Source organism: Sphingomonas sp. STIS6.2, from assembly GCF_000732685.2.
GTDB classification, from domain to species: domain Bacteria; phylum Pseudomonadota; class Alphaproteobacteria; order Sphingomonadales; family Sphingomonadaceae; genus Sphingomonas; species Sphingomonas aerolata.
Genome location: NZ_JPDP02000100.1, coordinates 1 through 44543, shown reverse-complemented (window position 1 = coordinate 44543; position 44543 = coordinate 1). Strand labels below are relative to the sequence as shown.

Sequence of the window (44543 nt, the reverse complement as noted above, 5' to 3'; positions counted from 1 at the left end):
CAGCGCTCCGTTACTCCAACCTCCCCAACTGGGCCCCGGCCTCCGCCGGGGTGGTATGCGCGGAAGCAGGAGCGTCCGCCCCACCCCCATCACCCCCGAAACAACCCCCCCAGCGCCCCGCGCAGCACGCTCCCCACAAGCCCACCCCCCGACGCCCCGCCGCGCGACCGCGACCGGCTGCTCGTCCCGAACACCTGTTTCCCGATCTCGTTCGCCACCTGCCGCCCGATCGACGAGCTCGCGGCCCGCGTCGCGGACGACGCCATCTTCGCCCAGGGCGAATCCGCCGCCTCGCGCTCGGCCGCGCGCTCCACCCGCTCCGCCTCACGCTCCGCCGCCCGCGCCTCGCGCGCCGCCTTCGCGTCGAGCTTCGCCTGCGCCACCGCCGCCTTCTCCGCCGCGGTCGTCGCCTTCGCCTCGGCCGCCGCCGCGCTCGCCGCTTCGGTCTTCGCCGCGAGCAGCTCCTCCGCCGACTCGCGATCGACCAAAGTGTCGTATTTCGCCCCGATCGCATCCGTCTCGATCATCACCGCGCGCTCGGCGGGCGTGATCGGCGCGACCCGCGACACCGGCGGCTTGATCAGCGTGCGCGTGACCGGCGTCGGCGACCCGTCCGCCTGCAACAGCGACACCAGGGCCTCGCCCACCTTCAGCTCGGTGATCGCGGTCGCGACATCGACCCCCGGATTCGCCCGGAACGTCTCCGCCGCCGAGCGCACCGCCGCCTGGTCGCGCGGCGTGAACGCGCGCAGCGCATGCTGCACCCGGTTGCCCAGCTGCCCCGCGATCGTCTCGGGAATGTCGATCGGGTTCTGCGTGATGAAATACACCCCCACGCCCTTCGACCGGATCAGCCGCACGACCTGCGCGATCGTGTCGAGCAGGGCCTTGGGCGCGGCATCGAACAGCAGATGCGCCTCGTCGAAGAAGAAGCACAGCACCGGCTTGTCGGGATCGCCGATCTCGGGAAGCTGCTCGAACAGCTCGCTCATCAACCACAGCAGGAAGGTCGAATAGAGCTTGGGGCTCGCCATCAGCTTGTCCGCGGCGAGGATGTTGACCAGCCCCCGCCCGCGATCGTCGACGCCGATGAAATCACGCAATTCGAGCGCGGGCTCCCCGAAGAAATGCTCCGCGCCCTGCGACCGCAACTGGAGCAGCGCACGCTGGATCGCGCCGATCGACTGTTTCGACACGTTCCCATAGGTCGTCGTCAGCTCGTCCGCCCGCCCCGCGCATTCGCTCAGCATCGCCTGCAGATCGTCGAGATCGATCAGCAGCAGCCCTTCGGTGTCCGCGACGTGGAAGGCGATCGTCAGCACCCCCTCCTGCACCTCGTTCAGGTCGAGCAGCCGCGCGAGCAGCACCGGCCCCATCTCGCTGATCGTCGTGCGGATCGGATGCCCCTGCTCGCCGAACAGGTCCCAGAACTGCACCGGCGTGTCCGCATAGGCCCAGCCGTCATCGCCGATCGCCTTGGCACGCTCGGCAAAGATCGCATGCGTCTTCGCGGTCGGCGATCCCGCCATCGCGAGCCCCGACAGGTCGCCCTTCACGTCGGCGACGAAACACGGCACGCCGTTTGCCGAAAACCCCTCGATGATCCCCTGCACGGTGACGGTCTTGCCCGTCCCCGTCGCGCCCGCGATCAGCCCGTGCCGGTTCGCGCGTCTGAGCTCGAGCGTCTGCCGCGTACCGTCCGCGCTCGCGCCGATGAAGATGCCGTCGCCCATGCTGCTATGTCCTCGCTGTCGATCCCGATCCTAACCCCGCGCCCCGCAAAGAAAAAGGACCGCCGCTCGGGTGAGCGACGGTCCTTCGGGACACACGAGTGTCGGGTCGATTACTTGATCTTGACCGGCAGGAACTGCGCCGGCCCGCGCCCGCGCTTGACCTGCAACAGCACCTGCGGGCGCCCGGCGGCCTTGGCCGTCGTGACCGCGCCCTGCAGCTCGGTTGCGCTGCGCACCGGCGTGCCGTTGACCGAGATGATCACGTCGCCGCGCTTGAGCTTGCCGAACGCATCGCTCGTCTGCGCGACGGCGGCGATCACCACGCCCTGCGTGCCCGCCTCGACGCCGACCGCCTGCGCGATCGCCGGGGTCAGCGGCTGGACGCCGATCCCGAGCGCCGCACCCGCGGTGGGTGCCGCGCCGGTCGCCGCATCATCGTCATCGCCGTCGTCCGTGCCGAAACCCTGCGCGTCGCCGCCCAGCGTCGCCGCCAGCTTGTCAGCACTCGGCCGCGGCACGACGACCACGTTCGCGCTCGTCGGCTTGCCGTTGCGCAGGATGTCGAGCCGCGCGGTCTGGCCGGGTTTCACGTTCGACACGAGGTAGGACAGCGACTGGTCGACCGTGACGACCTGGCCGTTGACCTTGGTCACCACGTCGCCCGCGCGCACGCCGGCGCGCGCCGCGGGCCCACCCGCGGTGACGTCGTTGATCAGCTCGCCCTGGTTCTTGGCGATGCCGAGCGCGGCGGCGGTATCCTCGTCGATCGTACCGCCACGGCCCAGCGTCACGCCGATATAGCCGCGCTCGATCGTGCCGCCCTTCATGAAGGTCGCGATGATCGGCTTGGCGGTCGCCGCGGGGATCGCGAAGCCGATGCCGATATTGCCGCCCGACTGGCTGAAGATCTGCGAATTCACGCCGATCACATTGCCGTTCAGGTCGAACATCGGCCCGCCCGAATTGCCCTGGTTGATCGACGCGTCGGTCTGGATGAAGCGGTCATACGCGCCGCCCTGCCCGGTGACGCGGTTGATCGCCGAGATGATCCCCGCGGTCACCGTGCCGCCCAGCCCGAACGGCTCGCCGATCGCGACGACCCAGTCGCCGACGCGCGCGCCGTTCGAATCGCCGAACTTGACGAAGGGCAGGTTCGGCGCGTCGATCTTGAGCAGCGCCAGGTCCGATTCCTGGTCCTTGCCGATGACCTTGGCGACATATTCCTTCTTGTTGCTCAGCGTCACCGTGATCGAATCGACCGTCGCGCCCTGCGCGCCCGGCGAGATCACGTGGTTGTTGGTGACGACATAGCCGTCCGCCGAGATCAGGAAGCCCGAGCCGAGCGACGCACCCTCGCGCTTGACCGGCGGGCCACCCTGCGGACCGCCGCCCATGCCGCCGAACAGCTCGCCGAACGGCGTGCCCGCGAACGGGTTGGCCTGCTGCTTCTGGACGATCGTCTGCTTGGTCGAGATGTTCACGACCGCGGGCTGGAGCCGCGCGACCATGTCGGCAAAGCTCATCGGCGCGCCGGACTTGGGCACGACCGCCTGGATCGCGCCGGGTTCGTTCTGGGCGACCTGGCCGGTCCCCGAAGCGGTGCCGGGCTGGAGCGCGAGCGTCGCGGTCGCGCCGCCGAGCAGTAGAGCGCTGGTAATGGCGTAGGCGTAACGCACTGGATATTGTCCTCTCGTTTCATCGTCCGAAACCGGGGTTTCATCGCCGATTACGGCTGAACGACGCTTGAATATGAACGGGTGTTCAGAGCAAGCTCACGGGCTTTAACGCCCGCGGCCCTCGAATTCCCGCAGATAGCTGTTGTTCGGCGAAAGAATTATCGACGTCGATCCTTCCGGTGCCGGACCGCCATCCGCCCCGAACGTGTGCCGATAGGACTGCATCGCCCGGTAGAAGTCGTAGAAATCGGCATCCTTGCCAAAGCTCTCGGCATAGATCTTCGCCGAATCGGCATCCGCCTGCGCACGCACGATCTGCGCCTGCTTCTGGCCCTCGGCGCGGATCGTGATCGCCTCCTGCTGGCGTGCACTCGACATGCGCTTGAGCGCGCTTTCGAGCGGCAGGCCGACGGGCAGGTTCGCCTGCTTGATCCGCACGTCGACGATCTCGACGCCGTACTGGCTCGCGACGCGCTGCAGCCCGGTCTGGATATTGTCCATCAGCTCGGACCGCTCGGGGCTGAGCAGCTCGACGAAGCGCCGCTTGCCCAGCTCGTTGCGCAGCGCCGACCCCAGGATCGGGCGCAGCTGGTCGGGGATGCGTTCCTCGCTGCCGACCGCGTTGCGCATCTTGCGCGGGTCGACGACGCGGTAGCGCGCATAGGCATCGACCTCGAGCCGCAGCTGGTCGGTCGACAGCACCAGCGTGTTGTCCAGCTCGATGTCCTGCACGCGCTTGTCGATCCACACGATGCGGTCGATGAACGGCACGCGCGCGATCAGCCCCGCGCCGGTCTGGCCGAAGGGCTGGCCGGGCGCATAGGCGTTGACCGTCCGGATCGGCTGGCCGAACCGCAGGATCACCGCCTGCTGCGTTTCCGGCACGATCGCAAAGCTCGCCGCGGCAAGGATCACGAGCACCAGCGCGATCGCGCCCGCGATCAGCGGGTTACGCCAGGTCAGGCCGTTCACTGGGCGGCTCCCGGCTGGGCGGCGGCGGCAGCCGCGGCCGGCGCGGGCGTCGCCGGCTGGCCGGCGCGCGGCGCGACCTCCGGATCGGCGAGCCGCTTGCCGTTGCGCAACGGCAGATAGGGGACGACGCCGCCCGGGGTCTCGACAATCGTCTTGTCGCTCTTGGCCAATACCGCTTCCATGGTCTCGTAATACATCCGTCGACGCGTCACCTCGGGGGCGAGGCGATATTGCTCATAGACCTTGTCGAACGATGCGGCCTCGCCCTGCGCGCGCGCCACGACCTGCTGCGCGTACGAGCGCGACTGGTTGAGGTTGGCGATCGCTTCCTGCTGCGCCGCGGTCACCGCGTTGAAGTCCTCGACGATCTGCGCGGGCGCGGCGGCCTGCTTGATCGCAACGCCCTGGATGCGGACGCCCGACTTGTAGTCGTTCAGGATCTGCTGGGTCAGCTCGGCGACGCGCTGCTCGATCACCGTGCGGCCCGTGCCGATCGCCTGTTCCAGCGTCGTCGTCGCGACCACCGCGCGCATCGCGCTCTCGGCCGCGGCGCGCACCGTGGTGTTCGGCTCGGCGAGCTGGAACACGTAATCGCGCGGATCGGCGATGTCCCAGCGCACCGAATAGGCCAGATCGATGATGTTCTGGTCACCGGTCAGCGTCAGGTTCTCGCCGTCGCCGACAGGGAAATTGTCGGTGCGGATATTCTGCACGTCGACCACCTCGACGCTCGCGATCGGCGCGGGCGGGGTCAGTCGGATGCCCGGGTCGAGCGTGCCGGCATATTTGCCGAAATAGGTGACCACGCCGCGCTGCTGCGGCCCGATCTGGTGGAACGACGTGAACAGCAGCCACAGCACCACGATCACCGCCACCGCGATCGCCCACAGCGCGCGCGCATTGGCGCCCGTCGGCAGGCCGCCGAAACCGCCGCCGCTTCCGCCGCCGCCGCCACCGCCGCCCGAAACCCGCGCCTTTTTCAGGAATTCGTCGAGCGCGCTCGGCTTGCCGGTCGGCTTGCGACCGCCGGGGGGCAGCGCCCAGGGATTGCGGGGGCCGCCGCCCTCGCCGGCATTGTCGTCACCCGAGCCGCCCCAGGGGCCCTTTGGCGTTTCGACGGCGAGAATGGGGGGACGCCGGAGCCAGCGCGTAAAGATCGTCATCCAACCTTTATAGGTGTGCCATCGCGGAAAAACAGTGCCAAGCGCCCGCCACGGGCCTATCTGGCGGCGATGATCGACATTGAAGCGGTAAAGGCGGCGATTGCCGCAGTGGCGGGCGCGCGCGCCACGGTGCGACTCGAAGGAACGCGGCTCGGCGTGGTCGTCGACGCGACCGGGCTCGACCCCAAGGCGCGCGACGCGCTCGAGGCGACGGTGAAGATGGCCGCGACCGCGCCGGGCGTCGGCGAGGTGCGCGTGGTCATGACCGCCGAACGCACCACCCGCCGGCTGATCGCGGTCGCCAGCGGCAAGGGCGGGGTCGGCAAGTCGACGCTGTCCGCCAACCTCGCCATCGCGCTGTCCAGGGCCGGGCGCCGCGTCGGCCTCGTCGACGCGGACATCTATGGCCCGTCGCAGCCGCGGCTGATGGGGGTCGAGGGCACCCGCCCGACCGCCAAGGACAAGGTGCTCGACCCGGTCCCCACCCCCTACGGCGTCCCCCTCCTGTCGATGGGCCAGCTCGTCGATCCCGGCCGCGCGCTCGCCTGGCGCGGGCCGATGGCGGCGGGCGCGCTCGGCCAGCTAGTCGAGGCGGACTGGGGCGCGACCGACACGCTGGTGCTCGACCTTCCCCCCGGCACCGGCGACGTCCAGCTGACGATGGTCCAGAAATACCGTCCCGCAGGCGCGATCATCGTCTCGACCCCGCAGGATCTCGCGCTGATCGACGCCCGCCGCGCGATCGACCTGTTCGAGAAAGCCGGCATCCCGATCATCGGGCTGGTCGAGAACATGGCCGGCTATGTCTGCCCGCATTGCGGCGAGAGTTCGGATCCGTTCGGCAACGGCGGTGCCGAGACGGCGGCGCGTGAGCTCGGCATCGCGTTCCTCGGCCGCGTCCCGCTGACGCTGTCGATCCGCACCGCCTCCGACGCGGGAACGCCCCCCGCGGCCGAGCCCGACGACGTGATCTTCGCCGCCCTCGCCGCTCAGGTCGTCGCATGGATTGGAAAAATGTGAAACGTTTTGGGGCCCGCGCCGTTGTGCTGTTACCGGTCGTGCCTGGCGCGTAGAGCTACGGCACGAGCGGACCAGGATTCCAGCCACCCGACCGGTCTATGTACAGACCCGGACGGGTGCTCCCCGAAGAGGACGCCGCGATGCCTCTTACCGCCGATTCCGATATCAGGACGCTGCTCGAAAACGCGCGCACGATCGCGCTGGTCGGCGCCTCCGACCGCCCCGACCGCCCCTCCTACGGCGTGATGGCGCGGATGCAGGCGCACGGTTACCGCGTCATCCCGGTCAATCCGCAGATCACCGGCGAGCACATCCACGGCGAATTCGTCTTTCGCGAACTCGCCCAGCTCGGCGACCCGATCGACATCGTCGACATCTTCCGCAACTCCGCCGCCGCGGGCGAGGCCGTCGACCAGGCGATCGCGATCGGCGCGAAAGCGGTCTGGTTGCAACTCGGCGTCATCAACGAGGACGCCGCCGCCCGCGCCGAAGCCGCCGGGCTTCAGGTCGTCATGGACCGCTGCCCCGCGATCGAGATCCCCCGGCTCGGCGTCGCCAGGATAGATCGGGATCCGACCGACTGACGCTTGCGGCTCGCCTGCGCGTGCGTCACCGTCGCGACGAGCTTCGTATCGGCCCATCGCGTATCGGGGACAGATCATGTTCGCCTTGCTTCTGGCTCTCGCTCAGGACCCGCTGCTCGCCAAGGCCAGCGAGCGACTCGCCGCCGAACCCCGCTGCGTCATTGATCCCGCCTCGACCGACATCACCGTCTGCGGCCTGCGCCAGGCGGATCGGTTCCGCGTGCCGTTCGTCGAGCACGACCCCGGCGATCCGCGCCACGAAAGCCTCGCCGCGGAACGTGTCCGGCTGCTCAACGCGCGCACCCCGGTCCAGGACATGGGCCCGTTCCAGGTCGGCGGCGGCATGGCCGGCGTGTCGGTCGGCGTCGGCGCGGCGGGCGTCACCGCCGGCGGCCTCCGCAAACCCGCGCCCTGATCCCCGCGCCCTTCCCCATCACACCATCCCGATGACAGTAGTGGCAAGACGCCCCGATCGGGTCCATGCTCCGCCGATGCCAGTGATCACCGCAAACCGTTGAGGCGCCGCCGATGATTCTCGTCACCCTGCTCGCGCTCACACAGGCCGGCGCTACACCTGCGGCCAAGCCCGCCGCCACACAGGTATCGTCCGCCCCGACCGAAAAGAGCTGGTCGATCCTCAATCCCCCCGACTGCCCGGTGGTGAAGGAGGGCGACAAGACGATCACGGTCTGCGCGCCCGGCACCCAGTCGGGCCCGCGCCTCCCGCTCCCCGACTGGGGCCCGCCCGACCGCCCCGTCGCCTCCAACCCGAACATGACCGCGATCCGCGCATTGTCGCTCGAGGGAACACCCTGCGCCGCGACCCAGAGCGGCTGCCAGTCCGGCTTCGGCCCGCCGATCGCCCCGCTCGTCGCCGGCGCCGTCGCGCTCGCCAAGAGCGCCTTCGCCAAGAAACCCGACAAGACCGGCCGCATCGCCATCGACCTGTCGGACCCCGCCCCCCCGCCCCCCGCGCGGCCGTAACGCACCGCCGTCATCCTGACGAAAGCCAGGACTCAGAGCCAAGCAGCGCAGCGCCCCGCAACTCTGGATCCTGGGTCAAGCCCAGGATGACGAAAGGGAGGGGCCGTCATCCCCACCCAACCCCGTCATCCTGACGAAAGTCAGGATCCAGAGCCACACAGTGCAGCCCTCCGCCACCCTGGATCCTGACCGTCGTCAGGATGACGGCAATCGGTAGGGCATCCGGCGGCAGGCCCGTCGCCCGTCACCATCACCCCACCCCCAAAATCACCCCAGAATATGCATCCACAACGGCTGCCCAACCAAACTCTGCGACCCCCGCAATTTCTCCAGCGCCTGCGCCACAGATCGTTCCGGCCCCTCATGAGTCACGATCGCGACGAGCACGCTGCCGTCCGCCATCGCGCCGCGCTGGATCAGGCTCTCGATCGAGACGCCCGCGTCGCGCATCGCCGCGGCGATCTCGGCCAGCACGCCGACCCGGTCCGCGACCGTGAAGCGCAGATAGGCACGCCCGCGCCGCTCGCCGCTGTCCGCGGTCGCCGCCGCGACCAGCGACGCCGCCGGCATCGCATAGGGCGGCCCGTACTCGCCGCGCGCGATGTCGATCAGGTCCGCGACCACCGCGCTCGCGGTCGGCCCGTCGCCCGCGCCGGCGCCCTGGAACAGCAGCCGCCCGACGAAATTGCCCTCCGCGACCACGGCGTTCAGCGACCCCGTCACATGCGCGAGCGGATGGTCGACCGGCACCAGATGCGCATGCACGCGCTGGAACAGCCCGTCGGGCCCATCCTCCGCCAGTCCGAGCAGCCGCACGCGGTAGCCCAAGGCCGCCGCCTCGGCGATGTCCGCGCCCAGCAGGTGCCGGATGCCGCTCGCCGCGACCGTGTCGAACGCCGGCCGCGTCCCGAACGCGATCGAGGCGAGGATCGACAGCTTGTGCGCCGCATCCACCCCGTCGATGTCGAAGCTCGGATCCGCCTCGGCAAAGCCCAAAGCCTGCGCCTCGGCGAGGATCTCGGCGAAATCGCGCCCCTCCGCCTCCATCTTGCTCAGGATAAAATTGCACGTCCCGTTGAGGATGCCGTACACCCGCCCGATCGCGTTCGCCGCCGCGCCCTCGCGCAGGCCCTTGATCACCGGGATCCCGCCCGCGACCGCCGCCTCGAACTTCAGCGCGACGCGCGACGCCTCCGCCGCGGTCGCCAGCTCATAGCCGTGATGCGCGAGCATCGCCTTGTTCGCGGTCACGAACGACTTGCCCGCACCCAACGTCGAGCGCGCGAGCGTCAGCGCGGGGCCGTCCGATCCGCCGATCAGCTCGACGACGACATCGACGTCCGCCTGCTGCGCCAGCGCGGTCGTGTCGTCGACCCAGGCGAACCGCGTCAGATCGACGCCGCGATCCTTGTAGCGGTCGCGCGCCGACACCGCGACGACCTCGATCGCGCGCCCGGCCCGTCTGGCGATCAGCTCGCGGTTCGCGTCGAGCAGCCGGATGACGCCGCCCCCCACGGTTCCCAGGCCCGCCAGTCCCACGCGCAACGCTTCGCTCATCGTCTTCCTTTCGCCAAACCCGCGCGAAGACCTAGGGTCCGACGGCCAATCCCGCAATCAGGATGACGAATGGCGCCGCGCGCCCTATCTGGTCCCGCATGACCGGCCGCTTCGATCACCTGCCCAACCGCCGCGCGATCATCGATCGCCGCGCGGTCGCCGACACCATCGCCGCGCTGGACGAGACCGACCCGGTCGCGCTCGGCCGCCAGGCGACGATCCTGCTCAAGGCCGCGCTCGACGCGGGCCGGGTCGAGGTCGCCAAGCGGCTTGCCGAACATCCCAGCCGCGGGCTCGAGGTGTCGAGCGCGCAGGCCTATCTGATCGACCAGCTGCTCCGCCTGCTGTTCGATTTCACCACCACCCGGCTGCACCCCGCGCCCGCCCCCACCCCCGACGACCGGCTGACGCTGATCGCGGTCGGCGGCTATGGCCGCGGCGAGATGGCGCCGCATTCGGATGTCGATATCGGCTTCCTCACGCCGGGCAAACAGACCCCGCGGGTCGAGCGCATCATCGAATCGATGCTCTACACGCTCTGGGATCTCGGGCTGAAGCTCGGCCAGTCCAGCCGCTCGCTCGACGAGATGATCCGCCAGGCCAAGGCCGACATCACCGTCCGCACCGCCCTGCTCGAGGCGCGCTACGTCACCGGCGACATGGATCTCTACGAAGAGGCGTCGCGCCGCTTCAAGGTCGAGGTCCAGGCGGATACCGCGCGCGCGTTCATCGCCGACAAGCTCGTCGAGCGCGACCTGCGCCACCGCAAGATGGGCGACACGCGCTATGTCGTCGAGCCCAACGTCAAGGAGGGCAAGGGCGGCCTGCGCGATCTCCACGCGCTGTTCTGGATCGGCAAGTACATCTACGACGTCCAGCGCGCGGCCCAGCTCGTCGATGTCGGGCTGTTCACCAAGGCGGAATATCGCCTCTTCCACCGCGCCGACAATTTCTTCCAGGCGGTGCGCTGCCACCTCCACAGCATCACCGGTCGCGCCGAGGACCGGCTGACCTTCGACGTCCAGCGCGAGATCGCCGACCGGATGCGCTTCTCCGACCGCCCGGGCAAGCCGAAGGTCGAGCGCTTCATGCATTTCTACTTTCTCCAGGCGAAGACCGTCGGCGACCTCACCGGCGTCTTCCTCGCGCATCTCGACGAGAAGTTCGCCGCGCGCGGCCGCCGCTTCGGGCTGCCGACGATCCGCCGCAGCCCGCGCCGCCTGAACGGCTTCGTCCTCGACCGCGGCCGGCTGGCCCTGCCCGACGACGACTTCTTCCGTGCAAGTCCGGTCCGGCTGATCGAGATCTTCCAGCTCGCCGACCGCAACGCGCTCGAGATCCACCCGCTCGCGATGCGCGCGGCCGCCCGCGACGTGAAGCTGGTCGACGACATTCGCGACGATCCGACCGCCAACGCGCTGTTCCTCGACGTCCTCAGCTCGCCGCGCGATCCCGAACTCGTCCTGCGCTGGATGAACGAGACCGGCGTCTTCGGCCGCTTCGTGCCCGATTTCGGCCGCGTCGTCGCGCAGATGCAGTTCGACATGTACCACCACTACACCGTCGACGAACACACGATCCGCGCACTCGGCCTGCTCGCGCGGATCGAGAATGGCGCTTTGAAGGACGACCATCCGCTCGCCAGCGCGATCTTCCGCCAGATCGTCTCGCGCCGCGTCCTCTATGTCGCGGTGCTGCTCCACGACATCGCCAAGGGGCGCGGCGGCGATCATTCGATCCTCGGCGCGGAGGTCGCGCAGCGCCTCTGCCCGCGCTTCGGCCTGTCGCCGGCCGAGACCGAGACCGTCGCCTGGCTCGTCCGCTGGCACCTGCTGATGTCCGCGACTGCGTTCAAGCGCGACCTGTCGGACTTCAAGACGATCCTCGACTTCTGCGACGTGGTGCAGAGCCCCGAGCGACTCCGCCTGCTGCTCGTGCTCACCATCGTCGACATCCGCGCGGTCGGCCCCGGCGTCTGGAACGGCTGGAAGCGGCAATTGCTCGGCGACCTCTATGAATCGGCCGAGGAGGTGCTCCGGCTCGGCCACAAGCAGAAGGGTCGCGCGGAACGCATCGCCGCCAAGCACGAGACGCTCCACGCCGATCTCGGCTGGAGCGACGCCGAGTTCGCCGCGTTCGTCCGCCGCATGCCCGAGGCCTATTGGATCGCCGAGCCCGAGGACGTGCTCGTCCACAATGCCCGCTTCCTCGCCGGCACCGGCGACGCGCAGCTCGCGATCGACGCGCATGTCTATCCGGGCCGCGGCGCCACGCTCGTGACGATCTACGCCGCGGATCATCCCGGGCTCTTCTACCGGATCGCCGGCGCGATCCATGTCGCGGGCGGCAACATCATCGACGCGCGGATCCACACCACGCGCGACGGCATGGCGGTCGACAATTTCCTCGTCCAGGATCCGTTCGGCCGCCCGTTCGACGGCAGCGAACAGCTTGCCCGGCTGAAGACCGCGATCGAGGATGCGCTCGCCAACCGCGGCAAGCTCGCCGACCGCCTCGTCGCAAAGCCCCTCCCGCGCGCGCGCGCCGAGGCGTTCGACATCGTCCCCAATGCGATGATCGACAACCGCGCCTCGAACCGCTTCACCGTGGTCGAGGTCAACGCCCGCGACGGCCCCGCCCTGCTCAACCGGCTCGCCCAGGCGCTCTTCCAGTCGAAGGTGACGATCCACTCCGCGCATGTCGCGACGTACGGCGAACGCGCGGTCGACACCTTCTACATCACCGACCTCACCGGCGACCGCATCACCGCCCCCGCCCGGCTGAAGACGCTCGAACGCCGCCTGCTCGCGGCGGCCGCCGGCAAGGAACTAGACCTCGCCGCCTGACTAATCGTCATCCTGACGAAAGTCAGGATCCAGAGCCACGAACGTCTCGCTGAGTTATCCTGGATCCTGACTTTCGTCAGGATGACGGACGTGAACGAAGGCCCCCCACAAACGAAAAAAGGCCGGCCCGCGAACGGACCGGCCTCCCCTACCTCCAAACGCAATCAGAACCGCGTGCGCACCGTCAGCCCATAGGTCCGCGGCTCGGCGAGGTACGAGGTGAAGATCTGGTTCCCCACACCACCAAACGCCTTCACCTGGTCGAGATTGCCCGCACCCTGGAACGGCGCGTTGAAGCCGACCTGCTGGTAATCGGTGTCGAGCAGGTTCTGCGCCCACAATTCGACCGCCCATTTCTGCGCCGGCCCACGGATGCCGATCCGCGCGTTCATCAGGAAGAAGCCGTCCTGCGCCTTCTCGGTGAACAGGTCCGACCCGGTGTTATAGTCGCTGGTCATGCGGCCATCGATGTAGAACAGCCCGGTGATCCCCGACGACCCCAGCTCGGGCGTCCACGTCCCCGATGCGGTGACCGTGTGCTTGGGCGCGTTCGACAGCGTGTTGCCCGACAGCAGGAACAGCGCGGGGTCGAGCGCCTCGCCCGTCTCCGACCCGACCAGGTTGTTCTTGAAGGTCGTGTCGACATAGGTGTAGCCGAGCGACACCGCGACGTCGCGGGCCGGGAACAGCCCCGCCTCGAGCTCGACGCCCTGCGACCGCACACCGTATTTCACGTCGCCGGTGCACGCGCCCGTCGCCGCACTCGCATCGCGATCCGCGCCGTTCAGGCTGGTGTCGCACGAGCTGATGTTCTGGACGATGAAGTTGGTGCCGTTGAACGTGTTCAGCTGGAAGTTCTTGAACTCCTGGCGGAAGCCCGCGACGTTGAAGGTGAACTGCGCGGAGGTGAACTTCAGCCCCAGCTCATAGGAATTGACCGTCTCGGGATCGAACCGCAGCCGGCTCGCGCTCGCATTGGTCGGCGCGGCGAACACGTTCGCGGTCAGGTCCGACCGGTCGAGGTTGTAGCCACCCGCCTTGTAGCCGCGCGAATAGGACGCATAGAGCAGCGTGTCGGTGCGCGGCTTGTACGACACGATCCCCGTGCCGCTGAACTCGCCTTCCTTGAACCCGTCGTTCAGATCGAGCCCGTTCAGCGCCGAGGTCGAATTGCCCGTGCAGGTCAGCGTGACGATCCCGCCGACCAGCGTCTTCAGGCTGGCGGGCACCGCCGCGCTCGCCAGCAGCGGGCTCAGCGCCGCCTGCTGCGCGGGGCAGACGGTGTTGTTGTTGTTGAAATCGGCGTGGAAGTCCTTCTGCTCATGCGTGTAGCGAAGCCCGCCGGTGATCGACAGCTTGTCGGTGACCTTGAAGATGTTGTGCGTGAAGAACGCGTAATTCTCGCTGTCCTGATAATAGGTCGACCGCTGGTCGCCCAGATTGTTGAGCGTGCTCAGCCGGTCGATGCCGCTCAGGATGGTACCGGTCAGCGCGCCGAAGGCGGGCTGCGTGCCCGGAACCTGTCCCGACAGGACCGCACGTCCCGCCGCGCTGAGGCAGCCCGGATTGGCCGGATTGCGCAGCGCCGCCGCCGGGTTGACCGTCGCGACGATCCGGCACGCGGCGAACGCGCCATATTGCGTCCCGAACTTCAGGTTGTCCGCAACGACCAGGTCTTCCTTCGAATAATAGCCGCCGACCAGCCAGTCGAGCTTGTCGTCGAACAGCGACCCGTTCAGCCGGACTTCCTGGCTGAAGGTGTGGAACTGGCGATAGCTGTTGCCGTCGTCCGCACGGTAACCGATGTCGAGATTGCCGTAATCGATGTCGGCCGCGCCGCCCGACTTGTACTCGCGATACGCGGTGATCGAGGTCAGCTGCGCAAAGCCCAGGTTCGCGTCGATCTGGCCCGAACCGCCATAATCCTTGGTGATGTTCGAATAGGCGCGGCCCAGCGTGTTGGCGATGCGGCGGTTATACGGGTCGCCCTGGCTCGGGAACACCGCGCCCATGCTCTGCATGACCTGCTGGATGCGGTTGCCCGCGGGGTTGATCGCGAAGTCGCCCGCGACGCCCGGCGTCGGATCGATCTTCTCGCGCGTGTCGATATAGACCGCGCCGCAGCACTTCTCGTCACGCCGCGTGTAATCGCCGATCAGCCGCACCGACACGTCGCTGCTTGGCTCGAACAGCAGCTGCCCGCGCACGAAATAACGGTTGCGGTCGTTATAGTCGGTCTGGTTGATGACGTCGTAATAATAGCCGTCGCGCTTGCCAAACACGCCGTCGAGCCGGAACGCCAGCTTGTCCTTGATGATCGGCCCGGTCAGCCCGCCCGCGATGCGGATATTGTTGTAATTGCCATAGGTCGCGTCGCCATAGCCGCCGAACTGGTAGGACGGCAGCTTGGTCAGGATGTTGATCGTGCCCGCCGATGCGTTGCGCCCGGCCAGCGTCCCCTGCGGCCCGCGCAGCACCTCGATCCGGTCGACTTCGCCGAGATCGTTCAGACCCGAGCCGGTGCGGCTGCGATAGACGCCGTCGATGAACACCGCGACCGAGCTTTCGAGGCCGGGATTGTCGCCGACCGTGCCGATGCCGCGGATACGCGCCGAGGCGTTCGCCTCCGACCCCGTCGACGAGATCAGCAGCGACGGCGCGAGCTGCGTCATCTGGCGGATGTCGGTCGCACCCGAATTCTGCAGCGCCGCCTGCCCCACCGCGGACACCGCGATCGGCACGTTCGACAGCCGCTCGGAGCGGCGCGTCGCGGTGATGACGATGTCGCCTGCGTTGATCGGCTGGGGATTCGCGTTCTCGGCAACCGGCTGCTGCTGCGCATCGACCGACGCGGCGGCGGTACCCGATGTATTTGAGGGTACGGTCTGCGCCTCGGGCTGCGTCGTCGGGACATCCTGTGCGAAGGTCGGCGCCGCGATCGCGATCGTCGCGGCGGCAGACAACAGATATGCGGTCATGCGCATGGGCATCTCTCCTGGCGGCTTCGAATTATTTCGAATTTCCGGTTTGGTCAGGAGGTAATTGGAATTTTCATGCAGCGTCCACCGATTTCCGTATGCGGAAGTAACTTTCCGGTCGCTGTGTCGCACTTCCGCAACACCGAGCAATAACACCGCGTGATAGCCCCGAAATCGATGCATCGCGCACGGGCGGTTCGACCGCGGCGATTGACGCTACGGAAAGGGTCATGGTGACTGCACCCCAACGCAAACGGCCCACCGCCCCGGACAGGGGGCGATGGGCCGGTCACTATCGTCGCCGCGCCCCGCAACGCGGGGGCGCTATTGTCACGGCGCGTCCCGCATCGCGGGCCGCGTCGTCACGCCGTTACTTGGGCGCGAGCACCATCAGCATCTGACGGCCTTCCATGCGCGGATACGCCTCGATCTTGGCGATCTCCGCGACGTCGTCCTGCACGCGCTTCAACAGGTTCATGCCCAGCTGGCCATGGCTCAGCTCGCGGCCACGGAAGCGCAGCGTGATCTTGACCTTGTCGCCCTCGCCGATGAAGTCGTTCACCTTCTTCATCTTCGTGTCGTAATCATGGTCGTCGATGTTCGGACGCATCTTGATCTCCTTGATCTCCTGCGTCTTCTGCGACTTGCGTGCGAGGTTCGCCTTCTTCTGCGCCTCGTACTTGAACTTGCCGACATCGAGGAACTTGGCGACGGGCGGATCGGCGTTGGGCGAGACCTCAACCAGGTCCAGACCATGCTCGGCCGCCTGCTCGATCGCTTCGCGCGTGTACATCACGCCCAGATTCTCGCCCTCGTGATCGATCACGCGGACCTTCTGGCTCTGGATGAATTCGTTGAATCGCGGGCCGTTCATCGCGGGCGTCTGCATGGGCCGGCGCATCGTGGGAGGACGTATGGGGGTTGCTCCTGTTGTTTCTGACGAAGTATTTGGGCCGGCTTATAGCGCAGAAAGCTCTGCGCGGAAAGCCGGCCTCGTCCATCACATATCGGGAGCGCGCGCCTCGATCGCAAGGCGTGCCACCGCCTCGTCGAGCGACAGCATCTCCTGCCCCTGGCTGCCGAGCCGGCGAATCGCGACCGTCGCCTCGTCCGCCTCGCGCTTGCCGACCACGAACAGCACCGGCACCTTGGCCAGGCTGTGCTCGCGCACCTTGTAGTTGATCTTCTCGTTGCGCAGGTCGGTCTCGACGCGGATCCCCGCCTTGCGCAGCGCGGCCACGACACTGTGCGCATAGTCGTCCGCATCCGACACGATCGTCGCGACCACCACCTGCACCGGCGCCAGCCACAGCGGGAAGCGCCCGGCATGATGCTCGATCAATATGCCGATGAACCGCTCGAACGTGCCCAGAATCGCGCGGTGGAGCATCACTGGCCGATGCCGCTCGCCATCCGCGCCGACATAGGATGCGTCGAGTCGCTCGGGCAGCACGCGGTCCGACTGGATCGTGCCGACCTGCCACGTCCGCCCGATCGCATCGGTCAGGTGGAATTCGAGCTTCGGCGCATAGAACGCCCCCTCGCCCGGTAGCTCCTCGAAATTCGCCTTGATCGTGTCGGACAGCGTCGACTGCATCACCGCCTCGCGCAGCTCCGCCTCCGCCTTGTCCCACATCGCATCGTCGCCGAACCGCTTCTCGGGGCGCAGCGCGAGCTTCACCGCATAATCCTCGAAGCCCAGATGCTTGTACACGCTGTCGAGCAGCTCGCAGAACTTGCGCACCTCCTCGACCAGCTGGTCCTCGCGGACGAAGATATGCGCGTCGTCCTGCGTGAACTGCCGCACGCGCATGATGCCGTGCAGCGCGCCATGCGGCTCGTTGCGGTGGCAGCAGCCGAACTCGGCCATCCGGATCGGCAGGTCGCGATACGACTTGATCCCCTGCTTGAAGATCAGGACGTGCGCGGGGCAGTTCATCGGCTTGAGCGCCATCAGGTCGCCTTCGCCCGACAGGACCGCGCCCTCGTCTTCCACATTGGGAATCTCGTCGGGCACCACGAACATGTTCTCGCGATACTTGCCCCAGTGGCCCGACTGCTCCCACTGCTTGGCGTCCATCAGCTGCGGCGTCTTCACCTCGGCATAGTCCGCCGCATCCAGCCGCCGGCGCATATACGCCTCGAGCTGGCGCCACAGCACGAAGCCGTTGGGATGCCAGAACACCGACCCCTGCGCCTCGGACTGGAGGTGGAACAGGTCCATCTCCTGCCCGATCTTGCGGTGATCGCGCTTGGCGGCTTCCTCCAGCCGGAACAGGTGCTGGTCGAGCTGCTTCTTGTTGAGCCAGCCGGTGCCGTAGATCCGGCTGAGCATCGCGTTCTTCTGGTCACCGCGCCAATAGGCACCGCTGACGCGCGTCAGCTTGAACGCCGCGGGATCGAGCTTGCCGGTCGAGACCATGTGCGGCCCGCGGCACATGTCGAGCCACTCGCCCTGGCGATAGATGGTCAGTTCCTCGCCCTCGGGCAGCTCGGCGGCCCATTCGGCCTTGAACGTCTCGCCCTGCTCGGTCCACCGGTCGATCAGCTGCTGGCGCGACCAGACCTCGCGCAGGAACGGCTCGTTCCGCGCGATGATCGCCCGCATCTCCGCCTCGATCGCGGGCAGGTCCTCGTCGGTGAACGGCCGGTCCTTCGGCGCGAAGTCGTAGTAGAAGCCGTCGTCGGTCGCCGGCCCGAAGGTGATCTGCGTGCCGGGAAACAGATGCTGCACGGCCTCCGCCATCACATGCGCCAGGTCATGCCGCACCAGCTCGAGCGCATCCGCCTCGTCGCGCGCGGTCACCAGCGCCAGCTGCGTATCGCCCTCGAACGGCCGCCCGAGATCCCGCACCTGCCCATCGATCCGCGCCGCGAGCGCCGCCTTGGCAAGCCCCGGCCCGATCGCCGCAGCAACATCCGCGGGCGTAGTCCCGGGCGCAACCTCGCGGACGGAACCGTCGGGAAGCGTAATGCGGAACATGGCAGACATGAGGAACTTTCTCGTGATGGAAGAGCGGCGCTTATGCCGTCGCCCAGCCGATATAGGCAACCCGCCTCGCACCGACACCCCACGAACCGCCCCCATGTTCCCCGGCGAAGGCCGGGGCCCAGTTGGGAAACGAAGCTGATGAAGGACAGCGCCCAGTTACGCCGACCTCACCACCTGGACCCCGGCCTCCGCCGGGGTGGACCCACCCCCGTCATCCTGACGAAAGTCACGACCCAGAGCCAAACAGCGCGCCCCCCGCAACCCCAGCACGCCGCAATACCCCCGCGCCCACCCCCAAACCCCACCCCGGCGAAGGCCGGGGCCCAGTTGGGAAACGCCGCTGATGACGGACAGCGCCCAGTCACGCCGACCTCACCACCTGGACCCCGGCCTCCGCCGGGGTGGAGGCAATCTGCCCCCTCACCCCACCCCAAACGGCACCACATGGTTCCCCTGCGTGTGCCCCACCTCGGCCCGCCCCAGATACGGCACCCCCATATCCCGCGCCCACCGCACCATCATGTAATCCAGCGTCTCCCCCCAGGCCGGCTCGTTCGCCTGCACCGCGGTCACCGCCCCGAGCCTGAGCCCGGCAATCCCCTTCAGCTGCGTCGCGTTCGCCACCTTGAACAGCATCCGGTCGATCGCATACATCGGCTCCGACACCTCCTCGACGATCAGCACATGATCGGTCAGATCCGGCAGCCACGGCGTCCCGATCAGCGACGTCAGGATCGACAAATTGAACGCCGCCGAAGGCTGCCCCCCGAGCCCCGGCTCGAGTCCGCTGCGATCCCCCCGCGCCATCCAGCCGAGCGACCGCGCCACCGTCGCCTCGCCGTCATGCCGGTTGATGTCGCTCACCATCGGCCCGTGCGCCACCCGCCCGATCCGCCGTGCGTACAGCGCCCCCAGCAGGAACCCGACATCCGAATAGCCCAGATACATCTTGTGCCGCGCCGCGCGCCCCAGCTCGGGCATCACCATCTGCAGGATCCGGTTCGCGCCATAGCCCCCGCGCAGGAACCAGATCGCGTCGAACGCCGGATCATTGGCGTATTCCAGAAACGCCGCCGCCCGCGCGAAATCCGACCCCGCGAAATGCCCGTCGGTCGCGGTGCACTGCGGATGGAACACCAGCTCGACCTCGGGAAACGCGCGTGCCGCATAGGCGGTGACCACGGGGATCGCCGAAGGATTGGTCCGGCTCGACGCGGCGAGAACACCGATGCGCATGGTTCGTCCTGTCTTGCCCCGTTACGCAACCGCCGATAGCGCGAGCACATGGATATCACCAACCCCTCCGACCAGACCGCCGCCGACCAGCCCGCCTATTTCTTCATCGGCATCGGCGGGTCGGGCATGATGCCGCTCGCGATGATCCTCGCGGGCCGCGGCGCGACCGTCGCGGGCTCGGACCGCAATCTCGACCAGGGCCGCGTCCCCGCCAAGTTCGACGATCTCGCCGCCAAGGGGGTCGCGCTCTTCCCGCAGGACGGCAGCGGCATCGTCTCCGCGGACCAGCACGTCGTCGCCTCCGCCGCGATCGAGCCGACCGTCCCCGACATGATCGCCGCCGCCGCGCTCGGCTGCCCGCGCGCCACCCGCGCCGAGCTGCTCGCCTCCTTGTTCAACGACAGCCGCCTGCCGATCGGCGTGGCCGGCACCAGCGGCAAGTCGACCGTCACCGGCATGATCGGCTGGATCCTCCACACCACCGGCCGCGACCCGACCGTGATGAACGGCGCGGTCATGAAGAATTTCGCAGGGCCCGACGCCCCCTTCGCGAGTGCCTTAGTCGGCGAGGGCGACACCTTCGTCAGCGAGGTCGACGAAAGCGACGGCTCGATCGCGCATTACGCGCCCAGGATCGCGGTGCTCAACAATGTCAGCCTCGACCACAAGTCGCTCGACGAACTCCGCGCGCTCTTCGGCGCCTTCATCGCCAAGGCCGAGACCGCGGTCGTCAACGCCAACGACCCCGACGCCGCCGCGCTCGCCGCGCGCTTGCCCCGCGGCCAGGTCACCACCTTCGCGATCGACGCGTCCGCCGACCTGCGCGCCGAGAACCTGAAGCCCGAACCCTTCGCGATAACCTTCGACCTCGTCTCGCGCGGCGTCCGCACGCGCGTAAAGCTCGCCGTCCCCGGCCGTCACAACGTGTCGAACGCGCTCGCCGCGATCGGCGCGACGATGGCCGCCGACGTGTCGCTGCCCGACGCGGTCAGGGCACTCGCGAGCTTCACCGGCCTGCGCCGCCGCTTCGATCTGGTCGGCACGGCAAACGGCGTCGCGGTGATCGACGATTTCGGCCACAACCCCGACAAGATCGCCGCCACGCTCGACACGCTCCACGCCTTTCCCGGCCGCCTGCTGATCCTGTTCCAGCCGCACGGCTATGGTCCCTTGAAGGTCATGGGCACCGAACTCGTCGCCACCTTCGTCGACCGGATGGCGCCCGAAGACCTGCTCGTCCTCCCCGACCCGGCCTATTATGGCGGCACCGTCACCCGCGAGGTCACGAGCGCCGACATCGTCGCACAGATCGCCTCACGAGACCGCGACGCGCGCCACATCGCCGACCGCGCCGACGCCGCCGCGCTGCTCGTCGCCGAGGCGCGCCCCGGCGACCGCATCGTCGTGATGGGCGCGCGCGACGACACGCTCAGCCTGCTCGCGGCGACCATGGTCGAATCCCTCGCCGGCTGATAGGATAAGCCCGATCCCCCGTCCGGAGACCCGCCGATGTTCCGCCGCCTCTTCCTCGACCATCCCGCCACCGTCGGCGAAAGCTATGCCGAGCATTTCGGCGTCGCCAGCCGGTTCGGCGTGACGATGATCGCCGGCGGCCTCGGCGCCCTCGTCCACGCGGTCGTCCCCGCTTTGTGCAAGACCAGCGGCAGCGACACCGTCCGCGAACTCCACCGCCAGATGGTCGCCAAACGCGGCGCCGTCGCCGCCGACCAGACCCAGATGAAAACGGTAGAATTCATCATCTGACCCCGTCCCCCCGCGAAAGCGGGGGCCCAGGACGAAGGCGGTAAGCGCCGCCCTCTCCCCACCCGTCATCCTGACGAAAGTCAGGACCCAGAGCCAACAGCGCTGTGCCCCGTAACCCTGGATCCTGGGTCAAGCCCAGGATGACGGCGGTGAAGTGCAGCCCCCCACCCGTCCTCCCGATGACGAGGAAGCGCCGCCCTCCCCACCCGTCCTCCCGACGGCGAGGAAGCGCCCCCCCTCCCCCCGTCATCCTGACGAAAGTCAGGATCCAGAGCCAAGCAGCACCGAGCCCTGCCACCCTGGACTCCCGCCTACGTGGGAGAACGGACAGTCGCGATCGCATCCCCTCAACCCCGCCCCCGCTGTAAAGCCCCCTTGACTCACACCCACCCAAATGACAAGCTTCCTTTACCGATTCGAAAGGACGCTTGACCATGCACAAGAGCCCCGCGCTGCGCCGCTACAACGCCACCGTTCTCGGTCTCAGCCTTGCGTACATGGGCACGCTGTTCGGCGTGGTGGCGCTGTTCCGCAGCCATCCGCCGACCGGCCCGCTCGCCTATCTCCTCGCGGTGCTGCCCGCGATCCCGCTGCTCGGCGTCTTCCTCGCCTGGGGCCGCTATCTGCGCGACGAGCCCGACGAATATATCCGCACGATGAACGTCCGTCAGACGCTGATCGCCACCGTCTTCATGCTCTGCGCGACGACGATCTGGGGCTTCCTCGAAAGCTTCGGCCTCGCGCCCCATGTCCCGGCCTATTCGGCGGGTGTGCTCTGGTTTGCCGGCCTGATGCTCGGCGGGTGCGTCAACATCGCCGCGGTGCGCGCAGGGACAGCATGAAGAACCGCCTGAAAGTCCTGCGCGCCGAACGCGACTGGAGCCAGGGCGATCTCGCCGACCGCCTCGACGTCTCGCGCCAGAGCGTCAACGCGATCGAGACCGGCCGCTACGACCCCTCGCTCCCGCTCGCCTTCCGCATCGCCGAGCTGTTCGGCCTCGCGATCGAGGACATCTTCACCAGCCCCTCTGCACCAGCCTGACCTAGCCCCGTCCGCCCGCTTTGGCTAAAGCCCCGCGCATGACCGACACCACCACCCCCGCGCCGGACCGCCCCCGCCTCGCCTATCACCACACGACCGGCACCGGCCCGACGATCGTCTTCCTGTCGGGCTATGGCTCGGACATGACGGGCACCAAGGCGGTCACGCTCGAGGCCTGGGCGAAATCGCAGGGCCGCGCCTATCTCCGCTTCGATTATGGCGGCTGCGGCCGCAGCGAAGGCGCGTTCGAGGATCAGACGCTCGTCGACTGGCGCGACGACGTGATCGCGATGCTCGAGGCCTTGGCGGACGGCCCCGCGGTGCTCGTCGGCTCGTCGCTCGGCGGCTGGCTGATGCTGCTCGTCGCGAAGGCCCGCCCCGATCTGGTCGCAGCCCTCGTTGGCATCGCCCCCGCACCCGACTTCACCGACTGGGGCTTCACCCCTGAGGAAAAGCTGACGCTGCTCAGCGCGGGCCGGCTCGAACGCGCCAACGAGTACGGGCCCGAACCCACCATCTACACCCGCGGCTTCTGGGCGTCGGGCGAGGCGAACCGGCTGATGTTCGGCTGGATCGAGATCCGCTGCCCCGTCCGCCTGATCCAGGGCCAGCGCGACAAGGACGTGCCGTGGCTACGCACCACCCGGCTCGCCGAGCTGCTTCGTTCAGCCGATGTGCAGACACTGCTCGTCAAGGACGGCGATCACCGCCTGTCACGCGATTCCGACATCGCGCTGATCATCCGCGCGGTCGAGGATGTGATCGCCCGCCTATGATCCTGATGCTGCTCGCCCCCGCGCTGCTCCTGTCCCAGGCCGCCAGCCCCGCCACAAAGCCTGCCGCCAAGCCGACCGCGGCACCGGCCGCCAGGCCCGCCGCCGCCGGCCCCGCCGACGATGCCACGCGGCTCCAGCGCTGCATCGCGACGATCGCCACCGATCCGGTCGCCGCGCGTGCCGAGGCGGGCCGCTGGCGGATGGCGGGCGGCGGCGCCGCGGCGCGCGACTGTGGCGGGCTCGCCTTTGCCGCGGAAAAGAACTGGGCCGCCGCCGCCGCCGAATTCGAGAGCGCGGCGCGCGACGCACAGCTCGCGCACGACGATCGTGCCGCGACCTATTGGGCGCAGGGCGGCAATGCCTGGCTCGCCGCGGGCGACGCGACCAAGGCGCGCGTCGCGCTCGATTCGGCGCTCACCGCGGGGACGCTGACCGGGCTCCAGCTCGGCGAGGCACGGCTCGACCATGCGCGCGCGCTCGTCGCGGCGGACGATCTCGCCTCCGCGCGCACCGATATCGATCTCGCACTGACCACCGCGGGCGACGATCCGCTCGCCTGGCTCCTGTCCGCGACGCTCGCGCGGCGGATGGGCAATCTGCCCCGTGCACGCGGCGACATCGCCGAGGCGCTCAAGCGCTCCCCCGACGACGCCTCGGTCCAGCTCGAGGCGGGCAACATCGCCGCGCGCGACGGCGACGAGACCCGCGCCCGCGCCGCCTGGGCCGAAGCCGCGCGCCTCGCCCCCGACACCCCCACCGCCCGCAACGCCATCGCCGCGCTCCGCCAGTTCGACCCGGCCAAACCCTGATCCGCCCGGAGAGCCGCACCCGCGCCACCGTCATTCCTGCGGCGGCGGGAACCCAGACTGGCAACCCTCACGGCCCGGCCACCCCCGCCCGCCCCTCTGGATCCCGCCTCCGCGGGGATAACGGACGGAGGATAGTGACGCGGCAACAGGCTCCACGGTGAATGCCCCACAACCCCGTCCGCCCCTCTGGAACCCTGCCGGGGCGCCGCCTATCTACCGGCGATCCAACCCGAAAAGGCCGTCCATGAAATATCTGCACACGATGATCCGGGTCACCGATCCGGCCAAGACGATCGCGTTCTTCGAGCTGCTCGGGCTGAAGGAGGCCCGCCGCCTCGAAAACGAGCAGGGTCGCTTCACGCTGATCTTCCTCTCCGCGCCCGGTGACGAGAGCGCCGAGGTCGAGCTGACGCACAACTGGGATCCCGAAGAGTATGGCGAAGGCCGCAATTTCGGCCACCTCGCCTACCGCGTCGACAATATCTACGAGACCTGCCAGCGGCTTCAGGACGCCGGCGTGACGATCAACCGCCCGCCGCGCGACGGCCACATGGCGTTCGTCCGCACCCCCGACAACATCTCGATCGAGCTGTTGCAGGACGGCCGGCTCGACCCCGCCGAGCCCTGGGCGTCGATGCCCAACACCGGCCACTGGTAAGGGCCACTGGTAAGGATCGTCGGCCCGCCGCCGCGCGTCAGGCGCGGCGGCGGGCCGGCATCGTCCCGGCCGCCATCGCCGCGGCACAGTCGGCGACGTGGACTGTCGCACCGCAACCCTCGATGATCTCGATCCGCATCGTCAGGTCGACACAGCCCTGGCGGATGTCCTCCGCCAGCATCTCGCGCATCGCGACGATCGCATGCTCGATCGCCGCCGCGCGATGCGCGAGTTCGATCCCCTCGTGATCCTCGATCACCTCGCCGCGCAGGGCGATCTGAAATCTGTATCGCGGCATCAGCGACATCCTGTGCGTTCGACGCGACGGCCGGGGTGACCGGCAGCTGCCGCACCCCATTGTTCGCCCCTGTTTCTCGCAAGGCGTCTACGCCCCTGCGCGACGATCGGTTCCGCGCCACCCATGCAGCGCGAAGCACCCGACATTTTCTTACAATAACCGACAATTTCCGAAATGCGCGTCTAACCTATGTTTGAGCGAGACTATAACGCCTGTGATAGTGCAGGGCGCCTCTGGGCAAGCTATGCTTAACCCGGCGACTGAGAGTTCGATATGCTCCCGCCCGAGCGGAGCCTGCATGTGGATTACCCCATCGTCGTCACCGATCATCTGATTGCCAAGCTCGCGACCCGGGTCGAGCTGAGCGCGGCGGATCGCGTGGCGATCGCGGCGCTGCCGTGCAAGCTGCGCACGATCGATCAGTCGACCTACATGCTGCGCGAGGGGCAGCGCCCGCTGCGCTGCGCGTTCGTGATCGACGGCTTCGCCTATCGCCAGAAGCTCACCCCCGATGGCGAACGCGAGATCGTCTCGATCCTGATGCCCGGCGACTTCATCGATCTCCAGAACCTGTTCCTCGAGGAATCGGATCACGACGTCCAGGCGCTGACCCGGATCACCGTCGCCGAGATCCCCATCCCCGCGCTGCGCGAGATCGTCGCGGTCTCGCCGAAGATCGCCACCGCCTTGTGGATCGAGGCGCTGGTCGAGGCGTCGATCCACCGCGAATGGCTGCTCAATGTCGGTCGCCGCAACGCCAAGATGCGGCTCGCGCACCTGCTCTGCGAATTCTCCGCCCGGCTGCGCGCCTCCTCGCTCAGCGACGCGGACGGCAGCTACGAACTGCCGATGACTCAGGAACAGATGGGCGATGCGCTCGGCCTGACCCCGGTCCACGTCAACCGCGTGCTCCGCGCGCTCGAGACCGACGGGCTGATCACGCGCCGCAAGCGGCAGATCGGCGTCGTCGACTGGTGCGCGCTGCGCGACGCCGCCGAATTCAGCGAACGCTATCTCCACCTGACCCAGACGCGCCCCTGACGCCCTGGGCCAACGCCCCCAACCCGGCCACTCTTGACTTTTCGACCGGTCGCGCGCATCTGACCGCCATCGAGGTGTCATGCAGCGTGATCGGACCTGAACAAGGTCCAGGCTCCGCCTCGGTCGTTTCTAACGGGCTTCCCTTTTCACGCGGGGTGTCAAAACACCACGCCCCTCGCGCGTCCTCCTGTGGATTCGCGAGCCCGGCACATTTGAGAGACTATTCATGTCCTTTTCCAACCTCGGCCTCGCCGAGCCCCTCGTCCGCGCGCTCGAAGCCAAGGGCTATACCGAGCCGACGCCGATCCAGGCCCAGTCGATCCCGATCCTGCTCGAGGGCGGCGACCTGCTCGGCATCGCGCAGACCGGCACCGGCAAGACCGCCGCGTTCGTGCTCCCCTCGATCCAGCGCCTGACCGAGACGCAGAAGCGCGTCCTGCCGACGCATTGCCGCATGCTCGTCCTCGCGCCGACCCGCGAACTCGCCAGCCAGATCGCCGACAGCGCACGCGCCTATGGCCAGTTCAGCAAGATGTCGGTGACCACCGTGTTCGGCGGCACCAGCATCAACAAGAACCGCCAGGATCTCAGCCGCGGCGTCGACATCCTCGTCGCAACGCCGGGCCGCCTGATCGATCTGATCGAGCAGGGCTTCTGCAACCTGTCGATGATCGAGATCCTCGTGCTCGACGAAGCCGACCAGATGATGGACCTCGGCTTCATCCACGCGCTGAAGAAGATCGTCCGCATGCTGCCGAAGAAGCGCCAGACGCTGTTCTTCTCGGCGACGATGCCGACCGCGATCCGCGATCTCGCCTCGCAGTTCCTGCTCGATCCGAAGACCGTCTCGGTCAAGCCCGCCGCGACCACCGCAGAGCGCGTCGACCAGTATGTCACCTTCTGCAACCAGTCGGAAAAGCAGGCACTGCTGACGATCACGCTGGGTGATCCGGCGATCGACCGCGCGCTCGTCTTCACGCGCACCAAGCACGGCGCCGACCGCGTCGTGAAGCTGCTCGCGGGCAACGGCATCGCCTCGAACGCGATCCACGGCAACAAGAGCCAGGGCCAGCGCGAGCGCGCGCTGGGCGAATTCAAGCAGGGCAAGGTCAAGGTCCTGATCGCGACCGACATCGCCGCACGCGGCATCGACGTCTCGGGCGTCAGCCACGTCATCAACTTCGAGCTGCCCAACGTTGCCGAGCAATATGTCCACCGCATCGGCCGCACCGCGCGTGCGGGCGCCAGCGGCATCGCCGTCGCGTTCTGCGCGGATGACGAGAAGGCCTATCTGCGCGACATCGAGCGGATCACCCGCCAGAAGGTGACGGTCCGCCCGCTGCCCGACGATTTCGTCAACCTGTCGAACCAGATCAAGCAGACCCGCGTCAAGACGATGGGCGCCGATCCCGAAGTCCGGATCGACCGTCCGCGCGATCCCGCGCGTCCCCGCGCCACCCACGCCCCCCGCGCGACCGGCACTACCGGCCGCAACTATGCGGGTGCGAGCCGTGGCGGTCAGGGTGGCGGTGGCCAGGGTGGCGGCGGCGGTCGTCCCCAGGGCGGCGGTCGTCCTGGCGGCCAGGGCGGTGGTCGCCCGGCCGGTGGCGGTCGCCCCGGCGGCCAGGGCCGCGGCGCCGGCCCCAGCTCGGCACGCTAAGGCCCCATGTCTTTGCCTCGCGGGTTTGCTATAGGCAGACCTGCGAGGAGAAGACTGATGGACGTCTCGAATACCCCGATCGCCGAACGCATCGCCCGCGTCCTGGCGGGCCAGCGGATCAGCGCCAATGCCGGCGGCGACGCCGCCTCCGCATCGCGCCTGATCGACGACGCCTGGACCGATTATCTCCCCGACGCGCTCGCGGTCCTGCGCACCTTGCGCGAACCCGACCAGACCATGGCCGCCGCCGGCGACCCCGCCATCTGGGAAACCATGGTCCTCGCCGCGCTCAAGGCCGCGCGCCCGCAGACGGTGGTGCTGTAGCGCCCGCCAAGCGACGGACCACGCCTCCCCCAGGCTGACGACCGTGGTGCGCGCGCCACCTCACCCCGCGTCATCCTGACGAAAGTCAGGACCCAGAGCCAAAAGCGACCCCGCCCGTAACCCTGGATCCTGGGTCAAGCCCAGGATGACGAAGAGGGCGGGAACCGCCCCCCACCCGCTTGCCCCGACCGAAGTCGAAGGGCCTGCGCCCCCGCCCGTTCGCCCTGAGCGAAGTCGAAGGGCCGGCGCCAAGTGCTTCGACTTCGCTCAGCACGAACGGAGCGGGGGAGCGTACCTCACCCCCCCCGCTCACCCCCAGACTAAAGCACGAACCGGCTGAGATCCGTATTCCGCGCAATCTCCTTCAGCTGGCTGTCGACATACGCCCCGTCGATCACCACGCTCGACCCGCCGCGATCCTCGGCATTGTAGCTGACGTCCTCGAGCAGCTTCTCCATCACCGTCTGCAACCGCCGTGCGCCGATATTCTCGACCTCGGCATTCACCTCCGCGGCGATCCGCGCGACCGCGGCGATGCCGTCCTCGGTGAAGCGGATCTCGACGCCTTCGGTGGCGATCAGCGCCTTGTACTGCAGCGGCAGCGACGCCTTGGTATCCGACAGGATCGCGACGAAGTCCCCCTCGGTCAGGCCCTTCAGCTCGACCCGGATCGGCAGACGCCCCTGCAATTCGGGCAGCAGGTCGCTCGGCTTGGCGACATGGAACGCCCCGCTCGCGATGAACAGGATATGGTCCGTCTTCATCGGCCCGTATTTGGTCGCGACCGTCGTCCCCTCGATCAGCGGCAGCAAATCGCGCTGCACGCCCTCGCGGCTCACCGACCCGCCGCGCCCGTCCGACACCGCGATCTTGTCGATCTCGTCGAGGAACACGATCCCATTCGCCTCGGCATCCGCCAGCGCGACGCGACTCACCTCGTCCTGGTCGAGACGCTTGTCGGCCTCTTCCTCGACCAGCTTGTCCCACGCCGCGGTCACCGTCAGCTTGCGGCGCTTCAGCTGCTGCCCGCCGCCGAGCGACTTCATCATCTCGCCGATGTTGATCATCTGCGGCGCCCCACCGGGGATCTCGAACGGCGTCGTCGGCGTCTGCTCGACCTCGATCTCGACCTCGGCGGCGTTCAGATGCCCGTCGAGGAACCGCTGCTTGAAGCTTTCGCGCGTCGCGGTGCTCGAATCCTTGCCGACCAGCGCGTCGAGCAGCCGGCCCATCGCCGCCTCCTCCGCCTTGTCCTTCACCGCGATCCGCCGGCGCTCCTTTTCCAGCCGGATCGCCTCCTCGACCAGGTCGCGCGCGATCTGCTCGACGTCGCGGCCGACATAGCCGACCTCGGTGAACTTGGTCGCCTCGACCTTGACGAACGGCGCATCGGCCAGCTTCGCCAGCCGCCGGCTGATCTCGGTCTTGCCGCAGCCGGTGGGCCCGATCATCAGGATGTTCTTCGGCGTCACCTCGTCGCGCAGATCCTCGCTGAGCTGCTGGCGCCGCCACCGGTTACGCATCGCCACCGCGACCGCGCGCTTGGCCGCGGCCTGGCCGATGATATGCGCATCGAGCGCGGCCACGATGGCCTTGGGGGTAAGCTGGTCGTTCATGATCACTCTTCTTCGCCCCTCCCCTTCAGGGGAGGGGTTGGGGGTGGGGACTATCCGCGGGACGGGCGCCTGGTGAAGCCCGACCCGACCCCTCCCCCGAACGGGAGGGGCGTCGAAATCAGCTGGTCGAGTCCATCGACTCCACGGTCAGCCGGTCATTGGTGTACACGCAGAGCTCGGACGCGATTCCCATCGCCTTGCGGCACAGCACTTCGGCATCGCTCTCATACTCGACCAGCGCGCGCGCCGCGGCGAGCGCGTAGTTGCCGCCCGATCCGATCGCCGCGACGCCGTTCTCGGGCTCGAGCACGTCGCCATTGCCCGTCAGGATCAGCGTCACGTCCTTGTCCGCGACGATCATCATCGCTTCCAGGTTGCGCAGGAACTTGTCGGTCCGCCAGTCCTTGGCGAGCTCGACCGCGGCACGGAGCAACTGCCCCTGATGCTGCTCCAGCTTGCGTTCGAGCCGTTCGAACAGCGTGAAGGCGTCCGCGGTCGCGCCGGCGAACCCGCCGATCACCGACCCGTCGCCGAGCCGCCGCACCTTGCGCGCATTGGGTTTCATGACCGTCTGGCCCATCGAGACCTGGCCGTCGCCGATCACGACGACCTTGCCGCCGCGCCGGACCGAAAGGATGGTGGTGCCGTGCCAGACCGGCATGGCGTGGGGATCATTTGCACTCATGACCGCGATGTAGGGTGCGCTTTCGACCACGCAACGGTCCGCTGCACCCACCCCCTGCACCACCCCCTCACCCTCCCGCTCGACTTCCCTGTCGGCTTCCCGGTTACCTTCCCCCTTTTCGTCATCCTGACGAACGTCAGGACCCAGAGCCCCGAACGCCACGCGCGCCGCTCCGATACCAGCCCCACTCACCGCCGCTTCCCCCACTCACGCGCCGCGGTGTACCCCAGATACCCCGTCCCGAAGAGCGCATAGAGCGGCTCGGGGATCGCCCCCAGATACGCCCCCACGCCCGCCGCGATCGCCTGCGCCGCCGCCGGCCGCACCGCCGCGAGCAGCCCCACCGGGATCGCCCCCAGCAGCAACGCGTACATCACGTACAGGAACCCCGGCCGCGCCCGCGTCACCCACGGATTGGCGGGCAGCTCCGCCCCCTCCTCAACGCCTCTCGTCATGACACCCCCCTGGAAAAGTGGCGCTTTCCGCCTCAGGCCCGGTTCGCGAGCCAGCCATAAAGGAACGCCTCGTTCGCCGGCCGCCGCTCCGCCAGCGCGACATAGCGCTCGCCCTGCAGTGCCTCGATCGCCTTCAGCAGCACCGCCTCGCCCCCCGCCCCGCGTCGCTTGAGGAACCCCGCCAGCGCCGCCAGCGTCCCCGCCCCGATCCGGCCATCGACGACGAGGTCGGGATAATCGCTCGCCCCGCGATTGAGCGCGTTCAGCGCGCGCTGCAGAAACCCGCTCGCGACCGCCGGCCCCATATTCACCCCGGTATCGAACAATTCGCCCGCAATATCCGGCGCGATCCGGCCAACCCCCTCATATCCGGGGTCAATCCAGTAAGCCTGCCGATAGATCGCGACCGCCGCCGCCCGCGGAAACACCCGCATGTCCCCCGCAAACCCATGCGCCCGCGCCACCGCCTGCGTGATCCCGAACCGCGTCGCCCCCCCGCGATCCGCCGGATGATCGCCGTACCCGCCCTCACGATCGATCACCGCATCGATCAGCCCACCGATCTCCATCCCCGATCCCCCCGATTTGCCCGCAACCATATAACCATATAGGTTAGCGAAAAGCAAGATCAGCGGCACGAATGGTAAAAGACGAACATCCACTCCCATCCGTCATCCTGACGAAAGTCAGGATCCAGAGCCCAGCAAACCCACCCCCTGATCACCCCGCAACCCGCTCCCAAACCTCAGCTTTCCTCCCCATCAAGCCGCGCCCCATCCAGCACCCGCTCCCCCCGCGCCCGCTCCTCAGCATCCCGCGCGCGCTCCGCCTTGGTCCGCCCGAACGCCGCCCGGTTCGCGTCCGCCACCACCCCCGCCTCGCGCCGCGCCCGCGCTTTGCGCGCCCGCCGCAAATTGATGATCTCGCCCATGAAAACCCCTGTCACACCGCTTGCCAGCACCCCGCCGGCGCTACAGACTGCCCCTCCTATGCGCCATCCCGTCCTGCTGTCCGCCCTTCTCCTGCTCCCCGCCGCCGCGTCGGCGCAGGCGCTGCCGCCCGGCGCCTGGGCGATCACCTCGACCGCGGTCGAGCTCGTCATTCCGGGTGCGCCGGGGTTTATCCTGCGGATGATGCGCGGAAAATCGAAGACCGAGCGCAAATGCCTGCCGCCTGAACAGGCCTCGTCGGGCGTCGCCGCGCTGTTCGTCCCCAAGCCCGAGGCGCGTTGCACCGTCGAGCGCGCGCAGTTCTCAGGCGGGCGGATCGATCACGTGATGAGCTGTCCGCAGAAAAAGGGGCCGCCGATGCGGATCGTCCGCGCGGGCAGCTATGGCGCGACCGGCTTTACCGCGCGGATGACGATGACCGGCGACACCGACAAGGGCGCGATGCGGATCGTCGCGGATCAGGTCGCGGCACGCACCGGTCCTGTCTGCAAACGCTGACGCCAGGATCTGGAATGGCACGATATTTCGTGCCGGGGAGCGGCGTCGCCTCTGGCGGCCGGCTCCGGAAATTTCTGGTCGGGGCGACAGGATTCGAACCTGCGACCCCCACACCCCCAGTGTGATGCGCTACCAGGCTGCGCTACGCCCCGACCGAAGGGCGCGCATTATGCGGATGTTGCGCGCAATGCAAGCACGCGATTGCGGCAAAGCCCATATTCGTCCGTCTCATCGCGGCCTGGCCACGCTTCACCGGCGCACATTGGTTGCGCGGGGCGGCAACCGGTGATAGCGGCATCGCCCATGCGAGCGCGGGCGTATGGCGCCTGCCCACCAGCCAAAACGGGACTCCATGTTCATTTCCCCAGCATATGCGCAGGCCGCCGGCGAGACGGCGACATCGGGCGGCATCGCCTCGTTTCTGAGCCTTGCGCCGCTCTTCCTCGTCTTCGTCGTCTTCTATTTCCTGATGATCCGTCCGCAGCAAAAGCGGATGAAGGCGCTCCAGGCGTCGGTCGCGGCGGTCAAGAAGAATGACAGCGTCGTCACCGCCGGCGGCATCATCGGCAAGGTGACCAAGGTCGAGGACGCGATCGTCGAGATCGAGATCGCGCCCAACACGCGCGTCCGCGTCGTCAAGGCGACGCTCACCGACATCACCAGCCCGAACACGAAGCCGGCGAACGACTGATGTTGGATTTCCCCCGCTGGAAGGTCGCGTCGATCATCGGCCTGCTGGCCGTGCTCTGCGCGCTTGCGATCCCGAGCTTCTTCTCCGAATCGACGACCAGCAAGTGGGGGGCGATTCCGCATAAGCGGATCAACCTGGGTCTCGATCTGGCGGGCGGCAGCTATCTGCTGCTCGAGGCGGACACCGCCGATCTCGCCAATTCGCGGATCGAGGCGATGCGCGACAGCATCGCGGGCACGATGCGCAACGGCACGCCGCGGATCGCGATCGGCGACATTTCGGTGCGTGGCGGGCAGCTTAGCTTCCTGCTCCGCGATCCGAGCCAGGTCGATGCCGCGCGCGAGCGGCTGCTCTCCATCACTGGCGGTGGCGCCGGGATGAGCGGCCAGCGCGAATGGGACATCAACGTCGTCGACACGAGCCGGTTCGTGCTCAAGCCGACCGAGGCCGGGCTCCAGCAGGCGATCGACACCGCGATGAAGGACGCGACCGAAGTCGTCCGCCGCCGCATCGACGAACTCGGCACCAAGGAGCCGACGATCGTCCGCCAGGGCGCGACGCGTATCGTCGTCCAGGTGCCGGGCCTGCAGAATCCGCAGGCGCTCAAGAACCTGCTCGGCAAGACCGCAAAGCTCGAATTCAAGCTGGTCGACGAGACCGCGAACCCCGCCGATCTCGTCAAGGGCATCGCCCCCGTCGGCAGCCAGGTCATTCCTTATCCCGGCAATCCGCAGGGCATTCCGTTCATCGCGGTCAAGCGATCGGTGATCATCTCGGGCGATCAGCTCGCCGATGCCCGCCAGGAGTTCGAGCCGCAGACCAACGCGCCGCAGGTGGCGATCACCTTCGACGCGGTCGGTGGCCGACGTTTTGCCAAGGTCACGCAGGAGAACACGAACAAGCCGTTCGCGATCATCCTCGACAATTCGGTGATCTCCGCGCCCAACATCAACGAGCCGATCCTCGGTGGCCGTGCCTCGATCTCGGGCAATTTCACGGTCGAATCGGCCAATTCGCTCGCCATCTCGCTGCGGTCGGGCAAGCTGCCGATCAATCTGAAGATCATCGCCGAGAGCACCGTCAGCCCCGATCTCGGCAAGGATTCGATCCGCGCCGGCGTGCTGGCCAGCATCGTCGCGGCGCTCGCGGTGATCGTGTTCATGTTCGTGACCTATGGCCGGTTCGGCCTCTATGCGAACCTCGCGGTGGTCATCAACATCCTCGTGATCGTCGCGGTCATGGCGATGCTCAACGCGACGCTGACGCTGCCCGGCATCGCCGGCTTCGTGCTGACGATCGGTACCGCGGTCGACGCCAACGTGCTGATCAACGAGCGTATTCGTGAGGAACGCCGCCGCGGACGCAACATCGTCCAGGCGGTCGAGCTCGGCTATAAGGAGGCGTCACGCACGATCTTCGAGGCCAACGTCACGCACGCGATCACCGGGGTGATCATGCTCCTGCTGGGCTCGGGCCCGGTCAAGGGCTTTGCGGTCGTGCTGCTGATCGGCATCTGCACCAGCGTGTTCACCGCGGTGACCTTCACGCGGATGCTCGTGGCGCTCTGGCTGCGCAAGAACCGCCCCACCACGATCAATATTTGAGGCGGGAGACATCATCATGCGCCTGCTGAAACTCGTACCCGACAACACCAACCTGAAGTTCGTCTCGCTCCGCAAATGGGCGTTCGGGCTGACCATCCTCCTGTCCGTTCTGGCGGTCGGATTGGTCGCGGTCCGCGGCCTCAACATGGGCGTCGACTTTGTCGGCGGCGTGCTGATCGAGGAGAATTTTGCCACCCCGCCGTCGATCGAGGCGGTCAGGACCGAGGTCGACCAGCTCGGACTCGGCGAAGCGTCGATCCAGTCCTTTAGCGATCCCCGGACGCTGTCGATCCGCCTGCCGCTGCCCGAGACGAACGACGAGGGTGCAACCAACGCGCTAGTGAAGAGGGTGTCCGACGACTTGGCCGTCAAGTTCCCGGGCGCAACCTTCTCGAAATACGACACGATTTCGGGCAAGGTTTCGGACGAGCTGATCCGCAACGGTGCGCTTGCGGTGGCACTGGCCATTCTCGGCATCGGCCTGTTCGCAGTGGTCCGCTTCGAATGGCAGTTCGGCGTGTCGACGATCGTCGCGATCGTTCACGACCTGTTGATGACGCTCGGCTTTTTCGCTTTGATGCGGGATTATTTTGAGGTCGATCTCAACATCGTCGCGGCGGTGCTGACGATCATCTCCTATTCGATCAACGACAAGATCGTCATCGACGACCGTATCCGCGAGAATATGCGCCGCTACCGGAAAATGGACATGCGCGAGATCATCGATCTGTCGGTGAACGAGACGCTGCCGCGTACCGTCATGACCTCGGTCACGATCCTGCTCGCACTGACCGCGATGCTGGTACTCGGCGGCCATGTGCTGCGCGGCTTCACCGCAGCGATGATCCTCGGCATCGTCGTCGGCACCTATTCGTCGATCTACGTGTCGTCGTCGCTGCTCATCACGCTCGGCCTGCGCGCCGAGCCCGAGGGCCGCAAGGGCGACCGCGACGACGCCGAGCGCGTGGGCCCGAAGGCCGGCCGCTGATGCGCGGCGGGCCCGGCGCGTGAGGACAAGCACGTGAGGATGGACAAGGAAAAGACCGACGGGCCGATGATCTCGGCGATCGGTCATGGCGGGTTCCGGGTCGACGACGGCTATTACACCGCGTTGCTGATCACCCCGTCGCGCGCCGACGGCTGGACCCCGCCGCCGTTCGAGACACTGGGCGCGGACGATGTCGCCAGCGTCCTCGCGCTGTCGCCCAGACCCGAATTCCTGCTGCTCGGCACCGGATCGCAGTTGCGCCAGCCCGCCGCCGCCTTCCGCCGCGCGGTCGAGGCGCAGGGCGTCGGGATCGAGGCGATGGACAGCCGCGCCGCCGCGCGCGCCTGGGCCGTGCTCCGTGGCGAAGGCCGCTGGATCGCCGCCGCGCTCTACCCGCTCGAAGGCTGAGGCTTTTCAGGCGCTTGGTCGGGCGCGCTAGGCCCCGCCCCCGACCAGCCCGGCCAGATGCGCGAACAGCGCGGCGCTGTTGGCCTCCCAGGTAAAGCGCGCCGCGACACGCCGCGTCGCCTCCCTCGCCGGCGGTGCCGCCAGGATCCCCGCGATCGCCGCGCCGAACGCCGCCGCATCGCGCGGCACGATCCGGCCCGCCTCGCCCGACGTGACCACCTCGCCTGCGCCGCCCGCATCGGTGATCACGATCGGCGTCCCGCAGGCGAGCGCCTCGACCCATGCGTTCGCGAGCCCCTCGGACGCCGAGGCCAGCGCCATCACGTCGGCGGTCGCGACCAGCCGCGGAATCGCCTCATGCGCGACGCTGCCGAGCAGCCGGACCCTGTCCCCCACGCCGAGCGTGCGGATCAGCGCCTCCAGCCGCGCCCGGTCGCCCCCCTCGCCCGCGATCCTCAGCGAGACACCCGGCAGGCGCGCGACCGCCTCGATCACCACGTCATGTCCCTTGCGCGGGATCAGCGCCCCGACCGACAGCACCAGCGGCCCCGTCACGCCCAGCCGCGCCGCCTCGGCCGCACGCGCCGCCGCGTCGATCGGGCGGAACCGGTCCTGGTCGACCCCGGTATGATGCACCCGGATCCGCGCCCCCGGCATCCCCATCGCGATCATGTCCGCCCGCATCGCCGCGCTGACCGCGAGCAGCCCGTCCGCCGCGCAGCCCGCACGCCGGATCTGCTCGCGTGTGCCGGCCGCGCAACCCCAGTGATGAATATCCGCACCGCGCGCCTTGATCGACACGGGCACGCCATAGCGTCGCCCGAGCGCGACCGCGGCGACGCCGTCGGGAAAAAAGAACGACGCATCAATGACATCGAATGGAAAATCCGACCGCACGGCGTCGAGCACCGGGATTAGCGCGCGGGTCAGCGCCGCGGCATGCCACCGCCCCCCGGTCGCAGGGATTGTCGTGAACCGCGGCCGATGCACGCCCACCCCGCGCCACGTCTCCTCGAGCGGCAACCGCGCAAGCGGCGCAAAACGCGGCATCAGGCGCAGCGGTCCGGGCGGCAGGCCGATCGGTGCAACGACACGCAGATCGACCCCCGGATGCGCCGCGAGCCCCAGCGTCTGCCGCTCGACGAAGACGCCGAAATTGAGCCGGCTCGCATCGGGGAACAGCGTGGACAGGGTCAGGACGCGCATCATGGCCCTTGGTATCGCCGCCGGGTTAAGAACCCTGTCGCCGCGATTATTGCAGGTCGACCGGCCCGGTCACGATCACCCCCGCGCGCAGGGCATCGTCGTACAGCAGCGCGCTTTCGCGCTGCACCTGATGCGTCAGCCGCGCGAGCATCGCCTCGGCCTCGCCGCGGAATTCATACCAGTCGGCGGGCTCGATCGTCGGCAGCCAGTGCGCGATGAACACCCGCCATTCGCGGCGCAACGCGTCGAGTTCGGCGGCCATGACCGCGACCGTCTCGGGCGAATAGTCCGCCTCGGTCGCGATCGCGGTCAGGTCGATCACCTCGTCCTCGACGCCCAGATGATCCGCGACCAGCACCGCGAGCTCGAGCAGCTTGCGCGACGCCGCCGCGCAATTATGCCCGCGCCGCTGCAACAGCGCGACGAGGTCGGCGCAGCGTTCGGCGATACGGTCATGATCGTCGATCAGGCGTCGCCACGACGTCCGGTCGTCACGCTGTTCGGCGAGTCTTTGTGAGGTGACTTCCATCGAATTTCTCCCCTTTTCAACGCGCGCCCTCGTCCGTCATGCCCCCACCCCCGACCGCCGGCGGGTGACGATGCGCGCTACTCCCGATAGGCGGTGGTTATCGCTTCGACTTCTGCCGGATCGCCCATGATCAGGCCGATCCGCTGGTGCAGGCTGCTCGGCTCGATCGACAGGATGCGCTGCTCGCCATCGGTGGCGGCACCCCCTGCCTGCTCCATCAGCATCGCCATCGGATTGCCCTCGTACATCAGCCGCAGCTTGCCGACCTTGCCCGGCTGGCGGACGTCGCGCGGGTACAGGAACACGCCGCCGCGCTTGAGGATGCGGTGCGCGTCGGCGACCATCGATCCGGTCCAGCGCATGTTGTAATCGGTGCCGATCGGCCCGTCCTTGCCCGCGATCCGCTCGTCGATGAACCGCGTCACCTCGGGCGACCATTGGCGCGCATTCGACGTGTTGATCGCGAATTCGCGCTTGCCGCCGGGCATGCGGATATTGGTGTCGGTCATCACCCACGACCCGATCTCGCGGTCGAGCGTGAACTCGTGCACGCCCGCGCCGACCGTCAGCACCAGGATCGTCTGCGGACCATAAACGGCATAGCCCGCCGCGACCTGGGTCTGCCCCGCCTGCAGGAAGTCCTGCTCGGACACATCGGCACCCGACGCGGTCTCGGCCGCGCGCAGCACCGAAAAGATCGTGCCGACCGACAGGTCGACGTCGATATTGCTCGACCCGTCGATCGGATCGAACAGCAGCAGATATTCGCCCTTGGGATAGCGGTTGGGGACGAGGTGGATCGTCTCCATCTCCTCCGACGCCATCGCCGCCAGATGCCCGCCCCACTCGTTCGCCTCGAGCAGCATCTCGTTCGCGATCACGTCGAGCTTCTTCTGCACCTCGCCCTGGACATTCTCGCTCTCGAGGCTGCCGAGCACGCCGCCCAGCGCCCCCTTGCCGATCGCATGGCTGATCGCCTTGCACGACCGCGCGACGACCTCGATCAGCAGGCGCAGCTGCGGCTGCAGCGTGCCGGCTTCGCGTTGCTGTTCGATCAGGAACTGGGTCAGCGTCTTGCGCTTCATGGGCAGGGTACCTTCGACCGGAATGGAGAATGCAATCGTGGTTAGCCAAGCCGATCCCGCTATACCATAGGAGAGAAATGCCCGATCCGTTCGAACGATCCCTCTTTATGACGGGGTGTTTCGGCCAACCGGCTCGCGCTGGCGCGGCATTGCCGTTAGAGGCTGCCGCGATGTCCGCGTTCGACCAGCATCATCGCGACCTCTCCGCGCTTGCCACGGCAACGCGTCGCCGCGCGCTGATCGCGCGGCAAGGGGTTGATTTCGCCTCCAATGACTATCTCGCGCTCGGCCAGAGCGGGCGGATCGCCGCGGCCGTCGCGGCGGCGCTCGCGCGCGGCGATCGCGGTCGGTTCGGGTGGATCGCGGCTGCTCCGCGGCAATGATCCCGAACACGCGCTGCTCGAAGCCGAGGCGGCGGCGTTCTTCGGCGCGGAGACGGCGTTGTACTTCTCGACCGGGTACGCCGCCAACGCCGCGCTGTTCGCGACGCTGCCGCAGACCGGCGACCTCGTCGTCCACGACGCGCTGATCCATGCGAGCGCGCATGAGGGGATGCGGCTCGGCCGCGCGGCGACGGTGTCGGCGGCGCATAACGACGTCACCGCCTTCGCCGATGCGATCGCGCAGTGGCGCCGGGCGGGCGGCACCGGCCGCCCCTGGATCGCGGTCGAAAGCCTCTACAGCATGGACGGCGACCGCGCGCCGCTCGACGATCTCGTCGCGCTCGCCGAGGCGCATGACGGCGTCGTCCTGATCGACGAGGCGCATGCCACCGGCGTGTTCGGCGACGATGGCAGCGGCCTCGCCGGGCATCTGGAGGGGCGACCCGACATCGTTACCTTGCGCACCTGCGGCAAGGCGATGGGGTGCGAGGGCGCGCTGGTCTGCGGCCCCGAAGTTGTCCGCGACTTCCTCGTCAACCGGGCCCGCGCGTTCATCTTCTCGACCGCGCCCTCGCCGCTGATGGCGAGCGCCGCGCGCGCGAGCCTGCAGATCCTCGCCGACGAACCCGAACGCCGTACCGCCCTGCGCGCGCTCATCGCCACCGCCGAAACCGTGCTCGCGCCCTACGGCGTCGTGCCGACCGGATCGCAGATCCTGCCGCTCGTGCTCGGCGACGATGCGACGACGATGCGCGTCGCGGCGGCGGTCCAGGCGGCAGGGTTCGACGTTCGCGGGATCCGCCCGCCGACCGTGCCCAAGGGCACGTCGCGCCTGCGGATCTCGCTCACGCTCAACGTCACCACACCCCAGATCGCAGGGCTAGGCGACGCGTTGCAAAAGGCCCTGTCATGACCCGTCTCGTCGTTACCGGCACCGACACCGATGTCGGCAAGACCGTCTTTGCCGCCGCGCTCGCGGGCGCGCTCGACGCAAGCTATTGGAAACCCGTCCAGGCCGGGCTCGACGGCGGCAGCGATGCGTCGCGCGTCGCCGCGCTGTCCGGCCTCGCGCCGGAGCGGATCCTGCCCGAGGCCTATCGGCTGACCACGCCCTGCTCGCCCGACCGCGCGGCGACGCTCGACGGCGTGACGATCGACCTCGACCGGCTCGTCCCCCCCGCGCTGCCCGGCCCGCTGGTGATCGAGGGAGCGGGCGGGGTGATGGTGCCGCTGACCGACACCTGCGTCTTCGCCGACCTGTTCGCGCAGTGGCGGCTGCCCGTCGTGATCGTTGCGCGCACCGCGCTCGGCACGATCAACCACAGCTTGTTGTCGATCGAGGCGCTGCGCCGCCGCGACGTGCCGATCCTCGGCGTCGCGTTCGTCGGCGATGCGGTCCCGCACAGCGAGGCGGCGATCGTCCGGCTGGGCAACGTGCGACATCTTGGCCGGCTGCCGATGCTCCCCCGGCTCGACGACGCCGCGCTCCGCGCCGCTTTCGCCGCCAGTTTCCGGCTCGAGGATTTCCGATGACGTCGCCGATCTGGCATCCCTTCACCCAGCATGGGTTGGGCGACCCGATCCCCCGCATCGTCCGGACCGAGGGGGCGGCGCTTCATACCAGCGACGGGCGGCGGATCGTCGATGCGATCTCGTCCTGGTGGGTGACGACGCACGGCCACCGCCATCCCCGGATCATGGCCGCGATCGCCGAGGAGGCGGGGCGGATGGACCAGATCATCTTCGCCGGCTGGACGCACGAACCCGCCGAAACGCTCGCACGCGGACTCGTCGCGATCATGCCCGAGGCGCTGCGCCACGTCTTCTTCTCCGATTCCGGCTCGACCGCGGTCGAGGTCGCGCTGAAGATGGCGCTCGGTTACTGGCGCAACCGCGACGAACCGCGCGACCGGATCCTGGTGCTCGAACACAGCTATCACGGCGACACGATCGGCACGATGTCGGTCGGCGAACGCGGCGTCTACAACCGCGCCTACGCGCCGCTGCTGTTCGACGTCGGTACCATCCCCTTCCCGCACCCCGGCGCCGAACAGGCCACGCTCGACGCGCTCGAGGCGGCATGCCGCGCCGCGCCCGCCGCGTTCATCGTCGAACCGCTGGTGCTCGGCGCGGGCGGCATGCTGATCTATCCGCCGCACGTGCTCGCGGAGATGCGCGCGATCTGCGCCCGTCACGCCGTGCTGTTCATCGCCGACGAGGTGATGACCGGCTGGGGCCGCACCGGCACGCTGCTTGCCTGCGAACAGGCGGGCGTCGTGCCCGACATCCTGTGCCTGTCCAAGGGCTTGACCGGCGGCGCGGTCCCCCTCGCGGTGACGATGGCGACCGCGGAGATTTTCGACGCGCATCTGTCCGACGATCGCGCGCGGATGTTCTTCCACTCCTCGAGCTACACCGCCAACCCGATCGCCTGCGCCGCCGCCAACGCGAACCTCGCAATCTGGCGCGACGAGCCGGTGCGTGACCGGATCGCGACACTCGGTGCACGACAGGCGGCGCATCTCGACCGCATCGCCCGCCTGCCCGGCGTGACCAATCCGCGCCGCATCGGCACGATCGCCGCGGTCGACCTGCAGGTCGGCGATCGCGGCTATCTGTCGGATCTCGGCCCGAAACTGCTGCGCTTCTTCACCGCACGCGACCTGTTGCTGCGACCGCTCGGCAACACCGTCTACGTCATGCCGCCCTATTGCATCGACGAGGCCGACCTCGACGCGATCTATGCCGCGATCGAGGAGGCGTGCGCGACCTTGCTCTAGTCCTGGCTGTAGCGTTCCTCGGCCCAGGGATCGCCGCGCCTGTGATACCCATTGACCTCCCAGAAGCCCGGCTTGTCCGCGCCAAGGAACTCGATCCGCGAAATCCACTTCGCGCTTTTCCAGAAATAGAGATGCGGGATGACGAGGCGGACCGGGCCGCCATGCTCGCGCGTCAGCGGCTTGCCCTGCCAGCTGTGGACGAGCAGCGCGTCCGCCGCGGCGAAATCGGCCAGCGGGACATTGGTGGTGTAGCCGTCATAGCCGTGCAGCGTCAGGAACGCCGCCGCATCGACCGGGCCGACATGGTCGAGCAGGTCGCGCGTCGCCACGCCCGACCAGTCATTGTCGTAGCGCGACCAGGTCGTGACGCAGTGAATGTCCGACCGCACCGCGGTCTGCGGCAACGCCATGAACCCCGCCCAGTCGAGCGTCACCGGCCGCTCGACCAGCCCGTCTATCGTCAGCCGCCACCGCTCGCGCGCGATATCAGGCTGCTGGCCGAGATCGAGCACCGGCCAGTCGCGGACCAGATGCTGCCCCGGTGGCAGGCGGTCGCCCTCCGCGCGGTCCGTCACTCCCGTCAGGAACTTGCCCTCGCTCGCCCAGCGTTGCTTCGACCGCGTCAGCTTGGTCGGTTCGGACCTGTCATCATCGCTCATGCGGCACAGACTAGGCGGCTTGCGGCGACGGGGCCACTGTCGATTTCCCGGGGGATTTCCCAGGGGATTTCCCGCTGCGGAGCGGGTATCCCCCGACAATGCCTCAACCGATCACCTTCTATGTCGGCCATCAGGGCCGCGGCCATGCCAATCGCGCGATGGCGATCATCGACGCGTTGCCCGCCGGCCGCGCCGTCACGATCCTGACCGCACGGCCCGCATTGTTCGACGGCTTCGCGCGCGCCGTCACCCTGGTGCCCCTGCCCGACGAGGGCGCGGCCAGCGCCAGCCCCCCGCCGGCCCTCGCCGCGCAACCCACCCCCGACATCCTCCACCGCGCGCCGATCGGCGATGCGGCGATCCGCGCGACGATGCGGACGATCCTCGACCATCTCGATGCGGTCGATCCTGCGCTGTTCGTGGTCGACGTCTCCGCCGAGATCGCGCTGCTGGCCCGCATCGCCAGCGTCCCCGCGATCGGGATCCGGATGCACGGCAACCGCGGCGATGCCGCGCATCTCGCCGGCTATCGCGCCTGTGTCGGCCTGCTCGCGCCCTTTGACGAAGCGCTCGAACAGCCCGAGACCCCTGACTGGATCCGCGCCATGACCCATTATGCGGGCGGGCTGTGCACCGCGCGGGACGTCGTGCCGGGCAAGGCGGAGGCGCGGGCGATGCTCGGCCTCTCCCCCGACCGTGAGATCGTCGTCGTGCTGACCGGCGGCGGCGGCGCAGGCACGCCCTATGCACCGCTGACCATGGCCGCGCGCGCGCTGCCAGAGACCGACTGGCTGGTGCTCGGCCCCGTCCAGCGCGAGGGCCATGAGACCGATTTCGGCAATCTCCACCTGCGCGGCTGGGTCTCGACGATCACCGCGCACATCGCCGCGGCCGACGTCGTCGTCGCCTCCAGTGGCGATACCATCGTCCACGAAATCGCGCGCGTCGGCCGCCCCTATGTCTGCGCGCCCGAATGGCGCTATTTCGACGAACAGATGCGCAAGGCCGAACGCCTGGCCGAACTCGGCGCCGCGATCCTGGTCCCAAGCTGGCCCGGCGCATCGACCCCATGGCGCGGCCTGCTCGACGCCGCCAAGGCGCTCGACCCCGCCGCACTCGCAAGCCTCCACACCCCCACCGCCGCCGGCAGCGCCGCGAATTATCTCGACCGGCTCGCCACCGATCTTTGGACACGCTGAACCAGCACCACCGGGATGGAAGACGGGCGGGTCCGATCCGGACGTTTTTAGCTGTATCCGGTTCATTGCCAGGCTAGCCTGCGTCATGCACCTGACCCGGCCACAGGCCGACTCGCTCGCCCGTGAGGGCATGACCGCGCTGCGCAACGGCAACGCCGCTGTCGCCTATGAAAGGCTGTCGCTGTTGCGCGACGGCGCACCGAGAATGCCCGCGCCCTGGTTCCTGATCGCGCAGGCGGCGCAGGCTATCGGGCGCGACGACGAGGCCGACGACGCGCTCGTCCGCTTTCTCGCGACCGAGCCCCGGCATCTCGGCGCACTGCTGACGATGGCGGCGCTCAAGCGTCGTCGTGGGGACGATCGTGCGGCGGAGTCCTTCTATCGCACCGCGCTGTCGGTTGCCTCCCAGCCAGGTGCGAACATCGCCCCCGCGCTCGTCCCCCTGCTCCGGATTGGCGAGACCTTCCTGACCGAAGTCGCCGGCCGCTTCTCGGCGCATCTCGACGCGGCCCTCAAGGACATGCCGCGCGTGGCGGGTCCCCGGATCCATCACGCGCTCGACCTGCTGCTCGGCCGGAGCGAGCTCTATCTGCAGCAACCCTCGATGTTCTATTTCCCGGGCCTGGCGCAGCGTGCTTATTTCGAGCGCGACGAGTTTGACTGGGTCGCCCCGATCGAAGCGGCGACCGGCGCG

41 protein-coding genes, 1 tRNA gene and 3 pseudogenes are annotated in these 44543 nt (G+C 68.3%); 25 read left to right on the top strand and 20 right to left on the bottom strand.

Translation table 11 applies throughout. The features are described from left to right. Nucleotides 1-89: 89 nt before the first annotated feature. From sphst_RS12765 to hflK, 4 genes are all read right to left on the bottom strand, one after another. On the bottom strand, nucleotides 90-1733 hold the full coding sequence (locus tag sphst_RS12765; protein ID WP_107045628.1) for a helicase HerA-like domain-containing protein: 1644 nt from the start codon (nucleotides 1731-1733) through the stop codon (nucleotides 90-92). 110 nt (nucleotides 1734-1843) lie between these two features. After that, on the bottom strand, nucleotides 1844-3409 hold the full coding sequence (locus sphst_RS12760; protein ID WP_107045627.1) for a Do family serine endopeptidase: 1566 nt from the start codon (nucleotides 3407-3409) through the stop codon (nucleotides 1844-1846). A 105-nt stretch (nucleotides 3410-3514) separates the two neighbouring features. Beyond that, complete coding sequence (gene hflC / locus sphst_RS12755; protein WP_031395778.1) at nucleotides 3515-4381, bottom strand: protease modulator HflC; 867 nt, start codon at nucleotides 4379-4381, stop codon at nucleotides 3515-3517. After that, nucleotides 4378-5544 carry a protease modulator HflK gene (gene hflK, locus sphst_RS12750; protein WP_107045626.1) on the bottom strand — a complete coding sequence of 389 codons (1167 nt, stop codon included), beginning with the start codon at nucleotides 5542-5544 and terminating at the stop codon, nucleotides 4378-4380. The genes hflC and hflK overlap by 4 nt, the downstream gene beginning before the upstream one ends. Nucleotides 5545-5613: 69 nt before the next feature. Here hflK and sphst_RS12745 point away from each other — a divergent pair, with 69 nt between their 5' ends. The 4 genes from sphst_RS12745 (at nucleotide 5614) to sphst_RS12730 (ending at nucleotide 8132) form a co-directional block, all read left to right on the top strand. Further along, entirely contained in the window at nucleotides 5614-6564 is a 951-nt protein-coding gene (locus sphst_RS12745; RefSeq protein ID WP_107045646.1) for an Mrp/NBP35 family ATP-binding protein, read from the top strand. A gap of 140 nt (nucleotides 6565-6704) precedes the next feature. Next, nucleotides 6705-7148: a CoA-binding protein gene (locus sphst_RS12740; protein ID WP_031394873.1), complete on the top strand. Its 444-nt coding sequence runs from the start codon at nucleotides 6705-6707 to the stop codon at nucleotides 7146-7148. Nucleotides 7149-7224: 76 nt separating this feature from the next. Next, a complete protein-coding gene (locus sphst_RS12735; protein ID WP_056679394.1) occupies nucleotides 7225-7563 on the top strand; it encodes a hypothetical protein in 339 nt (112 codons plus the stop codon). A 113-nt stretch (nucleotides 7564-7676) separates the two neighbouring features. After that, nucleotides 7677-8132: a hypothetical protein gene (locus sphst_RS12730; protein WP_107045624.1), complete on the top strand. Its 456-nt coding sequence runs from the start codon at nucleotides 7677-7679 to the stop codon at nucleotides 8130-8132. A 267-nt stretch (nucleotides 8133-8399) separates the two neighbouring features. Here the strand turns inward: sphst_RS12730 and sphst_RS12725 are convergent, their stop codons facing one another. After that, nucleotides 8400-9689, bottom strand: coding sequence for a homoserine dehydrogenase (locus tag sphst_RS12725; protein ID WP_107045623.1), 1290 nt, complete (start codon nucleotides 9687-9689; stop codon nucleotides 8400-8402). Between the two features lie 98 nt (nucleotides 9690-9787). Here sphst_RS12725 and sphst_RS12720 point away from each other — a divergent pair, with 98 nt between their 5' ends. Further along, the gene (locus sphst_RS12720; RefSeq protein ID WP_056680729.1) at nucleotides 9788-12535 is read left to right on the top strand and encodes a [protein-PII] uridylyltransferase; all 2748 of its coding nucleotides are present in this window, start codon (nucleotides 9788-9790) and stop codon (nucleotides 12533-12535) included. Between the two features lie 164 nt (nucleotides 12536-12699). On the opposite strand, the gene sphst_RS12715 is transcribed toward sphst_RS12720, so the two are convergent. The 4 genes from sphst_RS12715 to sphst_RS12700 all read right to left on the bottom strand — a co-directional run bounded on the left by sphst_RS12715 (nucleotide 12700) and on the right by sphst_RS12700 (nucleotide 19741). Then, nucleotides 12700-15519 (bottom strand): TonB-dependent receptor, encoded by a 2820-nt coding sequence (locus sphst_RS12715; protein ID WP_031396177.1) that lies wholly within the window; start codon nucleotides 15517-15519, stop codon nucleotides 12700-12702. A 364-nt stretch (nucleotides 15520-15883) separates the two neighbouring features. Further along, entirely contained in the window at nucleotides 15884-16414 is a 531-nt protein-coding gene (gene infC / locus sphst_RS12710; protein ID WP_031396176.1) for a translation initiation factor IF-3, read from the bottom strand. A 99-nt stretch (nucleotides 16415-16513) separates the two neighbouring features. Further along, entirely contained in the window at nucleotides 16514-18505 is a 1992-nt protein-coding gene (gene thrS, locus sphst_RS12705; protein WP_031396175.1) for a threonine--tRNA ligase, read from the bottom strand. 420 nt (nucleotides 18506-18925) lie between these two features. Beyond that, nucleotides 18926-19741 (bottom strand): LD-carboxypeptidase, encoded by an 816-nt coding sequence (locus sphst_RS12700; RefSeq protein WP_107045622.1) that lies wholly within the window; start codon nucleotides 19739-19741, stop codon nucleotides 18926-18928. A 48-nt stretch (nucleotides 19742-19789) separates the two neighbouring features. Here sphst_RS12700 and sphst_RS12695 point away from each other — a divergent pair, with 48 nt between their 5' ends. The 7 genes from sphst_RS12695 to sphst_RS12665 all read left to right on the top strand — a co-directional run bounded on the left by sphst_RS12695 (nucleotide 19790) and on the right by sphst_RS12665 (nucleotide 24790). Next, on the top strand, nucleotides 19790-21214 hold the full coding sequence (locus sphst_RS12695; protein WP_107045621.1) for a UDP-N-acetylmuramate--L-alanine ligase: 1425 nt from the start codon (nucleotides 19790-19792) through the stop codon (nucleotides 21212-21214). Nucleotides 21215-21250: 36 nt separating this feature from the next. Continuing rightward, nucleotides 21251-21505 carry a DUF6356 family protein gene (locus sphst_RS12690; protein WP_031395112.1) on the top strand — a complete coding sequence of 85 codons (255 nt, stop codon included), beginning with the start codon at nucleotides 21251-21253 and terminating at the stop codon, nucleotides 21503-21505. Between the two features lie 434 nt (nucleotides 21506-21939). Continuing rightward, the gene (locus tag sphst_RS12685) at nucleotides 21940-22347 is read left to right on the top strand and encodes a hypothetical protein (protein WP_043156979.1); all 408 of its coding nucleotides are present in this window, start codon (nucleotides 21940-21942) and stop codon (nucleotides 22345-22347) included. After that, nucleotides 22344-22547, top strand: coding sequence for a helix-turn-helix transcriptional regulator (locus tag sphst_RS12680; protein ID WP_031394295.1), 204 nt, complete (start codon nucleotides 22344-22346; stop codon nucleotides 22545-22547). The genes sphst_RS12685 and sphst_RS12680 overlap by 4 nt, the downstream gene beginning before the upstream one ends. A gap of 38 nt (nucleotides 22548-22585) precedes the next feature. After that, nucleotides 22586-23323 carry an alpha/beta fold hydrolase gene (locus sphst_RS12675; protein ID WP_107045620.1) on the top strand — a complete coding sequence of 246 codons (738 nt, stop codon included), beginning with the start codon at nucleotides 22586-22588 and terminating at the stop codon, nucleotides 23321-23323. After that, the gene (locus tag sphst_RS12670; RefSeq protein ID WP_107045619.1) at nucleotides 23320-24132 is read left to right on the top strand and encodes a tetratricopeptide repeat protein; all 813 of its coding nucleotides are present in this window, start codon (nucleotides 23320-23322) and stop codon (nucleotides 24130-24132) included. The genes sphst_RS12675 and sphst_RS12670 overlap by 4 nt, the downstream gene beginning before the upstream one ends. 244 nt (nucleotides 24133-24376) lie before the next feature. Continuing rightward, nucleotides 24377-24790 (top strand): VOC family protein, encoded by a 414-nt coding sequence (locus sphst_RS12665; protein ID WP_037531709.1) that lies wholly within the window; start codon nucleotides 24377-24379, stop codon nucleotides 24788-24790. Between the two features lie 37 nt (nucleotides 24791-24827). Here the strand turns inward: sphst_RS12665 and sphst_RS12660 are convergent, their stop codons facing one another. After that, nucleotides 24828-25088, bottom strand: a complete 261-nt coding sequence (locus tag sphst_RS12660; RefSeq protein ID WP_107045618.1) for a DUF6894 family protein — start codon at nucleotides 25086-25088, stop codon at nucleotides 24828-24830. 300 nt (nucleotides 25089-25388) lie between these two features. Between sphst_RS12660 and sphst_RS12655 the strand changes: the two genes are divergently transcribed. From sphst_RS12655 to sphst_RS12645, 3 genes are all read left to right on the top strand, one after another. Then, nucleotides 25389-26129, top strand: a complete 741-nt coding sequence (locus sphst_RS12655; RefSeq protein WP_234387635.1) for a Crp/Fnr family transcriptional regulator — start codon at nucleotides 25389-25391, stop codon at nucleotides 26127-26129. A 226-nt stretch (nucleotides 26130-26355) separates the two neighbouring features. Next, entirely contained in the window at nucleotides 26356-27789 is a 1434-nt protein-coding gene (locus sphst_RS12650; protein WP_056679374.1) for a DEAD/DEAH box helicase, read from the top strand. A gap of 57 nt (nucleotides 27790-27846) precedes the next feature. Then, on the top strand, nucleotides 27847-28113 hold the full coding sequence (locus tag sphst_RS12645; RefSeq protein ID WP_037530941.1) for a hypothetical protein: 267 nt from the start codon (nucleotides 27847-27849) through the stop codon (nucleotides 28111-28113). 320 nt (nucleotides 28114-28433) lie between these two features. On the opposite strand, the gene hslU is transcribed toward sphst_RS12645, so the two are convergent. From hslU to sphst_RS12620, 5 genes and pseudogenes are all read right to left on the bottom strand, one after another. Further along, nucleotides 28434-29729, bottom strand: coding sequence for an ATP-dependent protease ATPase subunit HslU (hslU, locus tag sphst_RS12640; protein WP_031393589.1), 1296 nt, complete (start codon nucleotides 29727-29729; stop codon nucleotides 28434-28436). Nucleotides 29730-29847: 118 nt separating this feature from the next. After that, nucleotides 29848-30390: an ATP-dependent protease subunit HslV gene (gene hslV / locus sphst_RS12635; protein WP_081874259.1), complete on the bottom strand. Its 543-nt coding sequence runs from the start codon at nucleotides 30388-30390 to the stop codon at nucleotides 29848-29850. Between the two features lie 212 nt (nucleotides 30391-30602). After that, nucleotides 30603-30830 (bottom strand): annotated as a pseudogene (locus sphst_RS12630) (3TM-type holin); the annotation flags it as partial. A gap of 71 nt (nucleotides 30831-30901) precedes the next feature. After that, nucleotides 30902-31438, bottom strand: coding sequence for a glycoside hydrolase family 108 protein (locus sphst_RS12625; RefSeq protein ID WP_107045616.1), 537 nt, complete (start codon nucleotides 31436-31438; stop codon nucleotides 30902-30904). Nucleotides 31439-31614: 176 nt separating this feature from the next. Further along, nucleotides 31615-31800: a DUF4169 family protein gene (locus sphst_RS12620; RefSeq protein WP_107045615.1), complete on the bottom strand. Its 186-nt coding sequence runs from the start codon at nucleotides 31798-31800 to the stop codon at nucleotides 31615-31617. On the opposite strand from sphst_RS12620, the gene sphst_RS12615 reads away from it, so the two are divergent. After that, nucleotides 31799-32317, top strand: coding sequence for a DUF3617 domain-containing protein (locus tag sphst_RS12615; RefSeq protein WP_234387634.1), 519 nt, complete (start codon nucleotides 31799-31801; stop codon nucleotides 32315-32317). The genes sphst_RS12620 and sphst_RS12615 overlap by 2 nt on opposite strands. 75 nt (nucleotides 32318-32392) lie before the next feature. Here the strand turns inward: sphst_RS12615 and sphst_RS12610 are convergent. Further along, a tRNA-Pro gene (locus sphst_RS12610) sits at nucleotides 32393-32469 on the bottom strand. A gap of 200 nt (nucleotides 32470-32669) precedes the next feature. On the opposite strand from sphst_RS12610, the gene yajC reads away from it, so the two are divergent. The 4 genes from yajC to sphst_RS12590 are packed head-to-tail and all read left to right on the top strand — an operon-like array spanning nucleotide 32670 to nucleotide 36008. Continuing rightward, nucleotides 32670-33008 carry a preprotein translocase subunit YajC gene (yajC, locus tag sphst_RS12605; protein WP_031395363.1) on the top strand — a complete coding sequence of 113 codons (339 nt, stop codon included), beginning with the start codon at nucleotides 32670-32672 and terminating at the stop codon, nucleotides 33006-33008. Further along, the gene (gene secD / locus sphst_RS12600; protein WP_056409036.1) at nucleotides 33008-34612 is read left to right on the top strand and encodes a protein translocase subunit SecD; all 1605 of its coding nucleotides are present in this window, start codon (nucleotides 33008-33010) and stop codon (nucleotides 34610-34612) included. The genes yajC and secD overlap by 1 nt, the downstream gene beginning before the upstream one ends. Before the next feature lie 16 nt (nucleotides 34613-34628). Further along, nucleotides 34629-35600, top strand: coding sequence for a protein translocase subunit SecF (gene secF / locus sphst_RS12595; RefSeq protein WP_056409034.1), 972 nt, complete (start codon nucleotides 34629-34631; stop codon nucleotides 35598-35600). A gap of 39 nt (nucleotides 35601-35639) precedes the next feature. Continuing rightward, a complete protein-coding gene (locus tag sphst_RS12590; RefSeq protein ID WP_082447040.1) occupies nucleotides 35640-36008 on the top strand; it encodes an Mth938-like domain-containing protein in 369 nt (122 codons plus the stop codon). A gap of 27 nt (nucleotides 36009-36035) precedes the next feature. Here sphst_RS12590 and sphst_RS12585 read toward each other — a convergent pair whose 3' ends face one another. The 3 genes from sphst_RS12585 to sphst_RS12575 form a co-directional block, all read right to left on the bottom strand. Then, nucleotides 36036-37217 (bottom strand): glycosyltransferase, encoded by a 1182-nt coding sequence (locus sphst_RS12585; protein ID WP_107045614.1) that lies wholly within the window; start codon nucleotides 37215-37217, stop codon nucleotides 36036-36038. Between the two features lie 43 nt (nucleotides 37218-37260). Next, nucleotides 37261-37743 carry a hemerythrin domain-containing protein gene (locus sphst_RS12580; RefSeq protein ID WP_031395045.1) on the bottom strand — a complete coding sequence of 161 codons (483 nt, stop codon included), beginning with the start codon at nucleotides 37741-37743 and terminating at the stop codon, nucleotides 37261-37263. Nucleotides 37744-37820: 77 nt separating this feature from the next. Continuing rightward, the gene (locus sphst_RS12575) at nucleotides 37821-38828 is read right to left on the bottom strand and encodes a class 1 fructose-bisphosphatase (protein ID WP_031395046.1); all 1008 of its coding nucleotides are present in this window, start codon (nucleotides 38826-38828) and stop codon (nucleotides 37821-37823) included. 170 nt (nucleotides 38829-38998) lie between these two features. Here sphst_RS12575 and sphst_RS12570 point away from each other — a divergent pair. From sphst_RS12570 to sphst_RS12560, 3 genes and pseudogenes are all read left to right on the top strand, one after another. After that, nucleotides 38999-40124, top strand: a pseudogene (locus tag sphst_RS12570) (8-amino-7-oxononanoate synthase). After that, nucleotides 40121-40744 (top strand): dethiobiotin synthase, encoded by a 624-nt coding sequence (gene bioD, locus sphst_RS12565; RefSeq protein WP_107045613.1) that lies wholly within the window; start codon nucleotides 40121-40123, stop codon nucleotides 40742-40744. The pseudogene sphst_RS12570 and the gene bioD overlap by 4 nt, the downstream one beginning before the upstream one ends. After that, complete coding sequence (locus sphst_RS12560; protein WP_107045612.1) at nucleotides 40741-41991, top strand: adenosylmethionine--8-amino-7-oxononanoate transaminase; 1251 nt, start codon at nucleotides 40741-40743, stop codon at nucleotides 41989-41991. Before bioD ends, sphst_RS12560 begins: the two co-directional genes overlap by 4 nt. Here sphst_RS12560 and sphst_RS12555 read toward each other — a convergent pair. Beyond that, on the bottom strand, nucleotides 41988-42650 hold the full coding sequence (locus sphst_RS12555; protein WP_031395159.1) for a sulfite oxidase-like oxidoreductase: 663 nt from the start codon (nucleotides 42648-42650) through the stop codon (nucleotides 41988-41990). The genes sphst_RS12560 and sphst_RS12555 overlap by 4 nt on opposite strands. 98 nt (nucleotides 42651-42748) lie before the next feature. Here sphst_RS12555 and sphst_RS12550 point away from each other — a divergent pair, with 98 nt between their 5' ends. Both sphst_RS12550 and sphst_RS12545 read left to right on the top strand, forming a co-directional pair. Beyond that, nucleotides 42749-43849, top strand: coding sequence for a glycosyl transferase (locus tag sphst_RS12550; RefSeq protein WP_107045611.1), 1101 nt, complete (start codon nucleotides 42749-42751; stop codon nucleotides 43847-43849). Between the two features lie 85 nt (nucleotides 43850-43934). Beyond that, nucleotides 43935-44543 (top strand): annotated as a pseudogene (locus tag sphst_RS12545) (aspartyl/asparaginyl beta-hydroxylase domain-containing protein); the annotation flags it as partial.

Coding starts and splice junctions, on each gene's coding strand:
- sphst_RS12765 (WP_107045628.1), bottom strand. CDS start 1,733: ATGGGCGACGGCATCTTCATCGGCGCGAGCGCGGACGGTACGCGGCAG.
- hflK (WP_107045626.1), bottom strand. CDS start 5,544: ATGACGATCTTTACGCGCTGGCTCCGGCGTCCCCCCATTCTCGCCGTC.
- sphst_RS12745 (WP_107045646.1), top strand. CDS start 5,614: ATGATCGACATTGAAGCGGTAAAGGCGGCGATTGCCGCAGTGGCGGGC.
- sphst_RS12740 (WP_031394873.1), top strand. CDS start 6,705: ATGCCTCTTACCGCCGATTCCGATATCAGGACGCTGCTCGAAAACGCG.
- sphst_RS12735 (WP_056679394.1), top strand. CDS start 7,225: ATGTTCGCCTTGCTTCTGGCTCTCGCTCAGGACCCGCTGCTCGCCAAG.
- sphst_RS12730 (WP_107045624.1), top strand. CDS start 7,677: ATGATTCTCGTCACCCTGCTCGCGCTCACACAGGCCGGCGCTACACCT.
- sphst_RS12725 (WP_107045623.1), bottom strand. CDS start 9,689: ATGAGCGAAGCGTTGCGCGTGGGACTGGCGGGCCTGGGAACCGTGGGG.
- sphst_RS12720 (WP_056680729.1), top strand. CDS start 9,788: ATGACCGGCCGCTTCGATCACCTGCCCAACCGCCGCGCGATCATCGAT.
- sphst_RS12715 (WP_031396177.1), bottom strand. CDS start 15,519: ATGCGCATGACCGCATATCTGTTGTCTGCCGCCGCGACGATCGCGATC.
- infC (WP_031396176.1), bottom strand. CDS start 16,414: ATGCGCCGGCCCATGCAGACGCCCGCGATGAACGGCCCGCGATTCAAC.
- thrS (WP_031396175.1), bottom strand. CDS start 18,505: ATGTCTGCCATGTTCCGCATTACGCTTCCCGACGGTTCCGTCCGCGAG.
- sphst_RS12700 (WP_107045622.1), bottom strand. CDS start 19,741: ATGCGCATCGGTGTTCTCGCCGCGTCGAGCCGGACCAATCCTTCGGCG.
- sphst_RS12695 (WP_107045621.1), top strand. CDS start 19,790: ATGGATATCACCAACCCCTCCGACCAGACCGCCGCCGACCAGCCCGCC.
- sphst_RS12690 (WP_031395112.1), top strand. CDS start 21,251: ATGTTCCGCCGCCTCTTCCTCGACCATCCCGCCACCGTCGGCGAAAGC.
- sphst_RS12685 (WP_043156979.1), top strand. CDS start 21,940: ATGCACAAGAGCCCCGCGCTGCGCCGCTACAACGCCACCGTTCTCGGT.
- sphst_RS12680 (WP_031394295.1), top strand. CDS start 22,344: ATGAAGAACCGCCTGAAAGTCCTGCGCGCCGAACGCGACTGGAGCCAG.
- sphst_RS12675 (WP_107045620.1), top strand. CDS start 22,586: ATGACCGACACCACCACCCCCGCGCCGGACCGCCCCCGCCTCGCCTAT.
- sphst_RS12670 (WP_107045619.1), top strand. CDS start 23,320: ATGATCCTGATGCTGCTCGCCCCCGCGCTGCTCCTGTCCCAGGCCGCC.
- sphst_RS12665 (WP_037531709.1), top strand. CDS start 24,377: ATGAAATATCTGCACACGATGATCCGGGTCACCGATCCGGCCAAGACG.
- sphst_RS12660 (WP_107045618.1), bottom strand. CDS start 25,088: ATGCCGCGATACAGATTTCAGATCGCCCTGCGCGGCGAGGTGATCGAG.
- sphst_RS12650 (WP_056679374.1), top strand. CDS start 26,356: ATGTCCTTTTCCAACCTCGGCCTCGCCGAGCCCCTCGTCCGCGCGCTC.
- sphst_RS12645 (WP_037530941.1), top strand. CDS start 27,847: ATGGACGTCTCGAATACCCCGATCGCCGAACGCATCGCCCGCGTCCTG.
- hslU (WP_031393589.1), bottom strand. CDS start 29,729: ATGAACGACCAGCTTACCCCCAAGGCCATCGTGGCCGCGCTCGATGCG.
- hslV (WP_081874259.1), bottom strand. CDS start 30,390: ATGCCGGTCTGGCACGGCACCACCATCCTTTCGGTCCGGCGCGGCGGC.
- sphst_RS12625 (WP_107045616.1), bottom strand. CDS start 31,438: ATGGAGATCGGTGGGCTGATCGATGCGGTGATCGATCGTGAGGGCGGG.
- sphst_RS12615 (WP_234387634.1), top strand. CDS start 31,799: ATGAAAACCCCTGTCACACCGCTTGCCAGCACCCCGCCGGCGCTACAG.
- sphst_RS12620 (WP_107045615.1), bottom strand. CDS start 31,800: ATGGGCGAGATCATCAATTTGCGGCGGGCGCGCAAAGCGCGGGCGCGG.
- yajC (WP_031395363.1), top strand. CDS start 32,670: ATGTTCATTTCCCCAGCATATGCGCAGGCCGCCGGCGAGACGGCGACA.
- secD (WP_056409036.1), top strand. CDS start 33,008: ATGTTGGATTTCCCCCGCTGGAAGGTCGCGTCGATCATCGGCCTGCTG.
- secF (WP_056409034.1), top strand. CDS start 34,629: ATGCGCCTGCTGAAACTCGTACCCGACAACACCAACCTGAAGTTCGTC.
- sphst_RS12590 (WP_082447040.1), top strand. CDS start 35,640: ATGGACAAGGAAAAGACCGACGGGCCGATGATCTCGGCGATCGGTCAT.
- sphst_RS12585 (WP_107045614.1), bottom strand. CDS start 37,217: ATGATGCGCGTCCTGACCCTGTCCACGCTGTTCCCCGATGCGAGCCGG.
- sphst_RS12580 (WP_031395045.1), bottom strand. CDS start 37,743: ATGGAAGTCACCTCACAAAGACTCGCCGAACAGCGTGACGACCGGACG.
- sphst_RS12575 (WP_031395046.1), bottom strand. CDS start 38,828: ATGAAGCGCAAGACGCTGACCCAGTTCCTGATCGAACAGCAACGCGAA.
- bioD (WP_107045613.1), top strand. CDS start 40,121: ATGACCCGTCTCGTCGTTACCGGCACCGACACCGATGTCGGCAAGACC.
- sphst_RS12560 (WP_107045612.1), top strand. CDS start 40,741: ATGACGTCGCCGATCTGGCATCCCTTCACCCAGCATGGGTTGGGCGAC.
- sphst_RS12555 (WP_031395159.1), bottom strand. CDS start 42,650: ATGAGCGATGATGACAGGTCCGAACCGACCAAGCTGACGCGGTCGAAG.
- sphst_RS12550 (WP_107045611.1), top strand. CDS start 42,749: ATGCCTCAACCGATCACCTTCTATGTCGGCCATCAGGGCCGCGGCCAT.